The organism is Pseudomonas sp. TE3644 (assembly GCF_056278815.1).
In genome coordinates this window covers 2,110,730-2,167,949 of the sequence record NZ_JBWBQF010000001.1, presented here as the reverse complement: position 1 = coordinate 2,167,949, position 57,220 = coordinate 2,110,730, and the positions used below count along the sequence as shown (strand labels likewise).

General features: G+C 65.0%; 47 protein-coding genes (2 of these 47 cut by a window edge). 14 read left to right on the top strand and 33 right to left on the bottom strand.

Annotation, left to right across the window (positions count from 1 at the left end; all coding sequences use genetic code 11):
* Together ACZ9GA_RS09650 and ACZ9GA_RS09645 are read right to left on the bottom strand one after the other, a co-directional pair.
* A protein-coding gene (locus tag ACZ9GA_RS09650; protein ID WP_457362889.1) for an MFS transporter crosses the window boundary here: on the bottom strand, nt 1–62 show its 5' end (the start). The gene continues 1,321 nt to the left of window position 1, outside the view; only the first 62 of its 1,383 coding nucleotides appear in the window; its start codon is at nt 60–62; the stop codon falls past the left edge of the window.
* A gap of 124 nt (nt 63–186) precedes the next feature.
* The gene (locus ACZ9GA_RS09645) at nt 187–1,422 is read right to left on the bottom strand and encodes an LVIVD repeat-containing protein (RefSeq protein ID WP_457362890.1); all 1,236 of its coding nucleotides are present in this window, start codon (nt 1,420–1,422) and stop codon (nt 187–189) included.
* A gap of 226 nt (nt 1,423–1,648) precedes the next feature.
* On the opposite strand from ACZ9GA_RS09645, the gene ACZ9GA_RS09640 reads away from it, so the two are divergent.
* A complete protein-coding gene (locus ACZ9GA_RS09640) occupies nt 1,649–2,899 on the top strand; it encodes an alpha-hydroxy acid oxidase (RefSeq protein WP_457362891.1) in 1,251 nt (416 codons plus the stop codon).
* On the opposite strand, the gene ACZ9GA_RS09635 is transcribed toward ACZ9GA_RS09640, so the two are convergent.
* Together ACZ9GA_RS09635 and ACZ9GA_RS09630 are read right to left on the bottom strand one after the other, a co-directional pair.
* A complete protein-coding gene (locus ACZ9GA_RS09635; protein ID WP_457362892.1) occupies nt 2,816–3,742 on the bottom strand; it encodes a LysR family transcriptional regulator in 927 nt (308 codons plus the stop codon). The two genes, ACZ9GA_RS09640 and ACZ9GA_RS09635, sit on opposite strands and share 84 nt — an antisense overlap.
* Nucleotides 3,743–3,752: 10 nt before the next feature.
* Nucleotides 3,753–5,033 carry an MFS transporter gene (locus ACZ9GA_RS09630; protein WP_457362893.1) on the bottom strand — a complete coding sequence of 427 codons (1,281 nt, stop codon included), beginning with the start codon at nt 5,031–5,033 and terminating at the stop codon, nt 3,753–3,755.
* 504 nt (nt 5,034–5,537) lie between these two features.
* Here ACZ9GA_RS09630 and ACZ9GA_RS09625 point away from each other — a divergent pair.
* Nucleotides 5,538–5,903, top strand: coding sequence for a putative quinol monooxygenase (locus ACZ9GA_RS09625; protein ID WP_457362894.1), 366 nt, complete (start codon nt 5,538–5,540; stop codon nt 5,901–5,903).
* Between the two features lie 78 nt (nt 5,904–5,981).
* Complete coding sequence (locus ACZ9GA_RS09620; RefSeq protein WP_457362895.1) at nt 5,982–6,707, top strand: ABC transporter substrate-binding protein; 726 nt, start codon at nt 5,982–5,984, stop codon at nt 6,705–6,707.
* Between the two features lie 104 nt (nt 6,708–6,811).
* Here ACZ9GA_RS09620 and ACZ9GA_RS09615 read toward each other — a convergent pair whose 3' ends face one another.
* Nucleotides 6,812–7,816 carry an alpha/beta fold hydrolase gene (locus ACZ9GA_RS09615; protein WP_457362896.1) on the bottom strand — a complete coding sequence of 335 codons (1,005 nt, stop codon included), beginning with the start codon at nt 7,814–7,816 and terminating at the stop codon, nt 6,812–6,814.
* A gap of 145 nt (nt 7,817–7,961) precedes the next feature.
* On the opposite strand from ACZ9GA_RS09615, the gene ACZ9GA_RS09610 reads away from it, so the two are divergent.
* Nucleotides 7,962–8,906, top strand: coding sequence for a LysR family transcriptional regulator (locus ACZ9GA_RS09610; protein ID WP_457362897.1), 945 nt, complete (start codon nt 7,962–7,964; stop codon nt 8,904–8,906).
* On the opposite strand, the gene ACZ9GA_RS09605 is transcribed toward ACZ9GA_RS09610, so the two are convergent.
* From ACZ9GA_RS09605 to ACZ9GA_RS09580, 6 genes are all read right to left on the bottom strand, one after another.
* Nucleotides 8,896–10,470: an aldehyde dehydrogenase (NADP(+)) gene (locus tag ACZ9GA_RS09605; protein WP_457362898.1), complete on the bottom strand. Its 1,575-nt coding sequence runs from the start codon at nt 10,468–10,470 to the stop codon at nt 8,896–8,898. The two genes, ACZ9GA_RS09610 and ACZ9GA_RS09605, sit on opposite strands and share 11 nt — an antisense overlap.
* 11 nt (nt 10,471–10,481) lie before the next feature.
* Nucleotides 10,482–12,128, bottom strand: a complete 1,647-nt coding sequence (locus ACZ9GA_RS09600; RefSeq protein WP_457362899.1) for a thiamine pyrophosphate-binding protein — start codon at nt 12,126–12,128, stop codon at nt 10,482–10,484.
* Nucleotides 12,121–13,362, bottom strand: a complete 1,242-nt coding sequence (locus ACZ9GA_RS09595; RefSeq protein WP_457362900.1) for an MFS transporter — start codon at nt 13,360–13,362, stop codon at nt 12,121–12,123. Before ACZ9GA_RS09595 ends, ACZ9GA_RS09600 begins: the two co-directional genes overlap by 8 nt.
* 203 nt (nt 13,363–13,565) lie before the next feature.
* Complete coding sequence (locus ACZ9GA_RS09590; RefSeq protein WP_457362901.1) at nt 13,566–16,022, bottom strand: TonB-dependent siderophore receptor; 2,457 nt, start codon at nt 16,020–16,022, stop codon at nt 13,566–13,568.
* 163 nt (nt 16,023–16,185) lie between these two features.
* Complete coding sequence (locus ACZ9GA_RS09585) at nt 16,186–17,139, bottom strand: FecR family protein (protein ID WP_457362902.1); 954 nt, start codon at nt 17,137–17,139, stop codon at nt 16,186–16,188.
* A 6-nt stretch (nt 17,140–17,145) separates the two neighbouring features.
* A complete protein-coding gene (locus ACZ9GA_RS09580; protein ID WP_457362903.1) occupies nt 17,146–17,667 on the bottom strand; it encodes a sigma-70 family RNA polymerase sigma factor in 522 nt (173 codons plus the stop codon).
* 168 nt (nt 17,668–17,835) lie between these two features.
* Between ACZ9GA_RS09580 and ACZ9GA_RS09575 the strand changes: the two genes are divergently transcribed.
* The gene (locus ACZ9GA_RS09575; protein WP_457362904.1) at nt 17,836–19,479 is read left to right on the top strand and encodes an acetolactate synthase large subunit; all 1,644 of its coding nucleotides are present in this window, start codon (nt 17,836–17,838) and stop codon (nt 19,477–19,479) included.
* 1,018 nt (nt 19,480–20,497) lie between these two features.
* Here the strand turns inward: ACZ9GA_RS09575 and ACZ9GA_RS09570 are convergent.
* The 3 genes from ACZ9GA_RS09570 to ACZ9GA_RS09560 are packed head-to-tail and all read right to left on the bottom strand — an operon-like array spanning nt 20,498 to nt 26,168.
* Entirely contained in the window at nt 20,498–21,919 is a 1,422-nt protein-coding gene (locus ACZ9GA_RS09570) for an efflux transporter outer membrane subunit (RefSeq protein ID WP_457362905.1), read from the bottom strand.
* Complete coding sequence (locus ACZ9GA_RS09565) at nt 21,916–25,017, bottom strand: efflux RND transporter permease subunit (protein WP_457362906.1); 3,102 nt, start codon at nt 25,015–25,017, stop codon at nt 21,916–21,918. The genes ACZ9GA_RS09570 and ACZ9GA_RS09565 overlap by 4 nt, the downstream gene beginning before the upstream one ends.
* A 2-nt stretch (nt 25,018–25,019) precedes the next feature.
* The gene (locus ACZ9GA_RS09560) at nt 25,020–26,168 is read right to left on the bottom strand and encodes an efflux RND transporter periplasmic adaptor subunit (RefSeq protein ID WP_457362907.1); all 1,149 of its coding nucleotides are present in this window, start codon (nt 26,166–26,168) and stop codon (nt 25,020–25,022) included.
* A gap of 119 nt (nt 26,169–26,287) precedes the next feature.
* Between ACZ9GA_RS09560 and ACZ9GA_RS09555 the strand changes: the two genes are divergently transcribed.
* Both ACZ9GA_RS09555 and ACZ9GA_RS09550 read left to right on the top strand, forming a co-directional pair.
* A complete protein-coding gene (locus tag ACZ9GA_RS09555; protein ID WP_457362908.1) occupies nt 26,288–27,724 on the top strand; it encodes an ATP-binding protein in 1,437 nt (478 codons plus the stop codon).
* Nucleotides 27,721–28,392 carry a response regulator gene (locus ACZ9GA_RS09550; protein ID WP_457362909.1) on the top strand — a complete coding sequence of 224 codons (672 nt, stop codon included), beginning with the start codon at nt 27,721–27,723 and terminating at the stop codon, nt 28,390–28,392. Before ACZ9GA_RS09555 ends, ACZ9GA_RS09550 begins: the two co-directional genes overlap by 4 nt.
* 142 nt (nt 28,393–28,534) lie before the next feature.
* On the opposite strand, the gene ACZ9GA_RS09545 is transcribed toward ACZ9GA_RS09550, so the two are convergent.
* Both ACZ9GA_RS09545 and ACZ9GA_RS09540 read right to left on the bottom strand, forming a co-directional pair.
* On the bottom strand, nt 28,535–29,008 hold the full coding sequence (locus tag ACZ9GA_RS09545; protein WP_457362910.1) for an isochorismatase family protein: 474 nt from the start codon (nt 29,006–29,008) through the stop codon (nt 28,535–28,537).
* A gap of 127 nt (nt 29,009–29,135) precedes the next feature.
* A complete protein-coding gene (locus ACZ9GA_RS09540; RefSeq protein ID WP_457362911.1) occupies nt 29,136–30,083 on the bottom strand; it encodes a LysR family transcriptional regulator in 948 nt (315 codons plus the stop codon).
* Nucleotides 30,084–30,273: 190 nt separating this feature from the next.
* Here ACZ9GA_RS09540 and ACZ9GA_RS09535 point away from each other — a divergent pair, with 190 nt between their 5' ends.
* Nucleotides 30,274–31,710 carry an NAD-dependent succinate-semialdehyde dehydrogenase gene (locus ACZ9GA_RS09535; RefSeq protein WP_457362912.1) on the top strand — a complete coding sequence of 479 codons (1,437 nt, stop codon included), beginning with the start codon at nt 30,274–30,276 and terminating at the stop codon, nt 31,708–31,710.
* An 11-nt stretch (nt 31,711–31,721) separates the two neighbouring features.
* Nucleotides 31,722–32,717, top strand: coding sequence for an NAD(P)H-quinone oxidoreductase (locus ACZ9GA_RS09530; RefSeq protein ID WP_457362913.1), 996 nt, complete (start codon nt 31,722–31,724; stop codon nt 32,715–32,717).
* A gap of 105 nt (nt 32,718–32,822) precedes the next feature.
* Here the strand turns inward: ACZ9GA_RS09530 and ACZ9GA_RS09525 are convergent, their stop codons facing one another.
* On the bottom strand, nt 32,823–33,476 hold the full coding sequence (locus tag ACZ9GA_RS09525) for a tetratricopeptide repeat protein (RefSeq protein WP_457362914.1): 654 nt from the start codon (nt 33,474–33,476) through the stop codon (nt 32,823–32,825).
* 184 nt (nt 33,477–33,660) lie between these two features.
* Here ACZ9GA_RS09525 and ACZ9GA_RS09520 point away from each other — a divergent pair, with 184 nt between their 5' ends.
* On the top strand, nt 33,661–35,979 hold the full coding sequence (locus tag ACZ9GA_RS09520; protein WP_457362915.1) for a TonB-dependent receptor: 2,319 nt from the start codon (nt 33,661–33,663) through the stop codon (nt 35,977–35,979).
* 534 nt (nt 35,980–36,513) lie between these two features.
* On the opposite strand, the gene ACZ9GA_RS09515 is transcribed toward ACZ9GA_RS09520, so the two are convergent.
* The 5 genes from ACZ9GA_RS09515 to ACZ9GA_RS09495 form a co-directional block, all read right to left on the bottom strand.
* A complete protein-coding gene (locus ACZ9GA_RS09515) occupies nt 36,514–37,083 on the bottom strand; it encodes a DUF3237 domain-containing protein (protein ID WP_051373728.1) in 570 nt (189 codons plus the stop codon).
* A gap of 12 nt (nt 37,084–37,095) precedes the next feature.
* Entirely contained in the window at nt 37,096–38,946 is a 1,851-nt protein-coding gene (locus ACZ9GA_RS09510; protein WP_457362916.1) for a CocE/NonD family hydrolase, read from the bottom strand.
* Between the two features lie 14 nt (nt 38,947–38,960).
* The gene (locus tag ACZ9GA_RS09505) at nt 38,961–39,755 is read right to left on the bottom strand and encodes a TorF family putative porin (protein ID WP_457362917.1); all 795 of its coding nucleotides are present in this window, start codon (nt 39,753–39,755) and stop codon (nt 38,961–38,963) included.
* Between the two features lie 143 nt (nt 39,756–39,898).
* Nucleotides 39,899–41,002 (bottom strand): polyamine ABC transporter substrate-binding protein, encoded by a 1,104-nt coding sequence (locus ACZ9GA_RS09500; protein ID WP_457362918.1) that lies wholly within the window; start codon nt 41,000–41,002, stop codon nt 39,899–39,901.
* A gap of 25 nt (nt 41,003–41,027) precedes the next feature.
* Nucleotides 41,028–42,266, bottom strand: a complete 1,239-nt coding sequence (locus tag ACZ9GA_RS09495) for a serine hydrolase domain-containing protein (protein ID WP_457362919.1) — start codon at nt 42,264–42,266, stop codon at nt 41,028–41,030.
* Between the two features lie 128 nt (nt 42,267–42,394).
* On the opposite strand from ACZ9GA_RS09495, the gene ACZ9GA_RS09490 reads away from it, so the two are divergent.
* Nucleotides 42,395–42,997, top strand: coding sequence for a TetR/AcrR family transcriptional regulator (locus ACZ9GA_RS09490; protein ID WP_457362920.1), 603 nt, complete (start codon nt 42,395–42,397; stop codon nt 42,995–42,997).
* 244 nt (nt 42,998–43,241) lie between these two features.
* Here the strand turns inward: ACZ9GA_RS09490 and ACZ9GA_RS09485 are convergent, their stop codons facing one another.
* The 10 genes from ACZ9GA_RS09485 to ACZ9GA_RS09440 form a co-directional block, all read right to left on the bottom strand.
* Nucleotides 43,242–43,544, bottom strand: a complete 303-nt coding sequence (locus ACZ9GA_RS09485) for a Dabb family protein (RefSeq protein ID WP_457362921.1) — start codon at nt 43,542–43,544, stop codon at nt 43,242–43,244.
* 36 nt (nt 43,545–43,580) lie between these two features.
* Nucleotides 43,581–44,771, bottom strand: a complete 1,191-nt coding sequence (gene mmsB, locus ACZ9GA_RS09480) for a multiple monosaccharide ABC transporter permease (RefSeq protein ID WP_455925675.1) — start codon at nt 44,769–44,771, stop codon at nt 43,581–43,583.
* Nucleotides 44,768–46,294, bottom strand: a complete 1,527-nt coding sequence (mmsA, locus tag ACZ9GA_RS09475; protein WP_457362922.1) for a multiple monosaccharide ABC transporter ATP-binding protein — start codon at nt 46,292–46,294, stop codon at nt 44,768–44,770. Before mmsA ends, mmsB begins: the two co-directional genes overlap by 4 nt.
* Nucleotides 46,291–47,361 carry a multiple monosaccharide ABC transporter substrate-binding protein gene (gene chvE / locus ACZ9GA_RS09470; RefSeq protein ID WP_457362923.1) on the bottom strand — a complete coding sequence of 357 codons (1,071 nt, stop codon included), beginning with the start codon at nt 47,359–47,361 and terminating at the stop codon, nt 46,291–46,293. Before chvE ends, mmsA begins: the two co-directional genes overlap by 4 nt.
* A gap of 108 nt (nt 47,362–47,469) precedes the next feature.
* The gene (locus ACZ9GA_RS09465) at nt 47,470–48,561 is read right to left on the bottom strand and encodes a Gfo/Idh/MocA family protein (RefSeq protein WP_455925672.1); all 1,092 of its coding nucleotides are present in this window, start codon (nt 48,559–48,561) and stop codon (nt 47,470–47,472) included.
* 24 nt (nt 48,562–48,585) lie between these two features.
* On the bottom strand, nt 48,586–49,581 hold the full coding sequence (gene iolG, locus ACZ9GA_RS09460; RefSeq protein WP_457362924.1) for an inositol 2-dehydrogenase: 996 nt from the start codon (nt 49,579–49,581) through the stop codon (nt 48,586–48,588).
* 53 nt (nt 49,582–49,634) lie between these two features.
* Nucleotides 49,635–50,501 (bottom strand): sugar phosphate isomerase/epimerase family protein, encoded by an 867-nt coding sequence (locus tag ACZ9GA_RS09455; protein WP_457362925.1) that lies wholly within the window; start codon nt 50,499–50,501, stop codon nt 49,635–49,637.
* Between the two features lie 41 nt (nt 50,502–50,542).
* Complete coding sequence (locus ACZ9GA_RS09450) at nt 50,543–51,439, bottom strand: intradiol ring-cleavage dioxygenase (protein ID WP_457362926.1); 897 nt, start codon at nt 51,437–51,439, stop codon at nt 50,543–50,545.
* A 45-nt stretch (nt 51,440–51,484) separates the two neighbouring features.
* On the bottom strand, nt 51,485–52,927 hold the full coding sequence (locus tag ACZ9GA_RS09445; RefSeq protein ID WP_457362927.1) for a sugar porter family MFS transporter: 1,443 nt from the start codon (nt 52,925–52,927) through the stop codon (nt 51,485–51,487).
* Between the two features lie 252 nt (nt 52,928–53,179).
* Entirely contained in the window at nt 53,180–54,094 is a 915-nt protein-coding gene (locus ACZ9GA_RS09440; protein WP_457362928.1) for a LysR family transcriptional regulator, read from the bottom strand.
* Nucleotides 54,095–54,255: 161 nt separating this feature from the next.
* On the opposite strand from ACZ9GA_RS09440, the gene ACZ9GA_RS09435 reads away from it, so the two are divergent.
* The 3 genes from ACZ9GA_RS09435 to ACZ9GA_RS09425 are packed head-to-tail and all read left to right on the top strand — an operon-like array spanning nt 54,256 to nt 56,558.
* The gene (locus tag ACZ9GA_RS09435) at nt 54,256–55,068 is read left to right on the top strand and encodes a dioxygenase (RefSeq protein ID WP_457362929.1); all 813 of its coding nucleotides are present in this window, start codon (nt 54,256–54,258) and stop codon (nt 55,066–55,068) included.
* Nucleotides 55,069–55,087: 19 nt separating this feature from the next.
* Entirely contained in the window at nt 55,088–55,516 is a 429-nt protein-coding gene (locus ACZ9GA_RS09430; protein WP_457362930.1) for a nuclear transport factor 2 family protein, read from the top strand.
* Entirely contained in the window at nt 55,491–56,558 is a 1,068-nt protein-coding gene (locus ACZ9GA_RS09425) for a maleylacetate reductase (RefSeq protein ID WP_457362931.1), read from the top strand. The genes ACZ9GA_RS09430 and ACZ9GA_RS09425 overlap by 26 nt, the downstream gene beginning before the upstream one ends.
* A gap of 94 nt (nt 56,559–56,652) precedes the next feature.
* On the opposite strand, the gene ACZ9GA_RS09420 is transcribed toward ACZ9GA_RS09425, so the two are convergent.
* A protein-coding gene (locus ACZ9GA_RS09420; RefSeq protein ID WP_457362932.1) for a LacI family DNA-binding transcriptional regulator crosses the window boundary here: on the bottom strand, nt 56,653–57,220 show its 3' portion. 458 nt of this gene lie beyond the right edge of the window; 568 of the gene's 1,026 nt are visible here — the last part of the coding sequence; the start codon falls outside the window, past its right edge — the gene reads right to left on this strand; its stop codon occupies nt 56,653–56,655.

Here is a 57,220-nt window from a genome sequence, read left to right as displayed (position 1 = left end):
CCGATCCAGCCACTGGCGGCGGCCTTTTTCGGTTGCTGGGTGGCGGTGGTGTCGTGGTTCATGTTCCTCTCCGGTGTTGTTTTTGTGGAGTGAGGCGACAGCGGTGCGCGTTTCGCGGGCGCGCAGGTGCCCGTGGCCACGCAACGGGTGCGTGGCGGTTGGGGTCAATGGGTGACGGTGTGCGGGCTACAGCGGCCCTTCGTACTGCAGGATGTTGAGGCCGGCGTTCTGGTCGGTCAGGTACATCAGGCCATTGCTGTCGACGTAGCAGTCATTGGTCTGGGTGACCAGGGTCTTGCCGGGGCGCGGGTCGATCAGCGTGGTGGGCGGCGCGGGCACGTAGTAGCCCACTTCCTGGGGCCGGAAGTGATCGCTGATGTCGTACACCCGTACCCCGGCGTTGTAGTAGGTGGCGAAAATCAGGTGGTTGCTGCGAAACGAGCCCGGGCGCATTTCGTGCAGGTTATGCGGCCCGAACGCGCCGCCCTTGGCGCAGTAATCATCTTCCTTGGGTACCGGGAAGGTCGCCACGCTGACCGGGTTGCTGGGCTCGCGCACGTCGAACATCCACATGTAGCGCAGCCCGTCACGGCAGCTCTCGAAGGTGGGCTCGTCAGCCAGCACCAGCAGGTTGCGATCGGGAATGGGCAACGGCGAATGGGTGCCGCCGCCGAAGGGTGGGTCGGTGTTGCGGTGCACCACCAGCACCGGGTTTTCCGGGTCGCTGATGTCCATGATGGTCATACCGCCGTCGCGCCAGGCGCCGTAGGCCAGGTTGCCGGCCACCACCACGTGGTGCAGGGCGTAGCGGCGCCCGGCCTTCCAGCTGGGGGTCTCGCCGCCGGCGGTCCACATGCCGGGGATCCAGCACTTGCCCACCACGCGCGGGCGGGTGGGGTCGATCAGGTCGACCACTGCCAGGATCTGATCGGTGAAACCGGTGAAATGGATGGAGGCGTAGGCGTAGCGGCCGCCCACGTACCAGATGCGCTGCGGGCCCAGGCCGTCCACCGGCATGAAGCCGATCTCGCGGGGCTTCTCCGGGCGCGAGATGTCGTACACGCGGATGCCGGAGGTGAAGCGGCTCAGCTTGTCGCTGAGGATCTCGGCCGGCGAACGGCTGAAGTAGTTTTCGCCCTCCTCGGCGAACTCTTTCATGGACCAGACGCTGGGGGCGTTGACCACCAGCAGCAGGTCGTCATGGGCTTGCAGGTGAAAGGCACGGGTGCCCGGCGGGCACTCGATGCAGTCCACCACCCTGGGGTGCTTGGGGTCGCGGACATCCACGGTGGAAATCACGTTGGTGAAGCCATGCCCGATGTAGGCGTAGCCGCGCTGCACCATGATCTGCACGCCATCGGATTTGCCATCCAGGTCCGAATGCCCGACGAAGCTGATGTTTTTTGCCAGAACGGCACCCATGGTTCTCTCCCGAGCCGATGATGAGGGTTGGATGAATGTGAAGACTGTTGCACAGCGAACGCCGGCCCACCAATGCAGCCCTTGCACAGCAGACATGGGTCAGCCGCACGGCAGGGATGGCGTGCGATGCATGCATTTCTGAAGTGCCCGCCGCGCCCTGTGTGCCAACCCGCGCCGCCGCTAGCATCGGGCTTTCCAACCCAGGACCGTGACGGAAGACAAAGCCATGGCAGACAAGAAAATCGCGGCATACAACATCGAAGACCTGCGCCGCCTGGCGCAACGGCGGGTGCCCAAGGGTATCTTCGAATTCGTCGACCGCGGCAGCGAGGACGAGGTGGCGCTGCGCAATAACCGCAGCGCCTTCGAGCGCATCAAGCTGGTGCCCAGTACCCTGATCGACGTGTCCCGGCGTACCCAGGGGATCAACCTGTTCGGCCACGCCATCAAGATGCCGATCGCCATCGCGCCCACTGGCGTGGCGGGGCTGATGTGGTACCAGGGCGAACTGGCGCTGGCCAAGGCGGCGGCTACGGCCGGTATTCCGTTCACCCTGGCCACCGGTTCCATGACCGCCATGGAGACCATCGCCACCGAGGCGCCCGGGCGTTTGTGGTTCCAGCTGTACATGTGGCCCGACCGCCGCCTGTCCCATGCGCTGGTGGAGCGTGCGCGGCTGGCCGGTTTCGAGGCGCTGGTGGTCACCGTGGACGGCGTGGTGCCGGGCAACCGCGAGTACAACCTGCGCAATGGTTTCACCATGCCGTTCTCCTACTCGCGACGCAACATCGTCGATGTGCTGCGCCACCCGCGCTGGATGTTCAGCGTGCTGGGCCGCTACATGGCGGGCGACGGCCTGCCGCGTTACGAGAACTACCCCACCGAGTTGAAAAACCGCATCACCGCAGCGCCCGTGGGCCGCGGCATGCTGCGCAACGACAGCCTGACCTGGGACGACTTGCGCGAGCTGCGCCGCCTGTGGCCGCACACCCTGATCGTCAAGGGCATCATGACCCCGGCCGATGCCTTGCGCGCCCTGGAGTGCGGCGCCGACTCGATCGTGGTGTCCAACCACGGCGGGCGCAACCTGGACAGCACGCGGGCGCCCATCGACGTGCTGCCGGCCATCGCCGACAGCGTGCGCGAGCGCATGACGGTGCTGATGGACAGCGGCGTGCGCCGTGGCAGCGACGTGGTCAAGGCCCTGGCGCTGGGGGCCAAGGCCGTGCTGGTGGGCCGCCCTACCCTGTATGGCACGGCGGTGAACGGCGAGGCAGGCGCGGCGCAGGCCATCGGCATTTTTCGCGAAGAAATCGACCGCATGATGGCGCACATGGGCTGCCGCAGCGTGGCTGAACTGGACCGCCAGCGGGTGTGGGCGCCGCACCTGCACTCAAGCCGGCCGGGTGCCTTGCCAGGCACCGTCTTCGATGAGCTGGTGCACCACGTGGCGGATCAGGCCGTTGAGTACCCATAGGTCCGACGACGAGATCTCGGTGCGGCCCACCGCCAGCGCCACGCAGCGCTCGAACTGCCAATCCTGCAACGAGTGAGCGATCACCCTGCCCTGCTCGATCATGCTGTTGGCCGCCGCCAGCGGCATGATCGCGCAACCGCAGTGCTGGGCCACCAGTTCCAGGGTGATGGCGATGGAGCTGTCGTTGTGCAGCACCACGTTGGGTGTGCAACCGAACTGCGCGCACTTGTCTTCCACGAACACCCGCAGGCCGTGCCGTGAGCTTTTGAGGATCAGCGGTACCTCGCCGAAAGCCGGTGAGGTGAGCTGGCCGGGCCGCAGTTCGAAACCGGGCGGCGAGATCAGATACAGCGGCTCATGCAGCAGCGGTTCGTAGACCTGGCTGCCGGGGTTTTCCGGGCGATACATAATCGCCAAATCCGCCTTGCTGGCGCGCAGGTCGTAGAGAATCTTGTCGGCCAGGGCCTCGGCAAAATGCAGTTGGGAATGGGGGAAGCGCGCGTGCAAGGCGTGGTACAGCTTGCCGAACAGCGGCGTGGCAATGGACGGCTGCGCAACGATATGGATCAGCGAAGGGCCTTGCTGGCGCAGGTCGTGGATGGACGCGCGGGCCTTGTCCATCAGGCTCGCCACCTGGCGCGCGTAACCCAGCAGCACCTCGCCTTCGGGCGACACGCTGACGCCACGACCGGTGCGCAGGAACAGGCGGCTGCCATAGGATTTTTCCAGGCTGGTCATGCGCCGGCTGAGGGTGGACGCGTCACAGCCCACCAGGGTGGCGGCGCCGGCGATGCTGCCGGCGTCGACTACCAGGGAAAAGAATGCCAAGTCGTCGGAATTCATCGTGCGCGCCTCAGTGGTGGTGCACAACCTGCGTGCGCTCGCCTTCCTGGCCCCGGCCCGGGGCCTCATCGGTCATGTCCGCGCCCGTGGCGTTGGGCAGGCACAGCGCCGCGATAAAGGCGATCAGGTACGACGTGATCGCGAACAGGCCCATGGCGGTCGGCAGGCCCATGTCAGTGGAGGCGAAGCCCACGGCCGCCGGCATGATCGAGCCAAAGCCACGGCCAAAGCTGGTGCAGAACCCGGCGCCGTTGGCACGGATGCGCGTGGGGTATAACTCAGCGAAGGCCACCGGCAGCCCCGACGCCAGGCCACCCTGGAAGGCGCCCAGCAGCAGGCCCAGGCCAAGGGTCACGGCCATGTTGATGGGCGCGAAGGTGTACACCGCCACCACGCAGGCCTGGCACGCCAGGAACAGCATGAACGCCCTGCCGCGGCTGATGCCATCGCTGATGCGGCCGTAGATGAACGGCCCCAGCAGCGAGCCGACGATGTTCACCGCCAGGTAGCCGGAGGTCGACGCAACCGGGAGGTTGAGCACCATGCGCATGTAGGTGGGCAGCCAGGTGATCATGATATAGGCGCCGCCGAAAATGCCGCTGGCCAGTACCGTGCTGATCAGGGTGACGCGACGGTGCTCGGCGCCGAAGATCTCGCGCAGGTCGACGCGCTGGCGCTTCTGGCTGGCACGGGTAAAGGCTTCGGATTCCGGTACCAGGCGGCGAATGAACCAGATCAGCGCAGCCGGTAGCAGGCCGATGGCGAAAAAGGCCCGCCAGGCGATATCCTCGGGCAGCCAGGCGAACACCACGGGCATCAACGTCAGCGAGATGGCGTAGCCCACCGCATAGCCGCTCTGCACCGAAGCCGCCACTCGACCCCGCAGCGCCGGGGCAATGGCTTCGCTGATCAGCACCGCGCCGACCACCGCTTCCCCGCCATAACCGATGCCCTGCAGAAAGCGCACCGGCAGGAACTCCCAGAAGCTGCTGCACAGGCCTGCCAGACAGGTGAACAACGCCACCCACAAGACTGTGCCTTGCATCACCCGCACTCGACCGTAGCGGTCCGCCAATAGCCCCGCGCCCCAGCCGCCGATGGCGCTGCCGATCAACGACACCGAACCAAGCATGCCGGCGTCGGACTTGCTCAGGGCCAGCACGGTCATCAGCACCGGCATCATCAGGGCGTAGATGGTGGAGTCCATGGAATCGAGGGTAAAACCGCCGAAGCAGGCCCAGTAGGTGCGCTTTTCCTTGGGCGTGAGCGCTGAGTACCAACCTAGTCGCATGGGGGGAGTCCTGTCGTTTTTATAGTGACTCCGATGCTACTGCCGTGGCGGACCCGGCAGCGGTGCCAATCGCTGATACAGCCAGCGGTTCTTTTTATCGATCAGGCAAACCTTACCGGCCTTTCGCGAGCAAGGGCTATGCGCCCCCCCTTTCTCCCACAGTGTAAAGACCCAAATCGGGTTTAGCCTGGCACCGGTAGGAGCGGGCCGTGCCCGCGAAGCAGGCGCCGCCGTATGTCAGGCAGTTCGCGGTGAGGCCTTCGCGGCCACAGGCCGCTCCTACAGAGTGCTGGGTTGAACTGAATGTTTGCCCAAAACCATAGAATCTCCCACAGCATCAAGGCTCACATCGGTGTCTGCATTGGCAGTGTGGGAGCAAAGCTTGCTCGCGAGTGGCCGGTACTGGCACCACTGGCATCATCGAGTGTGCATAGCTGATATGCACTGAAACCCTCCAGCAAGCCGCCATACTAGGCGCACTTTTCTGCAACCCAAGGCCCCACCATGCGCCACCTGAAATCCTCGGCATTCGCCCTCCTCACTCTGTGCAGCGCCCACGCCCTGGCCGATTCATCGGTCTATGCCGTCAGCCACGTCGACATCGAACCACCCCAGGTCAAGACCGCCCTGACCCTGCTGCACACCTTCGCCGACCAGGCCCGCCACGACCCCGACGTGGTGCGCCTGGACGTGCTGGAACAGACCGATGCCAAGAATCACTTCACCCTGGTGGAAGTATTGCGCTCCCCCGCCGCCTACGATCGCTTCGTGCAACAAGGCTACGTCAAGCAGATGCGCACCCAACTGCAACCGCTGCTGGGCAGCCCCTTTGACGAACGCCTGCACGCCCAAGTCGCGAGCGGCGCCTGAATGAAGCCGGTCACGACGTGGCTGCATGGCCTGGCCTGCGCCCTGTTGCTTACCCACCCCCCTGCTGGAGCTGCTGAAATGGAACCCCACGCCCTGATCACCGCCTTCGCCCCACACGGCACGCTGCGCGCCTCGATCAACACCGGCAACCCGATCCTGGCGCACCTGGACGCGGCCACCGGCCAGCCGGCCGGAGTTTCCGTGGACCTGGCACACGAGTTGGCCCGCCGGTTGGGGGTGCCGCTGCAACTGGTGACCGTGACCTCCGCAGGCGCCGCCGTGGACAACGTGGAGCACGGCAACGCCGACGTCGGCTTCTTCGCCATCGACCCCGCGCGCGGCCAGGCCATCGCGTTCACCCAGGCGTATGTGGAAATCGAGGGCGTGTACGCGGTACGCGACGACTCGCCCATCACCACCGCCGAGCAGGTGGACCAGCCCGGGACTACCGTCGCCGTCAGCAAAGGCAGCGCCTATGACCTGTTCCTGACTCGCACCCTGCATCAGGCCACGCTGGTGCGTTTGCCCACTTCGCCCGGCATCGTGCAGGGGTTTGTGGAGCAGAAGCTGAGCGTGGCCGCAGGTATTCGTCAGCAGATGGAAAAGGACATCGCGCGGGTGGGTGGAATGAGGATTGTGGAGCCGCACTTCATGGTCATTAGACAGGCCATGGCGGTGCCCAAGGCCAAGGGGCCTGAGGCTGCCGAGTACCTGACGGCCTTCATCGAAGAGATGAAGAAGTCAGGCTTCGTCGAACAGGCGCTGGTGCGCAACCACATTGAGGGTGCCAGCGTGGCGCCATAGCATGAGGATCCTGTAGCCGCTGCCGCAGGCTGCGCTGGCCCTGATTACGCTGTGGATTTTCAGGGTTCACACCGACCAGCGCAGCCTGACGGCAGCGGCTACGGTCATTTCAAGGCCTGCACCAAGGCCAGATTGAACGCCGCCGGGTCTTCCATTTGCGGCGCATGCCCCTTGCCCGGGAACTCGATCAGGCGCGCACCGGGAATACGCTCGGCCGTCTGCCTGCCCAGCACCGCGTAATGCCCCACCCGCGCCTTGACCTCGGGCGGTGCGATGTCGCTGCCGATGGCCGTGGTATCCGCATCGCCAATCATCAGCAGCGTCGGCACCTTGAGCTGCGGCAGTTCGTAGTACACCGGCTGGGTGAAGATCATGTCGTAGATCAACGCCGAGTTCCACGCCACCTTGGCGTGTCCCGGCCCCTGGTTCAGGCCGGCGAGCATGTCCACCCAGCGATCGTACTCAGGCTTCCAGCGCCCTACGTAATACGTATTCTTTTCGTAATTGCGGATGCCCTCGGCATTGAGCTTGAGCTCACGCTGGTACCACTGGTCGACACTGCGCCACGGCACGCCCAGGGCTTTCCAGTCCTCCAGGCCAATGGGGTTGACCATCACCAGTTGCTGGGTGGCCTGGGGGTAGACCAGCGCATAGCGCGCCGCCAACATGCCGCCGGTGGAGTGGCCAATGATCGTGGCCTTGTCAACGCCGAGGCTGGCGAGCAACTCATGGGTATTGGCCGCCAGCTGCTGGAAGCTGTACTGATAATGGTCCGGTTTGCTGGAGGTACAGAAGCCGATCTGGTCCGGCGCCACCACGCGGTAACCGGCAGCGCTCAGGGCCTTGATGCTGTCGTCCCAGGTGGCGCCGCAGAAGTTCTTGCCGTGCAGCAGCACCACCGTGCGACCGTTGCCAGCCACGCTCGGTGCCACGTCCATGTAGCCCATGTCCAGCGATTGCCCCTGGGAGTTGAACAGGTAGTGATGCACCGGATAGGGGTAGCTGAAGCCTTGCAACTGCGGCCCGTAGGTGGGGGCCGCCGATACGCTCAGGGCCAGCGCCGACAGGGAACCGGCCAACAGCAGCCGCGCTCGGGTTAACGGGGACATGGATTTTTCCTCCAAAGAAACCAAGGGTTGCATTGCATCATTATGCGGGGGTTAACTGCCCATGTTTAGCGCACAAATCTGCTATGCACCACCTGCAATGGCCGCTGCGCCAGAATTGCCTTCCCTAACGCTGCCGGAGCCTGCGATGAATTCCGATGACCTTGCCCTGTTTGCCCACGTGGCCAGGCACGCCAGCATCTCCCGCACCGCCATGGCCCTGGGCGCCGACCAGTCGACCATCAGCCGCCGCGTCAGCCTGCTGGAAACCGAGCTGGGCACCCGGCTGTTCCATCGCAGCGGCCGCGGCGTGACCCTGACCGAACGCGGCCAGCAACTGCTGGGCTACGCCAGCACCCTGGCCGACACCCTGCAGGCCGCCGAACGCGCCATGCGCGACAGCGCCGAAAACGGCCCGGCCAGGCTGTGCATTGCTGCGCAACCGACCATCGCGCGCATCCTGTTCGGGCGCCTGGGGCATGCCTTGAAAGCGCGCTACCCAAACACCCGCGTGCACTTCGTCGAGGGCTTGGCGGCCGATGTGCTGTCACGCCTGAGCGAAGGCGTGGTGGACCTGGCGCTGGTGTACCTGCCCGAGCACCCGGGCGCGCTGCAACATGACCCGTTGCTGCGCGAAGGCGTGCGCCTGATCACGCCCAGTGATTATCCGCTGACGGGCGACAGCATCGAGGTGAAGGCGCTGGGGGACATCCCGCTGATTTTGCCCAGCACTCACCATGGCCTGCGCCTGCTGGTGGAGTCGCTGGCCCTGCGCGCCGGCTTCACCCCGCGCATTGCGCTGGAATGCGACGGTTCGATCTCGATCACCAAGCGCCTGGTGCTGGAGCGCTGTGGGTGCACGGTGTTGCCCGAGGCGGCGGTGATCGAGGAGGTCCAGGCCGGGCGCCTGAAAAGCTACGCCCTGGCAGACCCCGACGTCAGCCGCACCATCGCCATGGTCTGGCCGAAGAACCGGGTGACGGCCGACGGCCTGTGGGCGGTGACGCAGATCATCCGCCAACAGACCGCGCAACTGCTGGAGCAAGGGCTGTGGCCGGGGGCAACCCTGCTCCAGCCAGCCCCTAGCGCTTGACCAGAGTGCCGTCCACCCGCCACCACTGGCCGCTGCCGTCTGCATCGCGCAAGGGCTCGGGCAGCAAGGCCTGCGGCACATTCTGATAGCACACCGGGCGCAGGAAGCGGTCGATGGCCGTCGCCCCCACCGAGGTGCTGCGGGCATCGGACGTCGCCGGGAACGGCCCGCCATGCACCATCGCGTGATTGACCTCCACGCCGGTGGGGAACTCGTTGAACAGGATGCGCCCCGCCTTGCGCTCCAATGGCCCCAGCAGCGTGGCGGCGAGCGCGGCGTCCTCGTCATCGGCGTGCAAGGTGGCGGTCAACTGGCCTTCCAGGGCCCGCGCCACCTGCAGCAGTTCGTCAGGGTGGCGGCACACCACCAGCAGCGCGCTGGGGCCGAAGTTTTCATCGGCCAACGCGGGGTTGGCGAGGAAGCGGGCCGCCTCCACGTGAAACACGGCGGCCTGGGGCGTGCCGTCGGCGGTTTGGCCGACCGCGATGCGGGCCACGCCATTGGCCTGTTCCAGGCGTTCAACGCCCTGACGGTAGGCGCCTAAAATGCCGGGGGTGAGCATGGTCGCCGGCGCCTTGTGCGCCAACGCCTGCGCCACCTCACTGACGAAGCTCACCAGGTGCGGCCCCTCCAGCGCCAGCAGCAGGCCGGGGTTAGTGCAGAACTGCCCGGCCCCCAGCACCAGCGAATCGACAAAGCCGCGGGCGATGGCCTGCCCGCGCGCCGCCAGCGCCGCCGGCAGCAGGAACAGCGGATTGATGCTGCTCATCTCCGCATACACCGGGATCGGCACGGGGCGCGCCTGGGCGGCTTGCACCAGCGCCAGGCCACCGCGCCGCGAGCCGGTAAAGCCCACGGCCTGCACCGCAGGGTGCTTGACCAGCGCCTGGCCAATGGCGATGTCCTTGTCGATCAACAACGAAAACACCCCGTCGGGCATGCCGGTATCGGCCGCGGCCCGCTGGATGACCCGCGCCACCAGTTCACTGGTGCCCAGGTGCGCCGGGTGCGCCTTGACGATCACCGGGCAACCGGCGGCCAGGGCCGAGGCGGTATCGCCGCCGGCCACCGAAAACGCCAGCGGAAAGTTGCTGGCGCCGAACACCGCCACAGGGCCCAGGCCGATGCGCCGCTGGCGCGAATCGCTGCGCGGCAGGGGCTGGCGCTGCGGCTGGGCGGTGTCCAGCACCCGACCGTGCCAGGCGCCGTCGCGCAGCAGATCGGCGAACAGCTTCAACTGATTGACCGTGCGCAGCCGCTCGCCTTCCAGGCGCGCCCTGGGCAGGCCGCTTTCCAGCGCCACCCGCTCGATCAAGGTGTCGCCCAACGCCAGCAAGCCTTCACCAATGGCTTCCAGAAACCGGGCGCGCTGGGCATCGGGTAGCTGGCGGTAGGCATCGCATGCGCCGTCGGCCAGTTCGCAGGCCGTGTCCACATCGGCAAGGGTGCTGACGCCAAAGGTCGGCCCCAGCGCCTCGCCGGTGGCGGCGGCGTACGCTTCGACGTCCCCACCCAGGCCACGAAACGCGCGCTGGCCGATGATCATGTGTCCTAGTACGTGCATCGTGTCTTTCCTCAATCCAGCCGGGCCTGGGGGGTGATCTGTTTAGGGTCCACGCACAACTCGATCAGCGCCGGCACGCCCGCTGCCTGGGCACGCTCAAAGGCGTCAGCGAAGTCGGCGGTGCGCTCGACCCGTTCCGCATGGGCACCGAACGCGCGGGCCAGGCCGATGAAGTCCGGATTGGCCAGCTCGGTGGCCGACACCCGTCCCGGGTACTCGCGCTCCTGGTGCATGCGGATGGTGCCCAGCATGCTGTTGTTGACCACGATCACCACCAGCGGCGCCTTGAACTGCATGGCGGTGGCCAGCTCCTGCGGGTACATCATGAAGCAGCCGTCACCGGCGAAGCACACCACCGTGCGCTGAGTCGCGTGCAGCTTGGCGGCGATGGCGGCCGGCAGGCCGTAGCCCATGGCACCGTTGGTGGGCGCCAGCTCCGTGGCGGGTTGGCGATAGCGGAAGAAGCGATGCACCCACACGGTGTAGTTGCCGGCGCCGTTGCTGATGATGGCATCGTCGGGCAGCACGGCGTTCAGGTGCGCCATGACCGCGCCCATGTCCACGCCGGCCAGTTGCGGGTGGGCGGCTGGCGGGGTGGAATGCTCCAGGTAATCGGCGCGGGCGGCTGCGGTCCAGTCCTGCCAGGTGCTGGCGTCGACGGGTTCAAGTTGCGCCGCGGCCACGGCGAAACGGCTCAGCGCGGCGAGTATCGGCAACTCGGCGTGGTAGACGCGGTTGAGCTCCTGGGGATCGGGGTGCACATGGATCATCGGCTGATCGCCGAACAGCGTGTAGCCCTGAGACACGGTTTCACTCAGGCGCGAGCCGATCACCAGCAACAGGTCGGCGTCCTTGACCCGTTGCAACAGCTTGGGCGAGGTGCCCAATCCCAGCTGGCCGACGTAGTGCGGGTCGCGGTTGTCGAACAGGTCCTGGCGGCGGAACGAGGACGCCACCGGCAGGTGGTTGTCGTGCACAAAACGACGCAACGCGGCGCTGCCCTCGGCATCCCAGCCGGTACCACCCAGGATCACCAACGGGCGACGTGCCGTGGCCAATCGCTCGCGCAGTTCGGCCAGGGCCGAGGTGTCCGGGACAGCCTTGGCGATGCGCACGGGCGGCGCGTCTGCCACCTGCGCGGTGCCGAACAGCACTTCTTCCGGCAAGGCGATGACCACCGGCCCCGGCCGCCCCGACAGCGCAATGCTGAAGGCCTTGCTGACGATTTCCGGGATGCGCTGGATGCTGTCGATCTCCGCCACCCACTTGGCCAGGCCGCCGAACATCTGCCCGTAGTCCACTTCCTGGAACGCCTCGCGCCCCTTGAAGCTGCTTTCCACCTGGCCGACAAACAGGATCATCGGCGTGGAGTCCTGGCGGGCCGTGTGCACGCCATTGCTGGCGTGGGTGGCGCCGGGGCCGCGGGTCACGAAGCAGATGCCCGGCCGGCCGGTGAGCTTGCCGTAGGCATCGGCCATGTTCGAGGCCGCGCCTTCATGGCGGGTAACGATGGTGCGGATTGCCGGCACGTCGCACAGGGCATCGAGCACCGGCAAGTAGCTTTCCCCCGGCACGCAGTACAGGGTGTCGACGCCATTGGCCTGCAGGGCCTGGACGAGAATCTGGCCGCCATTACGCGGTTGCTTGAGATCAGACATAGAGTTCGAGTTCCTTGTTACGGGTTTCCGGCAAGACCAACGCCACGATAAACACCAGCAGATACGCACACGCCGCCCACACGCCGATGGACGCGGCCAGGCCAAACGCACCGCTGCTCAGGCCGACGCCGGCGGGCACCAGCGCCCCTACCCCGCGGCCGAAGTTGTAGGAGAAGCCCCCGGCACTGCCGCGGATCTGCGCGGGGAACAGTTCGGTAAAGCAGGCGCCCATGCCCGAGACGATGCCCGACTGGAAAAAGCCCAACGGGAATCCCAGCAATAACAGGGTCCACATCGGCAACGCTAACTGGGTGTAGACCAGCACGGTGATGGTCGCGCCCACCGCCGACAGGGCGAAGGTACGCCGCCGCCCCAGGCTATCGCTCAGATGAGCCATGCACAGGTAGCCGACGAACGAGCCAACGATGTTCACCGCCAGGTAGAGGGTGGTCATGTTGATGGTCAGGCCCTGGGTTTCGCGCAGGTAGGTGACCAGCCAGGTGAGGATGGTGTAATTGCCGCCCAGGGCGCCTGCGGCCATGGCCGAGGCCATCAGGGTGAGCGGTAGCACGCGAGGGGAGAAAATCAGCAGGAAGGTGGAGCCCACCGAAGTCTGCTCACGCTGCACGGCGGCCGCTTCAAACGCCTCGGATTCCTGCACGTTGCGGCGCATCCACAGCACCAGCAGGCCGGGCAGCACGCCGATCAGGAACAGCACCCGCCAGGCGCTGTGGTCGGGCAGCAGGCTGAAGGTAGCCCAGTAGGCCAGCGCCGCGATGGCATAGCCCACCGGCCACCCGGCCTGCACCGAGCCCACGGCGCGGCCACGAATGCTTTTGTCCACCACCTCGCCGATCAGCACCGCACCGGCCGCCCATTCGCCGCCAAAGCCCAGACCCTGGAGGCTGCGGGTCAACAGCAGGCTGTGGAACGAATCGGTGAAGGCCGACAGGCCGGTGAACAGCGAAAACCACAGGATCGCCAGCTTCAGCACCCGCACCCGGCCGATGCGGTCGGCCAGGACGCCGGCGATCACGCCGCCCAGGGCCGAAGCGATCAGCGCCGAGGTACCGATCACGCCGGCTTCGCCCTTGGTCATGCCCCACAGGGTGAGCAAGGTGGGGATGACGAAGGCGAACAGCTGGACGTCCATCGCATCCAGTGCCCAGCCCATGAAACACGCCCAGAACGTGCGCCGCTGCTGCGGCGCCATACTGCTGTACCACGACTGCATGCCAGACTCCCACGCGCTTGTGCGCTGTTTTTGTTGGAAGCTGGAGTATGCAAGGCGCCTGGCGAAGGGCTAATAGCAGGTGGCGCATAGCTGCTTTGCAGCCCTGTAGCCGCTGCCGCCAGGCTGCGCTGGCCAGTATCGACCCTGAACATCTCCAGCGAGGCTCAGGGCCAGCGCAGCCTGCGGCAGCGGCTACAGCGCTATCAGAACGCGTAGCGGGCGGTCAGCATCATGTTGCGCGGGGTGCCGTACACATCCGATGGCCCCCACGCCGGGCTGTAGGCGATGCTCTGGTAGTACACCTTGTCGAACAGGTTGTTGACGTTGAGCTGCAGGTCCAGGTGCTGACTGACCTTGTAGCCGGCCATGGCGTCCACCAGCACGTAGGCGCCCTGCTCGGTCAGCCACTCGGAGCCGGCGTAGGTGCCCTTGTTGTAGGTACGGTTCTGGGCATACAGGGTGCCGCCGATGCGCGCACGCTCGAAAACGCCGGGCAACTGGTAGCGCGTCGACAGCTTGAACAGATGGCGCGGCGTGTCGGTGTTGAGCAGCGTGCCCACCTTGCTGGCGTCGGCGTCCTGCTTGTACTTGGCCTCGGTGAAGGTGTAGCTGGCGGTCATCTGCCAGTTGGGCGTCAGCGCACCGGTGGCCTCCAGGTCGATGCCCTGGCTGCGCACCATCCCTGCCGCTTCATAGCAACTGTCGGAGGGGTACGTGGCACAGCCGCTCTGGTCGGACAGCAGCTTGGCGCGGTTCTTCTCGTCGACCATGAACAGCGCGGCACTGAGGTTCAGGGCGCCGTCGAAGTAGTCGCCCTTGATGCCCACCTCGTAGTTCTCCCCCACCACCGGCTTGAGCACCGAACCGCTCAGGCCCTTGGACGTCTGCGGCTTGAAGATATCGGTGTAGCTGACGTACAGCGAATGGTGCTCGTCCAGGTCGTAGATCAACCCGCCGTAGCGCGTCAGGTTGCGGGTGACCTTATAGTCGCTGTCGTTGGAGCCCATCTCGTCATAGTCATACCAGTCCAGCCGCGCGCCCACGATCAGCTTGAGCGAATCGGCCAGGGACAGGCGCGTGGCCAGGTAGGCGCCGTCCTGGGTGGTCACGTTGCGGGTGCTGCTGGTGTAGTCGTAGAACGGCTTGGGGACGCGGCTGCCCACCGAGGAGAAAATATCGACATCCGTGCCCAGGTAGCCGGATCCGTAGGCGTCGTTGCCGTAGTCCAGGTCGCGGCGGCTGACGCCGAAGGTCAATTCATGCTCACGGCCCAGCAGTTGGAAGGGCCCGCTGGCGAACAGGTCAAAGCTGGCCTGATCCTCATTGTACTTGCCCTTGTAGGAGGAGTAGCTGAGGGCGGTGGAAGCGGTGCTGCGGCGCGCCAGGTAGGTGCCCAGCCAGGACTTGTCGGTCCAGGACTTCATGGCCGACAGGTTCAGCTTCCAGTCATTGTCGAAGCGGTGTTCCAGGCTGGCGAACAGCGACTGGGTCTCGCGGTCCAGGTATTCCCAGTCGTTGCCCGGAAAGGTGGAACGCTTGAGGTGCATGTGGTCGCCGTTGGGCTGGATCGGCAGGCCGCCCCAGAAGTAGTTGGTGCGGTCTTTCTGGCTGGACAGCCCCAGGGTCAGAATCGTGTTGTCGGACAGGTCGGCCTCGACGATGCCGTACAGCAGCTGGTGGTTGATGTCCTCCTGGTCACGAAAGGTGTTGGCGTCCTGATAGGACGCCACCAGGCGCCCGCGCAGGGTGCCGCTGTCGTTGAGCCTGCTGGAGGCGTCCAGCTCGCCGCGGTAATTGTCCCAGCTGCCGGCGGCGCCGGTCAGGGTCACCTGGGGCTCGGCGGTGGGCCGCTTGCGCACGAAATTGAGCGCCGCCGACGGCGTGCCTGCGCCCTGCATCAGGCCGGTAGCGCCGCGCACGATCTCGACGCGGTCGTACATGGCCATGTTGTCGAGGGTGCCGGTGACCGCGTAGGAAAAGCTGGTGGGCAGGCCGTCGTACATCAGGTTGTCGACGTAGAAGCCGCGCGACACGATCGACGGCCGGCCCACGCCGTCGGAGTTGTTCAGGTACAGGCCGGGGGCGTTCTGCACCACGTCGGTGAGGTTGGTCATGGCCTTGTCTGCGATCTGCTGGTGGCTGACCACACTGACCGACTGCGGCGTTTCGCGCACGGTGAGGCCCAGTTTGGTGGCGGTGTGCATCGCCCCCGTGGTGTACGAGCCGCTGCCTTCGGTGACCTCGCCCAGGGCACCGCCGTTGATGGTGACGTTGCCCAGTTCCACGGCGTGGTCTTCGCCGCTGGGCACCGGCACCAGCGCGTAGCCGTTGTCGGTGGCCGACAGCCGATAGCCGCTGCCCTTGAGCAGCCGAGCGGCGCCCTCCTGCACGCTGTAGCTGCCCACCAGGCCGGGGCTGGTGCGGCCGGCCAGGCTGGCCTCGTTATAGATCAGGGCGATATCGGCCTGCTGCGCGAACAGGCTCAGGGATGCGGCCAGGGGCCCTGCGGGAATGCTGTAGCGTGTCTGCACCGCGGGGCTGGATTCAGCTTGGGCGCACGCCAGCGGCGCCATGCCCAGCAGGGTCGGCAAGCCCAGGTTGATCGCCAGCATCAGCGCGGCTGAGTGAGGGGAACGGCGGGTGTACAAGGAGGCATCCATCGGTACGGCGAGTCCTTTGCGGGTTGGCTTTGTTACTTGACGGATGGCGAGAAAAAAGCGGAACCCCAGCCGCCCGTAGCCGCTGCCGCCAGGCTGCGCTGGCCCTGATGTGCGCTGAACATCCCCCGGGCTTACACAGGCCAGCGCAGCCTGGCGGCAGCGGCTACGGGGCCTTGAGTGTCACCTTGGTGATCCACGGCGAATAATGGCTCACCGTCACCGGCAGGGTTTCCTGGATCAGTTGCAGCGCCCGTTCGCTGTCGTCCAGCGGCAGCACCGCGCTGATGCGCAGGCTGTCCAGCGCCTGCCGGTCATAGCGCAGCCAGCCGCTGTGCTGCGCAGCCAACGCCTGCAACACATCACCCAGCGGCTGGTCGTGCACCACCAACTGACGCCGCTGCCAGGCCTGCTCCAGCCGCCCCAGCTGAATCGCCTGAGCGGGCGTCACGCTGTCGGCGGTAATGCGCACCTCGCTGCCCGCGCTCACCTCCGCGCTCTGGCCACTGCGCGCCGCAGTGGCCAGCACGCGCGATTCCAGCATGTCGACCACGGTGCCCTGCCCTTCGCGCGTGACCATGAAGCGTGTGCCCAGGGCGCGCACGCTGCCCTGGGGCGTCTGCACCACGAACGGTCGTTGCGGGTCCTTGGCCACCTGCACCAGGATCTGCCCCTGGCGCAACACGATGCGCCGCACCTGGCCATCGAATTCGATATCCACGGCGCTGTTGCCCGCCAGGGTGATCTGCGATTGGTCGGCCAGGGTCTGCGAGCGCCACTGCCCCGCCCGGGTGTGCAGGTCGGCCGCCAGCCAGCACAGCGTTGGTGCAGTGGGCAGCGTCAGCAGTGCGGCGGCGCCGATCAGCAACAGCGCCAACGGCAGGCGGTTACGACGCTGGCGGGCGCTGCCCAGCGCAGCAATGGCCGGGGCCTTGACCGGTCGCAGGCTGTGCACCTGGGCAACGAAGTGCGCCATGCGCTCGGCCGCCGCCGCGTGCCGTGGGTCGCTGTCGCGCCAGGCGTGGAACGCGGCGCGCAACTGGGCGTCACCGGGGCGCTCGCCCAGGCGCAGCAACCAGTCGGCCGCCTGTTCGCTGATGCGCGGATCGTGCTGTGGCATGCCGGCTCAGACGTCCAGGCTTTGATCGCAGTGCGTCAACGCCTGCACCAGGTACTTGCGCACCATGCGCTCGCTGACACCCAGCGCCTGGGCGATCTGCGCCTGGTTCGCGCCTTCCAGGTAGTACAGCAGGAACGCCTGGCGCGGCTTGTCGGCCAGCCCTTCAAGCACGAAGGCGATGGCTTCCAGGGTCTGGATGATGATCCACGTCTGCTCCGGCGACTCAAAACCCTCCAGCGCATCGGCGGTCAGCGCCAGTTCGCGCAGATAGGCTTGCTCGATCTGCTTGCGCCGCACGCTGTCGATCAACAGCCGCCGCGCCGTGGTGCTCAGGTAGGCACGCGGCTCGCGGATGCTGTTGATCAGGTCGCGCGACATGAGGATGCGGGCGAAGGTGTCATGGGCCACATCGGCGGCGTTGTGGGCACAGCCCAGCTTGCCCCGCAGCCAGGCGAACAGCCAGTGGTGGTGATCACGGTAAAGCTCGCCGACCGCCTGCTGGCAACCCGGTGTAGGACTCGTCGACATGGCGTGGCGCACTGTTCAAGAAAGGCAAAATGATACTAATGACAATCATTCTCATTGTAATCTTTTGCAATCACTTCCAACAAGGCATTAACGCGTGAAAAAAACGTTCAACCCCGTTAAATTACCGGTTCAACCCGCGCAAGCGTTCTTTGATGTAGAGGAAGTGAAATGGCCAAGGCCGCAGATGTCGTCGTTCAATGCCTGGAAAACGAAGGCGTCAAGTATGTGTTCGGTATCCCCGGTGAAGAAAACCTGGACTTGCTGGAATCGCTGCGCAAGTCCGACATCCAGCTGATTCTTACCCGTCACGAGCAGTCCGCCGGTTTCATGGCCGCCACCTATGGCCGCCTGACCGGCAAGACCGGTGTCAGCCTGTCGACCCTGGGCCCTGGTGCCACCAACCTGGTGACCGCCGGTGCCTACGCCTACCTGGGCGGCATGCCGATGCTGATGATTACTGGCCAAAAGCCGATTAAAAAGTCCAAGCAAGGCCGCTTCCAGATTCTGGACGTGGTCGGCATGATGCAGCCACTGACCAAGTACACGCATCAACTGGCTTCCGCCGACAACATCCCGTCGCGCGTCCGTGAAGCCTTCCGCCTGGCCGAAGAAGAAAAACCCGGTGCCGTGCACCTGGAACTGCCAGAAGACATCGCTGCCGAACAGACCGACAGCATGCCGATTACCCCAAGCCTGCATCGCCGCCCGCTGGCCGAAAACAAGGCCATCGAAGCGGCCGTTGCCAAGCTCAAGGCTGCCCGCGCACCGATCCTGGTGATCGGCGCCGGCGCCAACCGCAAGATGACCGCCAAGGTCCTGCGCCAGCTGATCGACAAAACCAACGTGCCATTTGTCACCACGCAAATGGGCAAGGGTGTGGTCGACGAGCGCCACCCGCGCTTCCTGGGCAACGCCGCGCTGTCGGCCGGTGACTTCGTGCACCGCGCTGTCGAAGCCGCCGACCTGATCGTCAACATCGGTCACGACGTGATCGAGAAGCCGCCGTTCTTCATGGTGCGTGGCGGTACCGAAGTCATCCACATCAACTTCCGTTCGGCTGAAGTAGACCCGGTGTACTTCCCGCAGATCGAAGTGGTGGGCGACATCGCCAACGCCGTCTGGCAAATCACCGAAGCCCTGGAGCCTCAGCCGCACTGGGACTTCAGCCGTCTGATGACCATCCGCGAGGCCAACGAGGCGCAGATCGCCGAAGGCGCCGACGACAACCGCTTCCCGATCTACCCGCAGCGCATGGTCGCCGATGTCCGTCGCGCCCTGCCTTCGGAAGGCATCGTGGCGCTGGACAACGGCATCTACAAAATCTGGTTCGCACGTAACTACAAGGCCCACAAGCCTAACACCGTGCTGCTGGACAACGCCCTGGCCACCATGGGCGCCGGCCTGCCGTCGGCCATGGCCTCGCACCTGGTGTACCCGGACCGTCCGGTGGTTGCCGTGTGCGGCGATGGCGGCTTCATGATGAACAGCCAGGAGCTGGAAACCGCGGTACGCCTGAAGATGAACTTGGTGGTCATCATCCTGCGTGACGACGGCTACGGCATGATCCGCTGGAAACAGTCGAACATGGGCTTCACCGACTACGGCCTGGACTACGGCAACCCGGACTTCGTGATGTACGCGCAGTCCTACGGTGCCAAAGGCCACCGCGTGGAAAGCGCCGAAGGCTTCCTGCCGCTGCTGGAACAGTGCCTGTCCACCCCGGGCGTGCACGTAATCGACTGCCCGGTCGACTACTCGGAGAATGACTTCATTCTCAACAGCGAACTCAAGCGTCGTAGCGCGCTGGTTTAATCGCTGAATGAAAACGGCACCCGGTGGGTGCCGTTTTTTTTTTTGCCGCCGAAAAATCCCTTGTCCCGTAGCCGCTGCCCATAGGCTGCGCTGGCCCTGTGCCTCGCCGAAAATCTCCAGTGTTCACACCGGCCAGCGCAGCCTTGCGGCAGCGGCTACGGGGCCATCGCGTCGTCTGCATCGCGGCCAAGGCCGGCTCCTACCACGGGCGGCGTAGGAGCCGACTGTAGTCGCGATGCTGACGACGCGGTTTCTCGAGAGGTGCTGCTACCTCCGTTGCAACGAGCCACGGTTTTCGAATTCGGCGTTGCCAGTCTTGGGTACTCAACATCCAAAACGAACTCAGGCTTTTCTCAAGCGTAACGACGCAGTCGTGAATGCAGATCGGATCTCATCACTGGACAGACGTGCGCCCTCAATCATCCGATCAACTTCGTCGGGTAAGCGACGCGGCGCCTCGTCTCTACGCCCGGATAGCCTGGAGTTTGCTTCCGATACCAGTCTCGGAGAGAAAAAAATCTTGAACTTCATGTCCCGAACTCTCCCAATGGCTAGACCGGTAAAACTACCCTGTTTGCATGTTCCCCGCTATTGGGCATGTGTTTCAGGATAGGGGCGTTTATCGGCACAATGCATCGCGTCGCCTGCCCCGCAGCCAAGGCCGGCTCCTACCACGGGCGGCGTAGGAGCCGACGCGGTTTCAAGACAGTTGCAGCGCGGTAGCCGCTGCCGATAGGCTGCGCTGGCCCTGTGCCTCGCCGAAAATCTCCAGTGTTTACACCGGCCAGCGCAGCCTGGCGGCAGCGGCTACGGCGGGATCGCGTTGCCTGCATCGCGGCCAAGGCCGGCGTAGGAGCCGACTTTAGTCGCGATGCAGGCGACGCGGTTTGAAGACAGTTGCTGCTACACCACTCCCTGTGGGAGCGGGTTCTACCCGCGAAAAAGGGCACGCGGACTTCCTGACGTACCGCGGTGTGCTTTTCGCGGGTAGAACCCGCTCCCACATAGACAGTCGCTGCTAGAAGGTAGTGGCGACGGCAGGCGCGTCGGTTTGCTCAAATCCCCCACCCAGCGCTTTGTACAGGGTGACCAGGCTGGTCTGGGCGGCCAGTTGGGTCTGTACTTGCGCCTGCTGCGCGGTGTAGAGCAGGCGCTGCTGGGTCAGGGTGTCGAGCAGGCTGTAGCTGCCCTGCCGGTACAGCGCCATGGACAGGTCGTAGGCTCGCTGGTCGGCAGCCACGGTCTGGTCCTGGGCGTCCAGGCGCTCGGCGATGGTGGCGCGGGTGGCCAGGCTGTCCGCCACTTCGGCGAAGGCGGTCTGCAGGGTTTTCTCGTAGGTGGCCACGGCGATCTCGCGACTGGCCTTGGACGCCGCCAACGTGGCGCGGTTGGCGCCTGCGTCGAAGATCGGCAAGGTCACGCTGGGCGCAAACGACCAGGCACGGCTACCACCGCCGAACAGCCCCGACAACGCCGAGCTTTCACTGCCCAGCGCCGCCGTCAGGCTGATGCGCGGGAAGAAGTTGGCCCGCGCCGCGCCAATGTCAGCATTGGCGGCCTTCAGCGCATGCTCGGCCGACAGCACGTCTGGCCGCTGCTGCAACACCGTGGACGGCACCCCCGCCGGCAGGTCGGCCAGGCTCGACGCCGCGTCCACCTGGGCATCGGGCAGGTCGCCTGGCGCCACTTGCGCGCCCACTACCAACTCCAGCGCATCGCGCGCCTGGGTGGCCTGGGCGGTGTACACCGCCACGTCGTTGCGCGCCGATTGCAGGCTGCTTTGCGCTTCGGCCAGTTCCAGGCCGTCGGTGGCGCCCAGAGCGTGCTCCTGCTGCACCAGGGTGTAGGTGCGCTGTTGGCTGTCCTGGGTCTGCCGGGCCAGGGCCAGCAGGCGCCGGTCGGCAGCCAGGGTCAGCCAGTCGTTGGCCACCTCCGACACCAGGGTGATTTGCGTGCTGCGCTGGCTGTCGACAGTGGACAGGTAGGTTTCCAGGGCTTCCTGGCTGAGGCTGTGCACGCGACCGAACAGGTCCAGCTCATAGGCGCTGAAGCCCAGTTCCACGCTGTTGACCCGCGACACCCCGGCCGACGCGCTTTTCACCGCCGTCGGCGTGCGCTCGGCATCCTGCCCGGCCGTCAGGCCGATGCTGGGCAGCAGGGCTGCGTCCTGAATGCGATAGGTGGCACGCGCCTTCTCGATGTCGAGTACGGCCACGCGCAGGTCGCGGTTATTGGCCAAGGCCTGGGCCACCGTGCGTTGCAGGCGCGGATCACGCAAGAACTGGCGCCAGGCCAACTGCGTGGCCTGGGGACCTGCGACTTTAGACGCATCGGTCCATTGTGCCGGCACCGGCGCCGCCGGGCGCTGATAGTCCGGGGCCAGGTTGATGCAGCCGCCGAGCACGGCAGCCGCGCCGATCAGGGGGAGCCAGGCTCTCATGTTGCCTCCTGCGGTGCGCGACGCGTGACCAGCGAACGAACCAATACGTAGAACAGCGGTGTAAAGAAGATCCCCAGGGCCGTGCCCAGCAGCGTGCCGCCAAACACCCCGGTGCCAATCGAATGCCGCGCCGCAGCGCCCGGCCCGTCGCTGATCAGCAACGGGAACACCCCCAACAGGAACGCCAGCGAAGTCATCACGATCGGCCGGATACGCAAGTGCACCGCTTCAAGCGTGGCGTCCAGCAGCGACCTGCCCTGCTCTTCCAGTTGCTTGGCGAACTCGACGATCAGGATGGCGTTCTTCGCCGACAGGCCCACGGTAATCAGCAGCCCGACCTGGAAGTACACATCGCTCGACAGCCCGCGGAAGGTGGTGGCCAAGGCGGCGCCGAGGATGCCGATGGGCACCACCAGCATCACCGCCAGCGGAATCGACCAGCTCTCGTACAACGCCGCCAGGCACAGGAACACGAACAGCACCGACACCGCATACAGGAACGGCGCCTGCCCACCCGAAAGCATTTCCTGATAGGACAGGCCGGTCCAGGCATAGCCCACGCCCGGCTTCAGCTCACCCACCAGCCGCGTGATGGCCGCCATGGCCTGGCCCGAGCTGACACCCGTCGCCGGGTCGCCGACGATCTCGAACGAGTTGTTGCCGTTGTAGCGGTCCAGCTCCGGCGGGCCGTAGGTCCAGTGCGAACTGCTGAACGAGGAGAACGGCACCATGGTCCCGCTGCTGTTGCGCACATACCAGTTCTTCAGGTCCTCGGGCACCATGCGGAAGCGCGCATCAGCCTGCACGTACACCTTCTTCACCCGGTCGTTGTCGAGGAAGTTGTTGACGAAGCTGCTGCCCAAGGCGTCCTTGAGCGTGGCGTTGATGTCGTCCAGGGTCAGGCCCATGGCACTGGCCTTGCGGTCGTCGATGTCCAGGGAGAACTCGGGGGTGTCGTTGAGGCCGTTGAAGCGCACCTGGCGCAGGTCGGGGTCTTTGTTGGCGCGTTCGATCAGCTCGTCGCGGGCCTTGACCAGCGCGTCGTGGCCCAGGCCGCCCTGGTCCACCAGTTCCATGTCGAAGCCCGAACTCACGCCCATGCCGTGTACGGTGGGCGGTTGCAGCACGAACACCTGGGCGTCGCGCACGCTTTTGAGGTCGGCCATGGCACGATGAACGAAGTCAGTGGCGCTTTCGCTGCGCTCGCTCCAGTCCTTGAGCTGCACCCACATCATGCCCACGTTCTGGCCGCTGGTGCCGGTGGCATAGCCGGAAATCTCGAACGCCGCCGCCACCGATGGCTGCTTGAGCAAGTACTGCTGCACCGTGGCCATGGCCTTGAGCACCCGCTCGCGGGGCGCGCCCACCGGGCCCTTGACGGTGACCATCAGCTCACCCTGGTCCTCCATGGGCAGGAACGCGGTGGGCAGGTGCAGGGCCATGAACACCGCGCCCGCCACGATCAGCCCGTAGGCCAGCAGCGCGCGCTTGCGACGCTTCAGCAAGCCACCGACGGCGCCTTGGTAGCCGGCCGCGCCGCGCTCGAAACCGCGGTTGAAGGCACCGAAGAAACCGTGCTGCGCCACCCCATGGCTGGGCTTGAGCAAGGTCGCGCACAGCGCCGGGGTCAAGGTCAGGGCGACGAACACCGACAGGCCCATGGCGGTGATCACCGACACCGAGAACTGCCGGTAGATGATCCCCGTGGCACCGCCGAAGAAGGCCATGGGCAGCAGCACCGCGCACAGCACCATGGCGATGCCGACCAGCGCGCCGCTGATTTCGTTCATCGATTCGCGGGTGGCGTCGCGGGGCGACAGGCCTTGCTCGGCCATCACCCGCTCGACGTTTTCCACCACCACGATGGCGTCGTCCACCAGCAGCCCGATGGCCAGCACCAGGCCGAACATGGTCAGCATGTTGATGGTATAGCCCAGCGTGTACAGCACCCCGAAGGTGCCCATCAGCACCACCGGCACGGCGATGCTGGGGATCAGCGTGGCGCGCACGTTCTGCAGGAACACGAACATGATCAGCACCACCAGGCCGATGGCCTCGGCCAAGGTCTTGACCACCTCTTCGATGGACACCTTGATGAACGGCACCATGTCATAGGGGTACTGCACCTTCAGCCCCTGGGGAAACGAAGCGGCGCGCTGGTCGAGGAAGTCGTGCACCTCCTGGGCCACCTGCATCTCGTTGGCGCCGGGCGCCAGGGCGATGCCCAGCCCTGAGGCCGGTTTGTCGTCGTAATGGGTGGTGACGGTGTAGGTCTGCGGGCCCAGCTCCACACGGGCCACGTCGCTGAGCAGCACCTGGGCACCGTTGTCGCTGCTCTTGAGCACGATGTCGCGGAACTGCTGGGCGGTGGTCAGGCGGCTGCGCGCGGTCACCGTAGCGTCCAGTTCCTGGCCACCGGCGGCGGGCAGGCCGCCCAGCTCGCCGGCGGCGACGTCGTCGTTCTGGGCGGCAACGGCGGTGGTCACGTCCGAGGGCATCAGCGCGTACTTCTGCAGCTTGGCCGGGTCCAGCCAGATGTGCATGGCGTACTGGGCGCCGTACTCCTGCACCTGGCCCACGCCGGACAGGCGCTCGATGGGTTCTTCCAGGTTGCTGTACAAGTAATCGGCCACGGCGTCGGCGCTCATCTTGCCGTCGGTGGACACCAGCGAGAACACCAGGAACTGGTCGGGCGCCGCCTTGCGCACCAGCACGCCATTGTCCTGCACCTCGGTGGGCAGCAAGGCGTTGGCGGCCTGCAGCTTGTTCTGCACCTGCACCTGGGCGGCATCGGGGTCCATGCCGTTCTTGAAGGTCAGCTTGATGCTGACCGTGCCCGAGGAGCTGGCGCTGGAGGACATGTACATCAGGTTGTCCAGGCCCACCATTTGCTGCTCGATCACCTGCACCACCGAGTCCTGGTTGGTGCGCGCCGAGGCGCCGGAATAGGTGGTGCTGATCTGGATGGTCGGTGGCGCCACGCTGGGGTACTGCTCAAGGGGCAGTTGCGTAACGCAGAACGCCCCCGCCAGGGTGATGACGATGGCGATCACCCAGGCGAAGATCGGCCGGTCGATGAAAAAGTGCGGAAGGCGCATGCTCAGTTGCCCCCTGCCGCAGCCACGGCGGGCGCAGCCTCGGTGGCCTGCACGGTGTCACCGGGTTTCACGTACTGCGAGCCTTCAAGGATCACCCGTTCGCCGGCCTTGACGCCGTCGCTGATCACCCAGTTGGTGCTGCTGGTGCCCTCCTCGGTGACGGTGCGCAGCTCCACCTTGTTCTGCGCGTTGACCACCAGCGCCGTGGCGTTGCCGCGCGGGTCGTGGGTGATGGCCTGTTGCGGCACCAGCAAGGCGTTGTCGTCCACGCCTTCGTTGATGTTGGCGTGCACGTACATGCCTGGCAGCAACAGCTTTTCCGGGTTGGGCACGATGGCGCGCAGGGTGATGGTGCCGGTGGCCTGGTCGACACCGACACCGGCGAATTGCAGGCTGCCAGCGTGGCTGTAGGGGCTGCCGTCTTCCAGGGTAAGGCTGACGCGTGCGCGGCCCTTGTCATCTTTTTGCAGGCGGCCGTCGGCCAGCGCCTTGCGCAGTTGCAGCACGTCGGCGCTGGACTGGGTCACGTCCACATAGATCGGGTCATAGGCATAGATGGTGGTCAGCGGGCTGGTCTGGTTGGCGGTCACCAGCGCGCCGGGGGTGTAGCTGGAGGCGCCAATGGTGCCAGCGATGGGCGCGCTGACGCGGGTGTAATTGAGGTTGATGCGCGCGCTTTCCAGCGCCGCCTGGGCTGACTGCACGGCGGCCTCATCCTCACGCAAGGTGGCGCGGGAGGTTTCCAGGGTTTGCTGGCTGATGGCGTCGATGTGCGCCAGGGCCTCGTCGCGCTTGGCGATGGGCTGGGCCGACAGCAAGGCCGCGCGGGCCTTGGCCAGCTCGGCCTGGTCGGCGTCATAGGTGGCCTGGTACGGCGCCGGGTCGATCTGGTACAGCAACTGCCCGGCCTTGACCTCGCTGCCTTCGTCGAACAGGCGCTTCTGGATGATGCCGGTCACCTGCGGGGTCACCGGCGAGGTGAGGAACGCCGTGGTGCGCCCCGGCAATGACACGCTGCGGGTAAACGGCTGACGCTTGAGGGTCACCACGGTGACGGCCTGAGCCTTTTTGGGCGCCTCCTGTTTGCCCTGGGAACAACCGGTGACCAGCAGCATGGCCGCCAGCACACACAGCGGATGAAAAGTGTGCATGTATCTAGGTCTCGATGACGGTCTGTATGGCCACGAGTATGCGAAGCAATTGCGCAAAAAATAGGGAAGTTGCCGGGTGGGCGCTGCGGCGCCGACAGGCAACCCGTAGAATGCAGGGCATGAAAGCACTCCTGCGCAACGCCACCCCCACCCGCCGCCTGGGCCTGACCGCGAAACTGTTCGTGGCCATGGTGCTGGTCAATATCCTGGTGATCGTGGCGATGGTGGCGGCCACCCGGGTGAGTTTCGAGCACGGCTTCATCGGCTACCTGGCCGAGCAGGATGAACTGCGCTTGCAGGCCGGCGTGGCGCCCCTGGCCAGCGCCTACAAGGCCCACGGAAGCTGGGAGTTCCTTGAGCACAACCGCGAGTTGTGGCACCACTTGATGCGCCCCTACGATGACTCGGCCTACCCGCCCAGCGGCAATCAGCCCCTGCCGCGCTTGCCGGTATCGGAGATGATTGGCGCGCACACCCGTTTCACCCTGCTGGACGCCGATGGCAAGTACGTGTTCGGCAACCCCGGCTGCCTGAAGGACTCGCCGCGCCTGCCGATCACCGTGGACGGCAAAACCGTCGGCTGGCTGCTGATGCTGCCGTTCGAGAAAGCCACCGAGGCCGGCGACCTGCGTTTCCAGAAGGGCCAGATCAACGCCAGCTGGAGCATCGCTGCCCTGGCCGCGTTGCTGGTGGCGGCCATCACCTGGTGGCTGGCGCGCGCCCTGGCCGCGCCGCTGCGGCGCATCACTGGCGCTACCCACCACCTGGCCGAGGGCGACTACAGCGTGCGCGTGCCCACCCTGTCGGGCAGCGACATTGGCCAACTGGAGCGCGACTTCAACCACCTGGCCGCCACCTTGGAAGACAACGAGCGCGTGCGCTCGGCCATGGTCGCCGACATCTCCCACGAACTGCGCACCCCGCTGGCGGTGATGCGCGGCGAAATCGAGGCGCTGGAAGTGGGCGTGCGGCCACTGACACTTGAGGCCGTGCACTCCATCGGCGGCGAGGCCCAGCGCCTGTCGCGGCTGGTGGACGACCTGCACGACCTGTCCCTGGCAGACGTTGGCACCCTGAGCTATCAGCACGTGGAACTGGACCTGGCGCGCATGCTGCGCGACAGCCTGGGCCCGGTGCTGCGGCGCCTGGCCGATGCCGGCATCGCCCTGCATGCCGACGTGCCCGACACGCCATTGTGGGTGGAAGGCGACCGCCGGCGCCTGCAGCAGGTGTTTGCCAACGTCTTCGAAAACGCCCTGCACTACGTGGAGGCCGGCAACACCGTGCTGTTGCGCGCCCGCCAGGACGCCCACCACGTGCGGGTCGACATCCAGGACAGCGGCCAGGGCGTGCCGGAGCCGGCCCTGGGCGCGCTGTTCGACCGTTTCTACCGCGTCGAGGCCTCACGCAGCCGCTCCACCGGCGGCTCGGGCCTGGGCCTGTCGATCTGCCGCAGCATCGTGCTGGCCCACGGCGGCCGCATCAACGCCGCCCGCGCGCCCCAGGGCGGGTTGTGGATTGCCGTGCAACTGCCGCGCGCGAGGCTCCAGGCATGAGCGCGGTGGACATCCTGATCGTCGAGGACGAACCCAAGCTGGCGCAACTGATGAGCGATTTTCTGCTGGCCGCCGGCTACACCAGCCATCGCCTGGCCGACGGCCTGGGCGTGGAAGCCGCCGTCAGCCAGTTCACCCCGCAACTGATCATCCTCGACCTGATGCTGCCCGGCCGCGACGGCCGCGACATCTGCCGCGCGCTACGCAAACACTGGGACACGCCGATCATCATGGTCACCGCCCGCGTCGAGGAAAAGGACCGCCTGCTGGGCCTGGAAATCGGCGCCGACGACTACATCTGCAAGCCCTTCAGCCTGCTGGAAATGGTGGCCCGGGTAAAAGTCATCCTGCGCCGCGTGGGCCACGGCCCGGCCGCGGAAAGCGGCCCGCTGCAGATGCTTGCCGACCGTTTCCAGGCCATCTGGCACGGCGTCACCGTGGAACTCACGCCGCTGGAATTCCGGCTGTTGCAGGCCTTGGTGGCGCGCCCTGGCCGGGTGATGTCGCGCGATGCCTTGATGGATCACCTGTACACCGACCACCGCATCGTCGAAGACCGCACCATCGACAGCCACGTGAAGAAAATCCGCCGCAAGTTCGAGGGGATTGTCGAGGGGGTGGAGATCATTCAGTCGGTGTATGGGGCGGGCTACAAGTTCATGCCGTAACCTGCACCGCGTACCCCTTTGTGGGACCGGGGGACCGGGGAACCGGCCGCCCGGCGAAGCTCGGGAAGGGAACGACTCAAGGTTCATGCTGAGCGCTTCCCGAGCTTCGCCCGGTCCTACAAAGGGCAACCGTCGGCAGCGGCTACAGAGCGGCCAGCACCTCAGCACGGGTGGTAACTTCGCGGAAATGGTGCTTCCACAGCGCAATGCCCATCTGCCCCGATCGGTCCAGGGACGAGCCCACCGTCAGGTCGGTGACCAGCGTGGGCGCCAGCCCCGCGTCGAACAGCGCAAAGCCTGCGGCCAGCACGCAGGTTTCGGTCTGCATGCCACACACCAGCACGCGCTCCACGCCCATCTGCCGAATGTACTCGATCGCTTCCCCGGTTTGCCCGTAGCCATGTTTGATGAACACCTTGTCGGCCTCCACCAGGCTTTCGTCCTCGGCCGCCGGGTGCCAGCCCAGTTGCCGCTCGAAGGGGGTGACCTGTTCGTCATGCAGTTCGATCGAGGCGATGGTGGGGATCATCGCCGAAAACGCACGCACACCGTCCACCAGCCATTCGGGGGGATTGAAGGTGGATTGGATGTCGACGATCAGCAAGACCTGCCGCATGGTGATGTCCTGGAAACACAAGGGGCGCGCAGTATACCCGTAGCCGCTGCCGACAGGCTGCGCTGGCCGGCATGAACCCTGGAGATTTCCAGCGAGGCAAAGGGCCAGCGCAGCCTGGCGGCAGCGGCTACGGGGCGGGGTTCGGCGCAGGGTTGATCAGGGTGCTGGCATGCTGTTGCAGCGCGCCGCCCACCTGGGTTTTCAGCAGGTCGACGAAGGATTTGATCTTGGCATCCACGAACTGCCGCGAGGTGTACACCGCGTAGACGTTGCGCGCGTCGGTGTGATACCCCGGCAGTACCCGCACCAGCGCGCCGCTGCGCAAATCGTCGTAGGCGGCAAAGCCGGCCAGCAAGCCGATGCCGGCGCCTTCGCGCAAGGCCACCGCCATGGCTTCCATGTCGTTGACGCTCAGGTGCGGGCCTACCGGGTTGAACGTGGCGCTGTCCTGGTCACTGCGTAGCTGCCATGCATCCGGGCTGTAATCCACGGTGCCCAAGCGCACGCAGGCATGCTCGGCCAGGTCCTGAGGGGTGATGGGCGCCGGGTGGCGTGCCAGGTACTGCGGCGATGCGGCCAGCACGCAATGGCTGACACCGATCTGCTGGCACACATAGGCCGAATCCGGCAGCGTGCGGGCAATCACGATCGACAGGTCCAGCTGATCTTCCAGCAGGTTGGGCATACGCTGGGACAGCAGCAATTCCACAGTGACGTCGGGGAATTGCGCGCGGTAGGCCAGCACCGCGCGGGTCACCAGGTGCCGCGCCAGGCCCGGCACGCAATGCACGCGCAAGGTGCCGCGCGGCTCATGCAGCGTGTTGCGGGCCTCGGACTCGGCGTTTTCAAGGTCGGCCAGGATCGTGGTGCAGCGCTCATAAAAACGCCGTCCGGCGTCGGTGACGCTCAAGCGCCGGGTGCTGCGGTGCAGCAGCTTGGTGTCCAGTGACTCCTCAAGCCCCGAGACCGCCCGCGAGACGTTGTTCACCGTGGTGTCGAGGAAGTTGGCCACGGCAGTGAAGCTGCCCATCTCCACCACTTTGGCGAACACCGCCATGTTCGACAGCTTGTCCATTGCCTACCCCTTCGCCCTGATCATGGTGCCGCGCATCATCCATCCGAAACGCCCGGGCAGGCAAGGCGTCACTTTCCCTTCGGGTGGAAGATTGATTCCCTCGGGCACGGCTTAATCCCCGGACGCCCGCTCCCTAGACTTCGTTCCAACAGCGCTGCCTGCGCTTCCCCTGGCTGAACGAAGGTGCCCCATGAACGCTCTCTACGCCCCGCTTCACCTCTTCATCGACGGTCAATGGATCAGTGCCGGCGACCGCGCCACGGCCGCCGTGATCAACCCGGCCAACCAGGAAAACCTCGGTCGTGTGCCGCTGGCCACCGAGGCGGACCTGGACCGCGCCCTGGCCGTCACCGGCCCGGCGTTCCAGGTGTGGCGGCAAACGCCTCCTGCCGAGCGTGCCCGGGTGCTGAAAAAGGCCGCCGAGCTGATCCGCGAACGCGCCGAGTACATCGCCACGCAGATGACCTTGGAAGAAGGCAAGCCGCTGGCCGAAAGCCGTGACGAAGTGCAGCGCGCCGCCGAGTACTTTGAATGGTTTGGCGAAAGCGCCAAGCGCATCGACGGCCGCGTGGTGCCTGCCAACCGTCCCGGCGTGCTGCAACTGGTCAAGCGCCAGGCCATCGGCCCGGTCGCAGCCTTCACACCGTGGAACTTCCCGGCCATCACCCCGGCGCGCAAGCTGTCGGCAGCGCTGGCAGCCGGCTGCAGCGTGATCATCAAGCCGGGCGAAGAAAGTCCGTCCACCGCCCTGGCCCTGGCCCACGCGCTGGACGATGCGGGGCTGCCCAAGGGCGTGCTGCAAGTGGTGTTCGGCGTGCCGGACCAGGTGTCCAAGCACCTGATCGCCTCGCCGGTGATTCGCAAGGTCACCTTCACCGGCTCTGTGCCGATTGGCCGTTTGCTGTCGGCGCGGGCCGCCGAAGGGGTGAAGCCTATCACCCTGGAATTGGGTGGGCATGGTCCGGTGCTGGTGTTCAACGACGCCGACGTTGAGAAGGCCGCCGTGGAGGGCGCTGCAAATCGTTTTCGCGGCACCGGTCAGGTGTGCATTTCTTCCACGCGTTTTCTCATCCAGCGCGAATCCTATGAACGCTTCGCCACGCATTTCGTCAGCGCCACCCAGGCACTCAAGGTCGGCGATGGTTTGCAGGCCGGCGTGCAGGTAGGCCCGCTGGCCAACCCCCGGCAGTTGCAGAAAATGCAGGACCTGGTCGGCGACGCCGTGGCCCGCGGTGCCCGGGTGCTGACCGGTGGCAAGCGCATCGACGGCCCGGGCTTTTTCTTCGAACCGACGGTGCTGGCCGACGTGCCCATGAACGCCCGCGTCATGCATGAAGAACCCTTCGGCCCCATTGCCGTGCTGATGCCCTTCGACACCCTGGCCGACGGCCTCACTGAAGCCAATCGCCTGCCCTATGGCCTGTCAGCCTATGCCTTCACCCGCGATGCCCGCACCGCCATCGATGTGGCCGATGGCCTGGAGGCCGGCATGATCGGCATCAACCAATACCGCATCGTCGCCACCGAACTGCCCTTCGGCGGCCTGAAGGAAAGCGGCCATGGCTCGGAAGGCGGCACCGAAGGCATCGAACATTACCTGACCAACAAATTCATCAGCCAGATTTGAGGACTACTCCCATGAAAGCGATCACTTTCGATACCTTCGGCGACGCCGACGTCTTGCACCTGGCCGACGCCCCCACGCCGGAGTTACGCGCCACCGACCTGCTGGTGCGGGTCTACGCAGCCGGGGTCAACCGCGCCGACCTGACCCACCGCACCGGCGGCTATGGCAGGCCCAATTTCGGCGATTCGACCGTGATGGGCCTGGAGATTGCCGGCGAGGTGATTGCCACCGGCAGCGAGGTGGTCGGCTACCAGGTGGGCGACCGGGTGATGGGCGTGGTCGGCGGCGGCGCCTACGCGGAACTGGCGCGCATCGACTACCGCATGGCCCTGCCGATCCCGGCGCAGCTGGATTACGTGCATGCCGCAGCGATTCCTGAGGTATTCGTCACCGCCCACGAAGCGATGCTGCATCTGGGACGATTGAAAGCCGGTGACAGTGTATTGATTCATGCCGCGGCCGGCGGCGTAGGCTCGGCGGCCGTGCAGTTGGCTTACGCCAGCGGCGCCACGGTCTACGCCACCACCGAAGCCAGCAAGGCGGCGCGGGTCGAACACCTGGGCGCCGCCGTGGCCATCGACTACAAGGCCGAGGATTTCGCTGCGGTGATCGCGGACAAGACCAACGGGCGTGGCGTCGACGTGATCATCGACTTTGTCGGCGCACCCTACTTTGCCCGCAACATCGCTTCGCTGGCCAACGGCGGGCGGCTGGTGCAGGTGGGTATCATGGGGGGCGGCGGTGAGGTCAGCGTGGCGCTGGAGCACATCCTCTACCGGCATTTGCAGATCATGGGCACGGTCATGAAGTCGCGCAGCCAGCCGGAAAAGCACGCCATGGTGCAGCGCTTTCGCGCGCATTGGCTGGAGCGTTTTGGCGGCGCCGGCAGCCTCGAACCGGTGGTGGACAGCACCTTCCCATTGGCCCGCGCCGCCGAGGCCCACCGGCGCATGGAGTCGGCGGCTAACGTGGGCAAGATCATCCTGACGATGCACGACCTGGCCTGACATTTCGCACGCGATCCGTAGCCGCTGCCGCCAGGCTGCGCTGGCCGGTGTGACCCCTGGAGATTTCCAGCGCGGCACAGGGCCAGCGCAGCCTGGCGGCAGCGGCTACGCGGGCGAGCGGGTGCCCAGGTAGCGCTCGCCCATTGCCCGGATCGCTGCGTGGCCTGAGGCAACCAGAACCGGCCCCGCAGCCTGCAGAAACCCCGGCGTGGCGCTGGCCAACGCCTTATCCAACCAGCCACACGCCTCCTCCACCCGCCCACGCCGCACCAGCGCCGCCGCATGGTTGTACTGCCCACGAAAATCGCCACCCAGCGCTGCCAGCCGATACCAGTGCTCGGCCTGCGCCTCGTCTCGCGCTACCACCACGCCCTCGTGATGAAACCGGCCCAGCAGATTCATCGACTTGGCATGCCCCAGGTTCGCCGCCTGGCGAAACAGCCCGTAGGCCGCCGCCAGGTCCTGCTCCACACCGCGCCCGCGGGTCAGCAGTTGGGCAAAATTGTACAGCCCCCAGTCCAGCCCCAGCCCACCGGCCTTGCGGTATTCAATCGCCGCGCCCGGCAAATCCACCTCGCAGCCCCAGCCATGCTCCAGGCAGCGACCGGTCATGTTGATGGCCATGGCGTGTCCCTGGCGCGCGGCAATCCGGAACCAGGTCAGCGCCAGTCGCGCATCGCGTGCTATGCCCTGCCCGTCCAGCAACAGTTGCCCCAAGGTGGCCTGGGCGTCGCTGTCCCCCAGCGAGGCAGCACGCATGATCACCTTTGCGTACGCCCGAGGGTTGTCCTGCAGATTGGCTGAAACGTCCGTCACTGTTGCCCCCAAGCCCCTGAAAATCAGAAATATTTGCTAACGCTTACAAATTCTTTACAAAGTACTTCAACTGGGAATTGTTTTCAATTACGATCGCATCCCATTCACACATGGGGAGCAACACCGAATGGCAACAAGAACAGAGTCAACCCTGTATTCCCAGCGTCACCTGCTGGCCACAGCCGTTGGCTTGGCGGTCGCCGCCCAAGGCGGTTTTGTATTCGCTGCCGATACAAACGCCGACGAAGGCAACGGCACCCTGCAACTGGGCGCCACCACCGTCGATGGTCAATCCGACAGCACCTACAAGCCCAGCGCCCCGGCCTCGGCCAAGTACACCGAAGCGCTGCGCGACACGCCGCAGACCATCACCGTTGTTCCCAAGGAAGTGATCGAAGACCAAAACCTGCTGACCATGCAGCAGATCCTCAGCACCGTGCCCGGCATCACCTTCGGCGCCGGCGAAGGCGGCAGCGGCTATGGCGACAGCATCAACCTGCGCGGCTTCTCGGCCAGCAACGACATCTATGTCGACGGCGTGAAGGACAGCGCCCAGTACAGCCGCACCGACCCCTTCAACCTGGAGCAGGTGGAAGTGGTCAACGGCGCCAGCTCCGTGTATTCGGGTTCAGGCTCGGTGGGCGGCACCATCAACATCGTCACCAAAAGCCCGCAACTGCGCGACTTCACCAAGATCAGCGGCGGCGTGGGCACCGATAACTACAAGCGCGCCACGATTGATACCAACCAGAAACTGTCGGACACCACCGCGTTCCGCCTCAACCTGATGGCTCACGGCAACGACGTACCCGGCCGCGATTACGAAGACTACGAGCGCTGGGGCGTGGCGCCGTCGGTCGCCTTCGGCCTGGGCACCCCTACCCGCGTGACCCTGAGCTACGAGCACCAGAAGGACGACAACACCCCGCAGTTCGGCATCCCCATCTACAACGGCAAGCGCCTGCCGGGCGCGGGCTGGGATGACTATTACGGCTACCACAACGTCAACAAGCAGGAAATCAGCACCGACGCCTTCAGCCTGAAGCTGGAGCATGATTTCAACGACAACGTGTCGATCCGCAACTTCAGTCGCGCGGCGCGCGTGCGCCAGGAGAGCTTCGTTTCCGGCCCTGAAGGCGCGTCTACCGCCTGCCTGGCCAGCGGCACCACCGTCACCGGCGCAGCCTGCGCAAGTGGCCTGGCACCGGGTTACTTCCAGCCAAGCGGCGGTTCGCTGGGCAACGCTCGCCGCACGCAGAACAAGATTTTCACCAACCAGACGGATGTCACCAGCCACTTCAACACCGGTTTCATCCAGCACACCCTGGTGACCGGCATCGCCCTGACCCGCGAAGAATATGAAGCCGACACCGGCAACTGGATGCGCACCAGCAGCGGGGCCACCGTCGTTGCGCCACCGGTGAGCATCAGCAACCCGGATTCGACCTGGAACGGCCCGGTGAACTTCACCAAGACCGCCCACATCGACGGCGAGCTGAACAACCGCGCCGCCTACGCCTTCGACACCCTCAAACTCAATGATCAGTGGGAAGTGAACGGCGGCGTGCGCTATGAGCGCAACGAAGGCAGCTCGGTGACCGACGCCATCTCCACCGCGGGCGTGGTCACCCCAGGCACGCGCTTCCACAACAGCGATGACCTGACGTCCTACCGTGCGGCCATCGTTTACAAGCCAGCGGAAAACGGCAGCATCTACGTGGCCTATGGCAACAGCAAGACGCCGTCCCAGGCCACCGTCAACGGCAGCTGCTTCACCGCGGGGCGTGGCACCACCGCCGCCAGCAACAACTGCGACGCCGATCCGGAAAAGTCGATCACTTACGAGATTGGCACCAAGTGGGACTTCTTCGACGATGCCCTGTCGCTGAGCGCTTCGGTGTTCCGCAACGACCGCACCAACTACAAGGTGGCCAGCAACGATCCGAGCAACTTGTCCGGCGAGCAGGCGCTTGACGGCCAGGCCCGTGTCGATGGCGCCACCCTGGGCTTGACCGGTGCGATCACCGACAAGTGGAAGGTGTTTGCCAACTACACCTACCTGGACACCAAGGTGCTGCAGAGCGTGAGCGACTTCACCAAGGAAAGCACCGGCATCGACGCCCAGAAAGGCAAGCCACTGACCTTCACCCCGCGCCATGCGGCCAGCCTGTGGACCGTGTACGACCTGCCGCACGACTTCCAGGTAGGCTACGGCCTGACCACCCAGAGCAAGCAGTACCTGGCCAGCGCCGACAACGCGCCGACCGCGTCGGGCTACACCATCCACCGCGCCATGCTGGGCTACAAGGTCAACCGCAACCTGGACCTGCGCTTGAACGTCAACAACCTGTTCGACAAGCACTACCTGACCCGCATCCGCAACAACGGCTGGGCCGTACCGGGTGATGGTCGGGCAGCGATTTTGACGGCTGATTATTCGTTCTGACGCTTTGCCCACCGCCTAGCAGCGGCCGCCAGGTCGCGTCACAAACGCCGCGCGGTACCGGATAAACCGCGCTGCCGGTGACGCAGCCTTCGGCAGCTACGAGGATGGCTGCCGAGCGTGGAGTTGCACTGTGGGAGATTCTATGATTGTGGGCAACCTGCACCGGCCTCTCGCGAGCAAGCTTTGCTCCCACAGTGTAAAGCCTTACATCGATTGCTGGCTCACCACTGTGGGAGCAAAGCTTGCTCGCGATGGCATCGACGCCGTAATCAAGAAAAACCGCGTCGCCTGCATCGCGGCCAAGGCCGGCTCCTACCACGGACGGTGCAGAAGCCGACTTTAGTCGCGATGCAGGCGACGCGGTCTCAAGACAGTTGCTGCTACAGAAGCGGGGTGCACATTGCGGGTGATTCCAGGGTGTTGAGCAACTTGTGGGAGCGGGTTCTACCCGCGAAAAGAACACCGCGATGTATCTGAGACACCTCGGCGCCTGCATCGCGGTCAAGACCGGCTCCTGCCACGCACGGCGAGGCGTTACTGCCCGCCCACGCGATACACGCTGATCAACACTTCATGCTCACTCACCCCATCAATGGTGCCGGTGAAGATGTAGTCATTCAGCCACGCATGCGCCCCCGGCGAGGTCTTGAAGGACGGCACGGTGCGGCAGTAGAAGTCGCTTTCCTTCATGTCCTTGATCTCCAGCCCCTTGGCCTTCTTGGCCAGCCCCGACTCGTTAAGCCGCCAGATGCCGGCGTTGTTGATCAGGATAATCTGCCCGTCGTCGGTCTTCAGCCGGTAAAGCGCGTTGATCATCGTCACCCCGTCGTCCCGGGTCACCGACATGTCCGCGCCCCCGGGCACCACCGTGCCTTTCATGCCCTTGCCGACAAAGGTGCCGCCCATGATCGGGTAGTTGATGCGCGCGCCATCCGGGCCTTTGCCCATGTCTTCCTGTGGCCCCAGCTTGACGTCGATCTGCATCACCAGTTCATGGGTCAGGCGGTTGGGGATGTGTTCCTTGAGCTCGGCGGCGAACGCCGTGCTGGCCAGGGTAGCGGCGGCCAGGGCCAGGCCGGTCAGTGTCTTGGTCATCGTCTTCATGGTTACTTCCTGTCAGTTCAAAGGGTCGGGACGGCAAGGTTGTTTGAGCAGCGCACCGCAGGCAGGCCGCGCGCTTGGCACGTCCACGCCGGGCAATTCTCCCAGTACCAGCCGCGAGGGGTGGGCCTGGTCATGCAACAGGGTGTTGCGGCTGGGGATGGAGAAATAACTGAAGCCATAGCCACCGGTGCCCGACGGCGTGTCGACCCACAGGCGCAGGCGCGAGCCCTTGCGGAAGGCATGGGAGAACGGCGGGATCTCGACACGGCCCAGGGCCGGTACATTGGGGAGCATCGGTTGAATGCCATCCGGGTCGTCCAGCAACCACGGGCGCAACACGGTAGAGCGCGCCTCGTCCAGCTTGCGCAGCGACATGCGCAGCCAGCCACGCTGCACGAACACTTCCTGGCCATCGGGGCGCACCTCGGTGACCGTCACTTGCACATCAGTATCGGGTGCCAGGAAAGTGCTCAGCCACAGGTCGGCGCTGGCGGTGCCGTAGGTCAGCAGGTCGCGCTGCATCGGTGCGCTGGTGTAGGCCAGGCTGCCCTGCTTCCACACCGGGTGCTGCGGGCCCCAGGCGTTGTCGTTGAGGAAGGTGTCCACCTCGGGGCCCGGGATCGGGTAGTTGTAGCTGTCCGGCGCCCCGCCGCCCTGCCCGTTCTCCACCAGGCTGCCGTGCTCGCCCAGGGTGAAGGTCACCGGTTTGACGCTGACCGGGTAGTGATCACGCTCGATCACCCAGCCCGGCCGCGCGGTTTCGTTAGGCTCGTGCCGCCCGCCCTCGCGCTTGTCGGCCACGGTTTCCTGCCAGATTTCCACCCGCGGGGTTTTCTCGAAGCCGTTTTGCTCACCCTTGACGAACCGGTCAAGGAAGGCGATCAGCGTGTGCCGGAAACGCTCGGACTCGTACAGGTTGTGGCCGCCACTGGACTCCACCATCCACAGCTGTTTGGGGTCCAGGCGCTCCTGGTAATAGCCCTCGCGGGCCAGCACCGCTTCATCCTGCCACGTGTGCATGGACAGCACCGGCACCTTGATGCGGTCGGCGTGTTCGCGGGGGCTGCGCTGCATTGTCCAGTCGTCACGCAGCGGGTGGCGCAACAGGTTGTACATCAGCGAAGTGCTGACCACCTTGGCCTGGTTCTGGGTGACTTGGGCCAGGCAGCGCTCATCGTGCTCGGCCTCGGCGCTGGCCTTCACCGCCTGCCAGCGCATGTCCAGGAACCAGTGCCACGACGTGGTAAAAGCCTGGTCCGGCACGCCACCCGGTGCCCAGCTGTCGCTGCGCGCATCGCCGATGACCATGCCCGGGGCGATGGCCTTCAAGTGCGCCGGCTGGGTGGCGGCAGTCATCAGTTGCGACATGCCGGCCCACGACCAGCCGAACATGCCGATGTCGCCGTTGGACCACGGCTGGCTGGCAGCAAACTCGATGGCGTCATGACCATCGGTACCATACGCCGGGCCGAGGAAGTCAAAAGTACCTTGGGAGCACCCCGTGCCCCGCGCCTGCACGCCCATCACCGCGTAGCCATGCTCCAGCAGTTGTTTGTCGGTGGCCACCGAAAAGGTTTCGTTGTCTTGCAGGTAGGCCGGGCCGCCGATGCTGCCCGAGTCATAGCCGCTGTAGCGCACCACCACCGGGAAGCGCCCCTCGCCCTTGGGCAGCAGTACCGAATAGCGCAGTTGGGTGCCATCGGCGGTGGTCAGGTAGCCGGTGACGCGCTTGCCCCAGAACGATTGCCAAGTGCGCGCGGGGCCTTCTTCGGCGCCCGGCTGCGCGGCCTGGGTCGCCTGGTTTGCGAGCAGCGCCAGGGCCAGCGCACAGGTGATGGCGTTGAATTTTTTTGCGAACTTCATGTACATGCCTCGGCTTAAAAGGATTTGGTCACCGACGCCACCACGGTGGCAGAACAGTCGCCGGCGCTGCCAAATGCCGAATAGCATTCGGCCTTGGACAGGTCGGTGTCGATGTAGGCGGCCTTCCATAGCACGCCCAGGAACGGCTTGCTGATCGACACGCCCCAGTCGCGATAAGTACTGCGGAACGAGCCGTCGCCCGACTGATACGCCTGGTCATCGTGGGTGTCGGTGTAGCCATAGCGCACGTTCAGCAGGGTCTGGTACGGCAGCGGCACGTTGTACTCCAGCCAGGTGATCAGCCGCTCCTTGGGCCGCGGCTTGATGACCACGCCATAGGGCGCCAAGGCATCGGCCAGGGCAGCGCGGGCCGGCGGGTTCTGCAGGCTGTCGGAGTACTTGACGCCCAGGGTGGCGCCGTAGAAGCCGAAGGTGCCGATCCACTCGCGGAAATTCACCCAGCTGTCCTTGGGGTAGTCATAGGCCACGTAGGCCAGGGAGAAGCGCGTGTTCTGGCTCAGGGGCCGGGCGATGCCAGCGTAGTAGTCGAATTCGCGGCGCGTGGCGGTGCCGAAGTCGACGTTGGTGGTGAACACCCCGGCGAACACACCGCTGGGCTTGTGCACCAGGGTGGCTGCGGTCAACAGCGCGGGGTTGCCCTGGGTCAGCGAGAAGCCGCCCACCCGGTAATCACTGGCGGCGGTGGCGTCGATGTTGAGCATCAGCTCGGGGGTCAGGTCAAACGCCTGACCGGGCAACGAGACACTCGCACAGGCGAGCCCCGCGGCCACGAAGACCAACTTGTTCATGTACTTCTGCTCCGTTGTTTTGGTTGAAATGGCAGAAAAGTTCAAGCAACAGCTGTGTTGCTATGGGTAACGCAAGGCGCAGCGTTCCCCCGACCGTGCGCACCGGCGCCAGCCTTGTTGTGGGGGGAATAAGGTGAAGCGGGTCAGACGTCCGAGCGGATGCGGCTCCACAGGCGCGTGATCAGGCGCTGTACTTTCAGGCTGGGCGGCTCGATCTGGAACAGCAGCCTGCGGTCCTTGTCCGGCACAAACAGGTTCTCCTCGGCGCGCAATGCCGGGTCGATCAAGGGCGTGCTGGCCGGGTTGGGGTTGGGGTAACCGATCTGGTTGCTGACCCGGGCGATCACCTCCGGCTGCAGCAAGAAGTCCATGAAGGCATGGGCCTGCACAAGGTTTTTCGCGCCCTTGGGAATGACCATGTCGTCGGACCACATCAGCGTGCCCTGCCGTGGCAGTGCCAGGCCGATGTCATTGCCGTTGTGCGCAGCCGTGGCCATGTTGCGCGCCGCCAGCATGCCGCCCGACCAGCCCAGGGCCACGCAGATATCACCGTTGGCCAGGTCTTGCGGGTACTTGGCCGAGTTGAAATAGCGCACGTACGGGCGGATCGATTGCAGCAGCGCCGTGGCCTTGTCGTAGTCGGCCGGGTTGGTGCTGCTGGGGTTCAGGCCCAGGTAATTGAGGGCGATGGGGAACACCTCGGTGGCGCTGTCCAGAATCGCCACGCCGCATTGGCTGAGCTTGGCGATGTTCTCGGGTTTGAACAGCAGGTCGTAGTCGCGCATGTCCACGCCCTTGCCCAGCACTGCCTCGACCTTGGCCTTGTTGTAGCCGATCAGCGTGCTGCCCCACAGGTACGGCACGGCGAAGCGGTTGCCGGGGTCCAGGCCTTCGCGTTGGTGCATCAGCTTTTCATCCAGATGCGACCAGCCGGGCAACTGCTGACGGTCCAGCGGCAACACCGCGCCGGAATTGATCAGCGTCGGCAACTGGCTGCTGCTGGGAAACGCCACGTCATAGCCGGAGTTACCGGTCAGCAGCCGCGCCTCCAGGGTTTGCGGACTGTCGAAGATGTCGTAGATCACTTCGATGCCGGTGCGTTTCTTGAAGTCTTCCAGCACGTCCTTGGGCAGGTACTCGATCCAGTTATAGATGTGCAACTGCCCGCCAATGGGCTCGGCCTGCACGGTCAGCCCCGCGCTGATCAGTAATAGCCCGGTGAGCCCTGCAGATAACAAGCGTTTCATCGATACACTCCACTCAAGGGCAGGATTACAGCGCAGTCGCCAAGGCCCGGATCAGGCGCAGGGTGTCCACGTCCAGCACGCTCTCGGCCACCGGCAGCGAGGACTGTTTGACGATGACCACGTCACGGGAAAAATCCACGTAAAGGTACTGGCCATGGATGCCCACCGCCAGCATCGCCTCGCCGGGGTACACGTACCACTGACTGCGGTAGGTGGCGCCCGGGCTCCATTGCGCAAAGCCTGCGTTGGCGGCGTAGATCGCCCGGTCGCCGCCATCCAGCACGTTACTGATCACGCTGCGCGGGATCAGCACCTGCCCGTTCGCCACACCGCCGGCCAGCAGCATCACCCCGTAGCGGGCCATGTCGCGCAAGGTGGCGTTGAAGCCTGCGCCTGCCACATTGCGGCCCCAGGGGTCGGCGATGAAGAAGCCGTCGCGCTCGCAGCCCAGCCCTTGCCACAGCGCGCTCAACTGCTGGGCGCAACTGACGCCGCTGGCGCGCTCCATCACCCAGGCCAAGGCTTCGGTGGTGGCGGTGACGTAGTGGAAGAAGCCGCCGTGCTCGCCTTTCTTGCGGGTGGCCGGCAGGTACTCGTACAGCGACTGGTAGGCCGCCTGCACATCGGCCGGCGGCAGCGTCAGGCCACAGGCGTAGCCGAACTGCGAGCTGCCGGAACGCGGGTCGTCGTAGACCTCTTCGTAATCAATGGCCACGGCCATGTCCAGCAGTTGACGCACCGAGGCATCGCCGAAGGCGCTGCCGGCCAGTTCCGGCACGTAGTCCTGCGCCAACTTCTGCTCATCGAGCACGCCCTGCCCCACCAGGGTCTGGGCCAGCAGGCCGATCAGGGATTTGGTCACCGAGAACATGATGTGGCGTTTGAGCGGCTGGTGGCCGTTGAAGTAGTGCTCCTGCACCACCGCGCCGTCCTTCATCACCAGCCAGCCGTCGGTGCAGCTGGCGTGCAGATGCTCGTGCAACCCCACCGTGGCGCCGCTGGCGCTTTCAAACTGGAAGTCTTCCAATGCTGGCACGCCCTGCTTCAACGGCGACGGCAGCGCCTGGCCTCGGGTGACGCTGATGCTGGGGCGGATGCGGCCCAGGTTGAGGAACGCCCAGCGGTTGTACGGCGGCTGCATGAAGTTGTGCCAGGTGACCCGCGCGCCCGGTTCGGGGGGAAAGCCCTGCATCAGCGATGGCGTGGACTGGCCCGTCTCAGCGGCGTAGGCACCGCGCAGGGCGTGGTTGAAATCGGTGGTCATGAACGCTTCCCTCGGTCGTGGTGGGAATAGTTTTATTGCGATAAAAGCTTTTAGTCAAATAAAATGTTTGCCCCTACTAATGCTTCGATTAGAATCAACGACTTAACCTTGGGAGCCGGAAAACGGACATGAGCGGATTGCGAGAAAGGCAGAAGCAGCAACGGCGCGAGGCCATCCTGGTGGCGGCGCTGGGCCTGTTCGAAGACCAGGGTTTCGCCGCCACCACCGTGGAGCAGATCGCCGAGCGCACGGGGGTGTCGATACCCACGGTGTTCAACTACTTCGGCAGCAAGCAGGACATTTTGCTGGCCGTGGTGGAACAGGCGGACTTGCGCGCGGTGACCGATGCGCAGCTGTCGATGCCGGCGTTCGATAACGCTGTGGACGCCATGTGCCACCTGGAAGCGCTGATCGTGAGGCATGAGCTGGAAGTGCTGCCGCCCACCATCTGGCGTGAGCTGCTGCCACTGGGGTTGCTGGAGTCGACGCCGCAGACAGTGCTGCCGTTGAATGCGCGACTGGTGGAAGAGATTGGCCGGCTGCTGCGTGAACTGCAGGGGCGCGGGTTACTGAGCCAGGCCATTGATGTGGAGTTTGTGGCGTATTTCCTGAATGACTACAGCTCGATGCAGTTCATGCGGCTGGTGCAGCAGGACGTGCCGGATTTCGAGGCGCATGGCGCGCGGGTGCGCAAGATGACGCAGATGTTGTTCGATGGGTTGGCGCCATAACGGCGACACCTCTAGCAGCAACGGTCTTCATGTGGGAGCGGGCTCTGCCCGCGAAGGGTGCCTGTGGTGTTCAGGATACTTCGCGGTGTTCTTTTCGCGGGTAGAACCCGCTCCCACAGGTTGCGGGGCGGTGCCAGGATAAATAGCGGTGCCTGCGTCGCGACCAAGGTCGGCTCCTACACCGTCCGTGGTAGGAGCCGGCTTTGGCCGCGATGCAGGCGACGCGGTTTCGAGACAATTGCTGCTACGGGCAAATGTAATCCACCTGATGCCGCGCAATCCGACAATCCCCCAACTCGCGCTTCACCCGCAGATGCTCCGGATGCGTGGCGTACCCCGCCAGCGCTTCCTGCGAATCGAATTCGCTGTACAGCACCACGTCACAGGCGTAATCAATGCGGCTGAAATCCACCCCCACCTCGATCTTCAGCAGTCCGGGGATCAACCCCGCCAGCCCCTCGAACCGCTCCTTGAGGAACAGACACGCCTGGCGGTTACGCTCCGGCGTATCGCCGGCCAGGTTCCACATCACAATGTGCTTGATCATCGTTGCCCCCTGCCGTCGTCTTCCCTGCGCGACATATCAACCTCTGGTCTTCTGGTAAACATCCACGAACACGGCCGCCAACAGCACCGCCCCCTTGATCATCTGCTGGTAGTCGATGCCGATGCCCATGATCGACATGCCGTTGTTGAGCACGCCCATGATGAACGCGCCAATCACCACGCCCACCACCTTGCCCACGCCACCGGACGCCGAAGCGCCGCCGATGAATACCGCAGCGATCACGTCCAGCTCAAAGCCGGTACCGCCGCGCGGGGTGGCGCTGTTGAGGCGGGCGACGAAGATCAGCCCGGCCACCGCCGCCAGCACGCCCATGTTGACGAAGGCCAGGAAGGTGACGCGACCGGTGTTGATCCCCGACAGCTTGGCCGCCTTGAGGTTGCCGCCCACCGCGTACACCCAACGGCCAATCACCGTGCGGTTCATGATGAAGGTGTACAGCCCGATCAGCACACTCATGATCACCAGCACTGTGGGGATGCCACGGTAGGTCGACAGCAGGTAGCAGAAGTACAGAATCAGCCCCGCCACCACGCCGTTCTTCAGGGCGAACACCAGCATCGGCGCTACGTTGCCGCCGCTTTTCAAGGTGCGCAGGCGGCTGCGGTATTCCACCACCCAGAACGCCACGGCCACCGCCACGCCCAGCAGCAGCGAGGTGATGCGCAGGTGCTGGTTGGCGAACACGTCAGGAATGAACCCCGAACTGATCGCCGAGAACGCCGGCGGAAATGGCCCGATCGACTGCCCCTGGGAAATGGCGATGGTGGCGCCGCGAAACACCAGCATCCCGGCCAGGGTGACGATGAACGACGGCATGCCCCACACCGCCACCCAGTAGCCCTGGGCCGCGCCGATCAGCGCGCCGGCCAGCAGGCAGATCAGCGTGACAGTGAAGAAATCCAGGCGGTACTGCACCATCAGCACCGCAGCGATGGAGCCGATGACACCCACCACCGAACCGACCGACAGGTCGATATGGCCGCAGACGATGACCATCAGCATGCCCAGGGCCATGACCACGATGTAGCTGTTCTGCAGCAACAGGTTGGTCAGGTTCAGGGGCTGCATCAACGCCCCGCCCGTGGCCACCTGGAAGAACACCATGATCACGATCAGCGACACCAGCAGGCCGTACTCGCGGGCGCCGCGCTTGAAGGTGGTGAAGGCATTGGGTTTGGACGGCAGAGGCAGGCTGACTTCGCTCATTGGATCACCTCGTTTTTCATGATTGCGTGCATGATTTTTTCCTGGGACGCCTCGGCGATCGCAAACTCGCCCACGAAGCGGCCTTCGTTCATCACATAAATGCGGTCGCAGGTGCCCAGCAGCTCGGGCATTTCCGAAGAAATCATCACCACCGCGCGCCCTTCGCTGACCACTTGGTTGACCACCCCGTAAATCTCGTACTTGGCGCCCACGTCGATGCCCCGGGTGGGCTCGTCGAGGATCAGCACCTTGGGGTCGGAAAACAGCCATTTGCCCAGCACCACTTTCTGCTGGTTGCCGCCCGAGAGTTTCTCCACTGACTGGGTCACGTCGGGGCTGCGGATGCGCAGCCGTGAACGGAAGCCGTCGGCCACGGCGGTCTCGCCCAGCTCGTTCATCACCCAGCGTTTCGACACCGCCGCCAGGTTGGCCATGGAGGTGTTGTGGGTAATGCTGTCACCCAGCACCAGGCCCGCGCCCTTGCGGTCTTCGGTGGCGTAGGCCAGGCCCTGGTCGATGGCCTTGCGCACCGTGCCCAGGTCCACCACGCGGCCTTCCAGCCGTGCCGTGCCGCGCACGTTGACGCCGTAGGAACGGCCGAACACGCTCATGGCGAACTCGGTGCGGCCGGCGCCCATCAGCCCGGCGATGCCGACCACTTCGCCACGACGCACGTGGAAATTGATGTTGCGCACCCGGTCGCGCTCCGGCCGTTCGGGGTCGCCCACCGACCAGTCGCGCACCTCGAACAGCGTCTCGCCGATGTTCGGCACCCGCGATGGGTAGCGGTCGGACAGCTCGCGGCCGACCATGGAACGCACCACCCTACCCTCGTCGATGCCATCGGCGCGGCAGTCGATGACGTCCACCGTGCTGCCGTCGCGGATCACGGTGATTTCATCGGCTACCCGGCCAATCTCATTGAGCTTGTGGGAGATGATTATCGAGGTGATGCCGCGGCCCTTGAGCTCCAGCATCAGCTTGAGCAAGGTGTCGCTGTCTTTCTCGTTGAGGCTGGCGGTGGGCTCGTCGAGGATCAGCAGGCGCACGTCCTTGGCCAGGGCCTTGGCGATTTCCACCATCTGCTGCTGGCCGATGCCCAGGTTGCCCACCAGGGTTTGCGGCCGTGCGTCCAGGCCTACCCGCGCCAGCAGGTCGCGGGCCTTGAGGTGCGCTGCGTCCCAGTCGATCACCCCGTGCCGGGCGATCTCGTTGCCCAGGAACAGGTTTTCGGTGATCGACAGCATCGGCACCAGGGCCAGTTCCTGGTGGATGATGCAAATACCCAGCGCCTCGCTGTCGCGCAGGCGCTGGAAGGTGCGCGGTGCGCCGTCGAACATGATTTCACCGGCGAAGCTGCCGTGCGGGTAGACGCCGCTGAGGATCTTCATCAGCGTCGACTTGCCAGCGCCGTTCTCGCCGCAGATGGCGTGGATCTCACCTGCGCCCACCTTGAGGTTGACCCCGCTCAGCGCCTTCACCGCGCCGAAGCTTTTGCGGATATCGCGCATGGCCAGAATCATTGCAGCTGCGCCTGGGTGTAGAACCGGGTGTCGTCCACCAGCACTTTCTGCCAGTTGCCGCCGTTCACCAGTTGCGGGGTGAGCAATTGCGTCGGCACCACCATCGAGCCGTTGTCGTAGGAGGTGGTGTCATTGACGCTGACCGCCTTGCCACTGAGCTCGGCGTCCATCATCTGCGCGGCGGCACCGGCCAAAGCCCGGGTGTCCTTGAAGATGGTGGAGGCCTGGTCACCGCGGATGATCGACTTGACGCTAGAGACTTCGGCGTCCTGGCCGGTGACGATGGGCATCGGCGAGCTGCCGCTGCCGTAGCCCACGCCCTTGAGCGAGGACACCACGCCGTTGGCGATCTGGTCGTTCATGGCCAGCACCGCGTCCAGGTGTGCCTTGCTGTAGAAAGCGCTGAGCAGGTTGTCCATGCGCGCCTGCGCCAGGGCCCCGTCCCAGTTCGGCGTGGCCACCTTGTCGATGTCCTGCTGGCCGCTGCGGATCACCAGCTTGCCGCTGTCGATGAAGGGTTTGAGCTGCGACATCACCCCGGCGTACACCACATGGGCGTTGTTGTCGTCGGTGGAGCCGGCGAAGATCTCCAGGTTGAATGGGCCCTTGCCGTCCTTCAGGTGCAGCGCATCGACGATGGACTGGCCCTGCAGCACGCCGGTGCGGTAGTTGTCGAAGGTGACGTAGTAATCGAAGTCCTTTGAATTGCGGATCAGGCGGTCATAGCTGATGACTTTGATGCCCTTCTCCTTCGCCTGCTTGAGCACATCGGCCATGGTGGTGCCGTCAATCGGCGCCACGATCAGGCCCTTGATGCCCTTGACCATCATGTTCTCGATTTGCGAGAGCTGGGTGGGTGCCTCGTACTGGGCGTACTGCAGGTCGGTGTCGTAGCCCATCTTCTTCAGCGAGTCGACAATGTTGGCACCGTCGGACACCCAGCGCGCCTCGGTTTTCGACGGCATGGCGATGCCGATGGTGCCCTTGGTGTTGCTTTCCTGCTTGTTGCAGGCGGCCAGCGCCACCCCCAGTATCACGACAGCAGCGGCCTTGATGAATGTGTGCATGGCGTCCTCGACTTTGTTGTTGTGGTTTTCTCGGGCATGCAGAGCCCCAGTCGGCTCGAAATCAATCGAGCCGAACGGGCACTTCGCTTACCGGGACTGCGGGTGGGGTTACAGCGCCAGGGCGACTTCCTGGCCGTTGGCATCGGCGGACTCGAACAGCGCTTCGAGGATCACGTTGATGTCATGGGCCTGGGTGGCCGGCACGTTGGAAGGCGCGCCGGTGTACACCGAGTGCATGAAGGCGGCGGCTTCGCGGTCGAAGTACACCGGGTTGCCGATCTCGGCGATTTCCGGCGAATAGACGGTCTTGCGCACCGCCCAGATCTCCGGAAAGCTGTTTTCGTTCCAGTGCGTCCAGCCTTGCTGATGGCCGTTCTTGCCATCGTGGTACAGCTTGTACGACGCCGGCATGGGCGTGGAATGCATCACGCCGTGGGTGCCGTAGGCGGTGATGTCCCAGCTTTCGGTCCAGGGCATCGGGTCCCAGGACATGAAGTCAATGGTCACCAGCTTGTCGTCGTAGTTGAGCACTGCGCCCACCGCGTCCTCGCGGGCCGAATCGCTCATCTGCCCGGCGAACTTAGTGATGCGCGCGTTCACCGATTTCGGCTTGCCGAAGTGCAGCAGGATGCGGTCGATGGTGTGGCAGCCAATCACGTAGAACGCGCCGCCACGGTCGCCCGGCTGCTTCATGTGGTTGGTGTCGGCCTCATCGTGGGAGCAACCGGCGTGCGCGCGCACTTGCAGCACCTTGCCGATCTCGCCGCTTTGCAGCACTTGCTGCATCTTTTCCACCGACGGCGCATAGCGCCAGCAGTAGCCCACCTGGAACAGGCCGCCGGTGCGCTGCACCGCCTCGACGATGCGCTGGGTGTCCTGGGTGCCACGGCCGGCGGGTTTCTCGCACAGCACCGCCTTGCCCGCTTCCAGGGCTTCGATGGCCCAGTCGGCCATCAGGTAGCTTTTGGGGTGCACCAGCACGATGTGCACATTCGGGTCGGCGAGGATCTCTTCCTTGCTGCGCGGCTGCACGTCCAGGGCGTCGCAGAACGGCTGCAACAGCGGCGTGTCGTCATAGGCGCCGTGGAATTGCACGTTGGCCAGGCGCTTGAACGCCTTGACCCGGCCCGAGGTATGCGGGTGGGTGATGCCCAGGCAGGCGACGCCGATGGGGGTGCCGCGCTCGCGTTGATAGGTCATGGTAATTCTCCTGTTAGGCGCGACTCAGAGCTTGACGGTGCGGCCGCTGGCCACCGATTCCACGCAGGCGTCGGCCAGCTTCAGGGCTTTGAGGCCGTCCTGCACGGTGGTGGGCAGCGGTTTTTTGTGCACCAGGGCGTCGATGTAGGCTTCCAGCTCCGACTTGTAGGCCTGCTGGTAGCGTTCCAGGAAGAAGTTGAGCAGCGGCTCGCGGGCGTCGGTGACCTCCTGGCTCCAGCGGCGGATGGTGGTGGGGCGCAGGTTGTCCATCTGCAGCATGCCCTTGGCGCCGAACACTTCGATGCGCTGGTCGTAGCCGTACACCGCGTTGCGGCAGTTGTTGATGTGGCACTGCTTGCCCGAGGCGGTCTGCATCTGCACCATGGCGGTGTCGTAGTCGTCGTATTTTTCCATCATGGCCGGGTCGATCAGGCGGCTGCCGATGGCGTTGATTTCCACGGGTTCCTCGCCCAGCAGCCAGCGGCCGATGTCCAGGTCGTGGATGGTCATGTCGCGGAAGATGCCGCCCGAATGCTGGATGTAGTCTTCCGGCGCCAGGCCCGGGTCGCGGCTGGTGATGATCACTTGGCGCACTTCGCCGATATCGCCGGCGTCGATGGCCGCGCGCATTTCGGCGAAGGTGCTTTCAAAGCGGCGGTTGAACGCCAGCATCACCCGGCCGTTGAGGCGCTCCACTTCTTCCACCGCGGCCAGGCTCTTGGCCATGTCCAGGTCGATGGGTTTTTCGCACAGCACCGCCTTGCCCTGGCGCACGGCGCGCAGCATCAGGTTGATGTGGGTGTGGGTGGGCGTGCCGATGACGATGGCGTCGACGTCGGCGCGGTCAATGGCCGCTTCGCAATCGGTCATGGCTTCGGCGCCCAGTTCGTCGGCCAGGCGCGAGGCGGCTTCGGCGAAGGGGTCGGCGACCACCACCAGTTTGGCCAGTTTGCTGGCGGCCACGTTGGCGGCGTGGATTTTGCCGATGCGACCTGCGCCCAGTACTGCGATACCTACCATGTTGTCTCTCCTGAAAACGCTGTTGTCTGTTGTTGTCGCGAATCGTAAGGGTGTCAAAACCTGATGTTTTCAAACTGCGCCATGGTGGTGTCGAAGGCCCGCTTGGCCGCGACCTCCAGCGGCAGCTTGCGCAGCTCGGCGCTGATCAGCTCCACGCCCCATGGGCCGCGATAGCCGACGTTGACCACTTGCTGAATGAACTCCGGCACGTCCAACTGCCCTTCCCCGCACAGCTTGCGGTGGTGGGTGGAGTCATTGAAAAACGACTCGACCACGGCATGGTTGGCGTCGTCCAGCTCGATGGACTTGATCAGCTCCAGCGGGATCTTGCTGATTTCGTCGAAGCTCATTCCGCCACGGGCCACGTGCCAGGTGTCGATCAACAGGCCGCCGTTGGGGCGCACGCCCTCGGTGACGGCAATGGCACGGTCGATGGTGTTGACGCTGGAGAACGGCAGAAACTCGATCACCACATTGGTGCCATACGGCGCTGCGGCGTCGCACAGGATGGCGAAGGCATCACGCATGCGCGCCACGTCGGGCGGGCCTTCCTCGAACAGCCCGCCGGCCACTTTCAGGCTGCGCGCGCCCAGCTCGCCGGCGATTTCCAGCAGTTCGTCGCGGATCACGTGGGAGGCGGACAGCACGTCACCTTCCAGGTGCCAGTCGGTCAGGAACTCGACTTCCACGTGCTTGATGCCGTTGTCCTTGAGGATGTTGCGCACGGTGGAAATGCCCAGCTTGGCGACGTTGTGCTTAAGGTCCGCGTGCACCAGGCCCATGCCGCGCCAGCCGGCCTTGGCCGCTGCTTCGGCGCGCGATTGCAGGGAAAACGGGCTGATCTCGCTGGGCGCGCCGGGGTAGGTGTCACCGGCCAGGGTCCAGTAGGCTGCAAGCAGTTCAACATTTTTGTCGGGCATGTCGATCACTTTTGATTGTCGTTGAAGATCGGGTCGGTAGTTCAGGCAGGCGTCAGGACGAAGTCCCAGTTCACCGCCAGGTAAGGCACTTGCAGGTCGTAGCGCTGGGCCGTGGCCGCGTCGCTCTGCGTGGTGAATTCGGCGATCAGTTCTTTCTTCACGCCAAACACCGTGTCCTCGTGCAGGTACGGGCAGTCCGGGGTGAAGATGTGGGTGATGACCTGGTCATAACCGGGCGCTGTGACGATGAAGTGCAGGTGTGCGGCGCGGTTGGGGTGACGCCCCAGCTGGCCCAGCAGCTTGCCCACCGGGCCGTCGGCCGGAATCGGGTAATGCCGTGGTTTCACCGTGCGGAAGGCGTAGTAGCCGTCGGCGTCGGTGGTGAACAGGCCGCGCAGGTTGTACTCGGGCTGCAGGCCTTTCTGCTGCACGTCGTAGAAGCCGTCGTCGTTGGTCTGCCAGATGTCCAGGGTGGCGCCGACAATCGGGTTGCCGTCGGTGTCCAGCACCCGGCCGCTGACCAGGGTCGGCTCACCTTTGCCGTCCAGGCAGATGTTGGCGCCGTTCTCGTAGCGCGGCGCGTCAGCCACGTAGAACGGGCCCAGGATGGTGTTGGGCGTGGCGCCGCTGGGGCGACGGTGATTGATGGCATCGACCAGCATGGTCACGCCCAGCACGTCCGACAGCAGAATGTATTCCTGGCGCCAGTCGGTGCACATGTGACCGGTCTGGGTCAGGAATTCGATGGCCTTGAACCACTCCTCATGGGTGGGTTCGATCTCCTTGATGGCCGCGTGCAGGTGGCGGGTCAGTACCGCCATCACCTCGCGCAGGCGCGGGTCGGCTTCGGCGGTGATGCGCGCGTTGACGATCTCGGCCGAACGCTCTTCTTCGAAGAGCCCGCCTACGGGCGTGTCGGTGTTCAGGTGAGCAGTCATGGCTTGATGTCCTTGATCATTTTTGTGGAAGGCCGGTGTGCGGTATCAGCAGGCGTTGGCATTGGCATCGGCACGGCGCCAGGTGCGACCGCCCAGGCGCTGCTGCATGAATTGCTCGATCTGCTCCAGGGTCATGCCCTTGGTTTCGGGCAACCACAGGGTGCAGAACACGATGGAGCCGATATTGATCACGGCAAACAGGAAGAAGGTCATGCCACCCATCACGCTGAGCATCAGCGGGAAGGCGAAGGCGACGATGGCATTGAAGATCCAGAAGATGCCCACGCTGATGCCGTTCATCAAACCGCGCACATGGGTGGGGAACAGCTCGGACATCAGCAGCCAGTACACCGGGCCGATGCACATCTGCATGAAGAACAGGAACATCAGCACCCCACCCAGGGCCAGGTAGCTTTGCAGCAGCGAGTGGGGCATGAAGTTCATCACCACGCCCAGGAAGATCTGCGCCAGCACCACCACGGTCAAGCCCATCAACAGGATCGTGCGCCGGCCCAGGCGGTTGATCAACCACATGCCGATCAGCGTGGCCACCACCGCCACCAGGCCATTGCCGATGGTAGCGATCAGGGCCGCATGGGTGCCCATGCCGGTTTCCTTGAGGATCATCGGCGTGTAGTACATGAAGGCGTTGACGCCGGTGAACTGAATGATGAATCCCAGGGCAATGCCGATGCCCAGCAGTTTGAGCAGCCAGGGCTCGGCGAGCTTGGACAGGCTGCTACCGTGGCGGCGCTCGACGTCGCACTGGGCGATGATTTCCTTGAGTTCGCGGTCCACTTCGCGCTGGGTGTCGCGGATGCCCACCAGGGTGGCCTTGGCCTCGTCGATGCGCCCCTTGCTGACCAGCCAGCGTGGCGAGGACGGTACAAAGTGCATGCCCACGTACAGCAGCGCCGCCGGGATCAGCGCGATGGCCAGCATGTAGCGCCACACCGACGGGCTTTCAAACAGATGCACCAGGCCGGCGCTGGCGATGTAGGCCAGGCATTGGCCGGAGACGATCATCAGCTCGCTCTGGCACACCAGACGGCCGCGGTGCTTGGGCGCCGCCAGTTCGGCGATCAGCACCGGCACTGCCGACGAGGCGCCGCCCACGGCAATGCCCAGCACGAAGCGGGTGGCGACCATGGACCACAGGGTGGGCGACAGCGCAGTGCCCAGGGCGCCCAGGGCGAACAGCACGGCCAGGGCCTTGAGCACGCCGAGGCGGCCATAACGGTCGGACAGTTGGCCGGCGAACAGCGCGCCGAATGCGCCGCCGAAAATCAGCGCCGAGGCCACCAGGCCTTCGGACACCGGCGTCAGGCCCAGGCCACCTTGGCTGGGGTCCAGCGCCATGAAAGGCAATGCCCCGGAGATGACCCCGGTGTCGTAACCGAAGCCCAACGAGCCCATGGTGGTGATGGCGGCGATGCGCCAGAGGATTTTCGCGGACGCGCCAACAGCGGCGGCTGGGTTACTGGACATGAGGTCAACCTTTATTGAAGTTATGTGTACGCTCAGTGGGGTCGAGACTACCGGGGTTGAAGTGGAAGAAAAATGCCGCAACGGCAAATGTGTTTTCCGCTGGGTGGAAGACTGGGCAGCCAGATCGCCATCTCAAGACGGTTACTGCGACAAGACGGCGTCGCCTGCATCGCGGCCAAGGCCGGCTCCTACCACGGACCGCGTAGGAGCCGACCTCGGTCGCGATGCAGGCGACGCGGTTTCAAGCCTGCGTCAACGAGTCCAATACCGCTCGTATTCGTGCTTATTGAAATCAGCCAGCAGGAATTCGATGAACACCCGCAACTTGGCCGGCATGTAACGGCGGCTCTGGAAGGCCATGTTGATGGTCAACCGCGGCAAGTCCCAATCGTCCAGCACCGGTATCAGCCGCCCGGCCACCAGGTCCGCGTTGATGATGTATTTGGGCTGCACCAGGATGCCGCCGCCGGCCAATGCAGCAGCCCGCACGATCTGCCCGTCGTTGGTTTCCAGGATGGGCTCGGCCTTGAATGCCATTTCTTCCTTGCCACGGGTGAAGCGCATGGTGCGCGGCTGGTTGGCGTGGCTGTAGATCAGCAGGTCGTGGTTGGCCAGGTCATCGATGGTTTTCGGTGTGCCCTTGCGTTGCAGGTAGCCGGGGGATGCGGCCAGCACGCGACGGGTCTCAGCCAGGCGGCGGATGGTGATGTTGGAGTCCGGCTCGTATTCCTTGGTGCGGATGGCCAGGTCGATTTCGCTGTCGATGATGTCGAAGTAGCGGTTCTCGCCCAGCAGCTTGACGGTGATGTGCGGGTACAGCTTGCGAAACGCCGGGATCAGCGGCGCGATGTGCAGCATGCAGAACGAGATCGACGAGGTGATGGTCAGGGTACCCATGGGCTGCACCAGCGATTCGCTCAGCGACGCCTCGGCTTCCTTCAACTCGCCCAGCAGGCTTTTGCAGCTGGCGTAGAACTGGTGGCCGGAGTTGGTCAGGGCCAGACGGCGGGTGTTGCGGTCGATCAGGCGCACGTTCAGGCGCTGTTCCAGGGCCACCAGATGGCGGCTGGCAGCGGCGTTGGACAGGCCCAGTATTTCCGCCGCCTTGCTCAGGGTGCCCACTTCGGCAGTCAGTACAAACAACTCAAGTTCCGTGAGGCGGTCCACTGTGTGCTTCCTTTTTATTTTTTCACAGGTGAAATAAAGAATTCCGCAAGCGGCCTTTTCTTACATCCTGCGGAACTATAACGTGCGGCGCAACAGGCTGAGAAGTGTGTCGCCCCGCAACGATGAACACGGCGCCACCGCCAGGACGTTCAGGAGTGAGCATGCGCGATTTGGACGAAATGACCATCACCCAGGCGGTGCTGGCGTACAACCGGGGTACCGGCGACGCACGTTTGTGCGAGGTGATGACCAGCCTGGTGCAGCACCTGCATGCCTTTGCCCGCGACATCAAACTGACCGAGGGCGAATGGCGCCGGGGCATCGCTTTTCTGGGCGAGGTGGGCCAGCAGGCACCGGCCCGTGAAGAGTTCGCGCTACTGTCCAATGTGCTGGGCCTGTCGACCCTGGTGCTGGCGCAGAACGAGCACAAGCCGGCGGCCTGCACCCACGCCACCGCCTTCCACACAGCGCCTGGCACCCAGGCCGTGCTGCACGACCTGGGCGCCGACATCAACCCGCACCTGGGCGGGCCCAAGGGTTATGTAAAAGGTGTAATACGTAACGACAAGGGCGCTGCCGTGCCCTACGCCGAACTGCACCTGAACGTGGCCGGCACTGAGGCGCTGTTGCAGGCCGATGACCAGGGGCGCTACCACTTCAGCACCTCCCTGCCCGGCAGCCAGCAGGTACGTCACGACGGCCCGGTGAACGCCCTGCTGACCACCCTTAACCGCCACGCCTGGCGCCCGGCGCACCTGGTGTTTTCCGTGACTGCCGCGGGGTACCAGCCGCTGACCACCCACGTGTACCGCGAAGGTGATCCGTACCTGGACAGCGATGCACTGTTTGCCGTGCGCCCGTCACTGATCACGCCCTGGCAATGTGAGCCGGCGGGCCCCACGCCCGATGGTGGGCACAGCGACGAGGTGTTCTACACCCTGACGTTTGATTTCGTGCTGGCCAAGCAGGCCTGACTGGCTCATCGAGGACTGTATGCAAGACGATCACACTGCTATTGCCGCGCTGGAAGAACAGCGCTACCAGGCCATGCGCCAGGGCGATCTGGACAGCTTTGCCCACCTCGCCCACCCCGATCTGGTGTACGTGCATTCCAATGGGGTCAGGGACGACCTGGCCAGCTATCTGGAAAAGTGCCGCCAAGGGCTTTACCTCTATCACCGCATCGAGCATCAGGTGCACGAGGTGCGCCGCCTGGGCGACAGCGCCCTGGCCTTCGGTGAGATGAAGGCCGACATCACCTCTCACGGTGTCGCCAAGACCCTGCACAACCGCACGCTCAGCGTGTGGCTCAAGACCGGAGCACGCTGGCAGCTGGTGGCGTATCAGCCTACCCCCGTTGTCCAGCGCCCCGCCACTTCCCAAGGAGACCTGCCCCATGTCCACGCCCCCATTCGTCTATAACGGTCAGCCGTCGCGCGTCATTTTCGGCAAGGGTTCGCTGCAACAACTGGAGGCGGAGATCGATCGCCTGGGCGCCAAGCGCGCGCTGGTGCTGTGCACCCCGGAACAGCGCGCCCAGGCCGAACACATCGCGCAACTGCTGGGCAGTCGCGCCGCCGACATCTTCGACAAGGCGGTGATGCACGTGCCCATCGAGACCGCGCGTGAGGCGCGCGACGTGGCGCGCACGCTGGGTGCCGACTGTGCGGTGGCCATCGGTGGCGGATCGACCACCGGGCTGGGCAAGGCCATTGCGATGGATTCGGGGTTGCCGATCCTGGCCATCCCCACCACCTATGCCGGATCTGAAATGACCCCGGTGTACGGCTTGACCGAGAATGGCCTGAAGCGCACCGGCAAAGACCCGCGGGTGCTGCCCAAGACCGTGATCTACGACCCGGAACTGACCGTCAGCCTGCCGGTGGAGATGTCCATCACCAGCGGCATGAACGCCATCGCCCACGCCGCCGAGGGCCTGTATGCCCAGGACGGCAACCCGGTGATGTCGCTGATGGCCGAGGAAGGCATCCGCGCCCTGGCCCAGGGCATGAAAAGCATCCACCGCGACCCTGCCAACCTCGACGCGCGCGGCGACTGCCTGTATGGCGCCTGGCTGTGCGGCACGGTGCTGGGCAACGTCGGCATGGCCTTGCACCACAAGCTGTGCCACACCCTGGGCGGCAGTTTCAACCTGCCCCATGCGCAAACCCACACCATCGTGCTGCCCCATGCCATCGCCTACAACCAGTCGGCAGCGCCGGCACTGTCGCGCATCTGCCGGGCGTTGCAGGTGGAGCATGACAGCCCGGCGGCGGCGTTGTTTGACCTGGCCAAGGGGCTGGGCGCGCCTACGCGGTTGAAGGACCTGGGGCTGACCGAAGCGGACCTGGACCGGGCCACGGACATTGCCTTGTCCAACCCGTACTGGAACCCACGGCCTATCGAAGCCACTGCCATCCGGCAGTTGCTGCAGGACGCGTACGACGGCGTGCGCCCGCGCTGAACCGCCTCGTAGCCGCTGCCGCAGGCTGCGCTGGCCCTGTGCCTCGCTGAAAATCTGCAGCGCACGCACCGGCCAGCGCAGCCTTCGGCAGCGGCTACATCGGCAAATTGAATGGCGTCACGATCTGCACCTGCGATGCCCCGATCGGCGCCGTCTTCCACACGCGGTGGTGCTGCAGGATATGCAGGAACACATGGCGCGCATCGATCTGCAGGTTGTGGTCGATGATCGCCGCCACCTTGCGCTCTTCCAGCAACTGCCGGTTTTCCTCGTCCAGGTCGTGGCCGATGAACACGTCCAGCTCACGCCCCTGCGCTGCGAAGGCATCGACAATCGCCCGGTTGCCGCCGCCCACGCTGTACACCGCGCGCAACTGAGGGTGTTGCCGCAACGCCTGCACCACCCGCTCGAATGTGCTGGCATACACCCCATAGCCACCGCTGATGTCCAGCACCTGCAAGTGTTCGGCATGCCCGCGCAGCCAGGTACGGAAACCCATTTCCCGCTCTTCCTCGCCACGGAACAGCTCGCTGCCGATCACCACCGCTACCTGCTGCGGCACCGGGGGGAGCCAGCGTGACAGCAGGTAGGCGGCGGTCTGCCCGGCCGTGCGGTTGTCCATGCCCACATAACCGATGCGTTCGCTCAACGGCAGGTCGGTG

Bases quoted from the DNA above. Each gene is read 5' to 3' on its own strand.
- ACZ9GA_RS09510 (WP_457362916.1), bottom strand. From the start codon at position 38,946: ATGAAGTTCGCAAAAAAATTCAACGCCATCACCTGTGCGCTGGCCCTG.
- ACZ9GA_RS09530 (WP_457362913.1), top strand. From the start codon at position 31,722: ATGAAAGCGATCACTTTCGATACCTTCGGCGACGCCGACGTCTTGCAC.
- ACZ9GA_RS09465 (WP_455925672.1), bottom strand. From the start codon at position 48,561: ATGACCTATCAACGCGAGCGCGGCACCCCCATCGGCGTCGCCTGCCTG.
- ACZ9GA_RS09625 (WP_457362894.1), top strand. From the start codon at position 5,538: ATGCGCCACCTGAAATCCTCGGCATTCGCCCTCCTCACTCTGTGCAGC.
- mmsB (WP_455925675.1), bottom strand. From the start codon at position 44,771: ATGAGCGAAGTCAGCCTGCCTCTGCCGTCCAAACCCAATGCCTTCACC.
- ACZ9GA_RS09505 (WP_457362917.1), bottom strand. From the start codon at position 39,755: ATGAACAAGTTGGTCTTCGTGGCCGCGGGGCTCGCCTGTGCGAGTGTC.
- iolG (WP_457362924.1), bottom strand. From the start codon at position 49,581: ATGGTAGGTATCGCAGTACTGGGCGCAGGTCGCATCGGCAAAATCCAC.
- ACZ9GA_RS09580 (WP_457362903.1), bottom strand. From the start codon at position 17,667: ATGTCGACGAGTCCTACACCGGGTTGCCAGCAGGCGGTCGGCGAGCTT.
- ACZ9GA_RS09595 (WP_457362900.1), bottom strand. From the start codon at position 13,362: ATGCAGTCGTGGTACAGCAGTATGGCGCCGCAGCAGCGGCGCACGTTC.
- ACZ9GA_RS09540 (WP_457362911.1), bottom strand. From the start codon at position 30,083: ATGGACAAGCTGTCGAACATGGCGGTGTTCGCCAAAGTGGTGGAGATG.
- ACZ9GA_RS09600 (WP_457362899.1), bottom strand. From the start codon at position 12,128: ATGTCTGATCTCAAGCAACCGCGTAATGGCGGCCAGATTCTCGTCCAG.
- ACZ9GA_RS09520 (WP_457362915.1), top strand. From the start codon at position 33,661: ATGGCAACAAGAACAGAGTCAACCCTGTATTCCCAGCGTCACCTGCTG.
- ACZ9GA_RS09535 (WP_457362912.1), top strand. From the start codon at position 30,274: ATGAACGCTCTCTACGCCCCGCTTCACCTCTTCATCGACGGTCAATGG.
- chvE (WP_457362923.1), bottom strand. From the start codon at position 47,361: ATGCACACATTCATCAAGGCCGCTGCTGTCGTGATACTGGGGGTGGCG.
- ACZ9GA_RS09490 (WP_457362920.1), top strand. From the start codon at position 42,395: ATGAGCGGATTGCGAGAAAGGCAGAAGCAGCAACGGCGCGAGGCCATC.
- ACZ9GA_RS09455 (WP_457362925.1), bottom strand. From the start codon at position 50,501: ATGCCCGACAAAAATGTTGAACTGCTTGCAGCCTACTGGACCCTGGCC.
- ACZ9GA_RS09585 (WP_457362902.1), bottom strand. From the start codon at position 17,139: ATGCCACAGCACGATCCGCGCATCAGCGAACAGGCGGCCGACTGGTTG.
- ACZ9GA_RS09550 (WP_457362909.1), top strand. From the start codon at position 27,721: ATGAGCGCGGTGGACATCCTGATCGTCGAGGACGAACCCAAGCTGGCG.
- ACZ9GA_RS09525 (WP_457362914.1), bottom strand. From the start codon at position 33,476: ATGCGTGCTGCCTCGCTGGGGGACAGCGACGCCCAGGCCACCTTGGGG.
- ACZ9GA_RS09495 (WP_457362919.1), bottom strand. From the start codon at position 42,266: ATGACCACCGATTTCAACCACGCCCTGCGCGGTGCCTACGCCGCTGAG.
- ACZ9GA_RS09450 (WP_457362926.1), bottom strand. From the start codon at position 51,439: ATGACTGCTCACCTGAACACCGACACGCCCGTAGGCGGGCTCTTCGAA.
- ACZ9GA_RS09500 (WP_457362918.1), bottom strand. From the start codon at position 41,002: ATGAAACGCTTGTTATCTGCAGGGCTCACCGGGCTATTACTGATCAGC.
- ACZ9GA_RS09555 (WP_457362908.1), top strand. From the start codon at position 26,288: ATGAAAGCACTCCTGCGCAACGCCACCCCCACCCGCCGCCTGGGCCTG.
- ACZ9GA_RS09620 (WP_457362895.1), top strand. From the start codon at position 5,982: ATGGAACCCCACGCCCTGATCACCGCCTTCGCCCCACACGGCACGCTG.
- ACZ9GA_RS09590 (WP_457362901.1), bottom strand. From the start codon at position 16,022: ATGGATGCCTCCTTGTACACCCGCCGTTCCCCTCACTCAGCCGCGCTG.
- ACZ9GA_RS09425 (WP_457362931.1), top strand. From the start codon at position 55,491: ATGTCCACGCCCCCATTCGTCTATAACGGTCAGCCGTCGCGCGTCATT.
- ACZ9GA_RS09565 (WP_457362906.1), bottom strand. From the start codon at position 25,017: ATGCGCCTTCCGCACTTTTTCATCGACCGGCCGATCTTCGCCTGGGTG.
- ACZ9GA_RS09640 (WP_457362891.1), top strand. From the start codon at position 1,649: ATGGCAGACAAGAAAATCGCGGCATACAACATCGAAGACCTGCGCCGC.
- ACZ9GA_RS09445 (WP_457362927.1), bottom strand. From the start codon at position 52,927: ATGTCCAGTAACCCAGCCGCCGCTGTTGGCGCGTCCGCGAAAATCCTC.
- ACZ9GA_RS09605 (WP_457362898.1), bottom strand. From the start codon at position 10,470: ATGCACGTACTAGGACACATGATCATCGGCCAGCGCGCGTTTCGTGGC.
- ACZ9GA_RS09485 (WP_457362921.1), bottom strand. From the start codon at position 43,544: ATGATCAAGCACATTGTGATGTGGAACCTGGCCGGCGATACGCCGGAG.
- ACZ9GA_RS09615 (WP_457362896.1), bottom strand. From the start codon at position 7,816: ATGTCCCCGTTAACCCGAGCGCGGCTGCTGTTGGCCGGTTCCCTGTCG.
- ACZ9GA_RS09610 (WP_457362897.1), top strand. From the start codon at position 7,962: ATGAATTCCGATGACCTTGCCCTGTTTGCCCACGTGGCCAGGCACGCC.
- ACZ9GA_RS09430 (WP_457362930.1), top strand. From the start codon at position 55,088: ATGCAAGACGATCACACTGCTATTGCCGCGCTGGAAGAACAGCGCTAC.
- ACZ9GA_RS09575 (WP_457362904.1), top strand. From the start codon at position 17,836: ATGGCCAAGGCCGCAGATGTCGTCGTTCAATGCCTGGAAAACGAAGGC.
- ACZ9GA_RS09635 (WP_457362892.1), bottom strand. From the start codon at position 3,742: ATGAATTCCGACGACTTGGCATTCTTTTCCCTGGTAGTCGACGCCGGC.
- ACZ9GA_RS09570 (WP_457362905.1), bottom strand. From the start codon at position 21,919: ATGAGAGCCTGGCTCCCCCTGATCGGCGCGGCTGCCGTGCTCGGCGGC.
- ACZ9GA_RS09545 (WP_457362910.1), bottom strand. From the start codon at position 29,008: ATGCGGCAGGTCTTGCTGATCGTCGACATCCAATCCACCTTCAATCCC.
- ACZ9GA_RS09645 (WP_457362890.1), bottom strand. From the start codon at position 1,422: ATGGGTGCCGTTCTGGCAAAAAACATCAGCTTCGTCGGGCATTCGGAC.
- ACZ9GA_RS09515 (WP_051373728.1), bottom strand. From the start codon at position 37,083: ATGAAGACGATGACCAAGACACTGACCGGCCTGGCCCTGGCCGCCGCT.
- ACZ9GA_RS09435 (WP_457362929.1), top strand. From the start codon at position 54,256: ATGCGCGATTTGGACGAAATGACCATCACCCAGGCGGTGCTGGCGTAC.
- ACZ9GA_RS09560 (WP_457362907.1), bottom strand. From the start codon at position 26,168: ATGCACACTTTTCATCCGCTGTGTGTGCTGGCGGCCATGCTGCTGGTC.
- mmsA (WP_457362922.1), bottom strand. From the start codon at position 46,294: ATGATTCTGGCCATGCGCGATATCCGCAAAAGCTTCGGCGCGGTGAAG.
- ACZ9GA_RS09630 (WP_457362893.1), bottom strand. From the start codon at position 5,033: ATGCGACTAGGTTGGTACTCAGCGCTCACGCCCAAGGAAAAGCGCACC.